Source organism: Streptomyces sp. NPDC004542, from assembly GCF_040610035.1.
In the GTDB taxonomy this organism is placed as follows: Bacteria; Actinomycetota; Actinomycetes; order Streptomycetales; family Streptomycetaceae; genus Streptomyces.
This window is the reverse complement of sequence record NZ_JBEXLP010000004.1, coordinates 1-55,844: the sequence shown is the minus strand read 5'-3', so window position 1 is coordinate 55,844 and position 55,844 is coordinate 1. Positions and strand designations below refer to the sequence as shown.

Annotated in this window: 47 protein-coding genes and 7 pseudogenes; 22 read left to right on the top strand and 32 right to left on the bottom strand. The window is 72.8% G+C overall.

Going from position 1 to position 55,844, the window contains the following annotated elements:
* The first annotated feature begins 269 nt into the window (after positions 1-269).
* On the top strand, positions 270-1,118 hold the full coding sequence (locus ABZX30_RS03810) for a pentapeptide repeat-containing protein (protein ID WP_355928386.1): 849 nt from the start codon (positions 270-272) through the stop codon (positions 1,116-1,118).
* Here the strand turns inward: ABZX30_RS03810 and ABZX30_RS03805 are convergent.
* Positions 1,080-1,340 (bottom strand): annotated as a pseudogene (locus tag ABZX30_RS03805) (cytochrome P450); the annotation flags it as partial. The gene ABZX30_RS03810 and the pseudogene ABZX30_RS03805 overlap by 39 nt on opposite strands.
* Between ABZX30_RS03805 and ABZX30_RS03800 the strand changes: the two are divergent.
* Together ABZX30_RS03800 and ABZX30_RS03795 are read left to right on the top strand one after the other, a co-directional pair.
* Positions 1,251-1,700 (top strand): annotated as a pseudogene (locus ABZX30_RS03800) (hypothetical protein); the annotation flags it as partial. The pseudogenes ABZX30_RS03805 and ABZX30_RS03800 sit on opposite strands and share 90 nt — an antisense overlap.
* Before the next feature lie 76 nt (positions 1,701-1,776).
* Positions 1,777-2,523, top strand: a complete 747-nt coding sequence (locus tag ABZX30_RS03795; RefSeq protein WP_355928384.1) for a DUF2470 domain-containing protein — start codon at positions 1,777-1,779, stop codon at positions 2,521-2,523.
* On the opposite strand, the gene ABZX30_RS03790 is transcribed toward ABZX30_RS03795, so the two are convergent.
* The 4 genes from ABZX30_RS03790 to ABZX30_RS03775 form a co-directional block, all read right to left on the bottom strand.
* Entirely contained in the window at positions 2,491-3,699 is a 1,209-nt protein-coding gene (locus tag ABZX30_RS03790; protein ID WP_355928382.1) for a lactonase family protein, read from the bottom strand. The two genes, ABZX30_RS03795 and ABZX30_RS03790, sit on opposite strands and share 33 nt — an antisense overlap.
* Positions 3,693-4,733: a hypothetical protein gene (locus ABZX30_RS03785; protein ID WP_355928690.1), complete on the bottom strand. Its 1,041-nt coding sequence runs from the start codon at positions 4,731-4,733 to the stop codon at positions 3,693-3,695. Before ABZX30_RS03785 ends, ABZX30_RS03790 begins: the two co-directional genes overlap by 7 nt.
* A gap of 32 nt (positions 4,734-4,765) precedes the next feature.
* Positions 4,766-6,019: an FUSC family protein gene (locus ABZX30_RS03780; protein WP_355928379.1), complete on the bottom strand. Its 1,254-nt coding sequence runs from the start codon at positions 6,017-6,019 to the stop codon at positions 4,766-4,768.
* 104 nt (positions 6,020-6,123) lie between these two features.
* Positions 6,124-6,618, bottom strand: coding sequence for an FBP domain-containing protein (locus ABZX30_RS03775; protein ID WP_355928376.1), 495 nt, complete (start codon positions 6,616-6,618; stop codon positions 6,124-6,126).
* Positions 6,619-7,029: 411 nt separating this feature from the next.
* Here ABZX30_RS03775 and ABZX30_RS03770 point away from each other — a divergent pair, with 411 nt between their 5' ends.
* The gene (locus ABZX30_RS03770; RefSeq protein WP_355928374.1) at positions 7,030-8,322 is read left to right on the top strand and encodes an ROK family protein; all 1,293 of its coding nucleotides are present in this window, start codon (positions 7,030-7,032) and stop codon (positions 8,320-8,322) included.
* A 230-nt stretch (positions 8,323-8,552) separates the two neighbouring features.
* On the opposite strand, the pseudogene ABZX30_RS03765 reads toward ABZX30_RS03770, so the two are convergent.
* The 3 genes and pseudogenes from ABZX30_RS03765 to ABZX30_RS03755 form a co-directional block, all read right to left on the bottom strand.
* A pseudogene (locus tag ABZX30_RS03765) lies at positions 8,553-9,458 on the bottom strand (aromatic acid exporter family protein); the annotation flags it as partial.
* Between the two features lie 58 nt (positions 9,459-9,516).
* The gene (locus ABZX30_RS03760) at positions 9,517-10,185 is read right to left on the bottom strand and encodes an HAD family hydrolase (protein ID WP_355928372.1); all 669 of its coding nucleotides are present in this window, start codon (positions 10,183-10,185) and stop codon (positions 9,517-9,519) included.
* Positions 10,186-10,357: 172 nt separating this feature from the next.
* Complete coding sequence (locus tag ABZX30_RS03755) at positions 10,358-10,603, bottom strand: hypothetical protein (RefSeq protein WP_355928704.1); 246 nt, start codon at positions 10,601-10,603, stop codon at positions 10,358-10,360.
* Between the two features lie 9 nt (positions 10,604-10,612).
* Here ABZX30_RS03755 and ABZX30_RS03750 point away from each other — a divergent pair, with 9 nt between their 5' ends.
* Positions 10,613-10,987: an SDR family oxidoreductase gene (locus ABZX30_RS03750; RefSeq protein ID WP_355928370.1), complete on the top strand. Its 375-nt coding sequence runs from the start codon at positions 10,613-10,615 to the stop codon at positions 10,985-10,987.
* A gap of 61 nt (positions 10,988-11,048) precedes the next feature.
* Positions 11,049-11,294, top strand: coding sequence for a hypothetical protein (locus tag ABZX30_RS03745; protein ID WP_355928368.1), 246 nt, complete (start codon positions 11,049-11,051; stop codon positions 11,292-11,294).
* A gap of 41 nt (positions 11,295-11,335) precedes the next feature.
* Here ABZX30_RS03745 and ABZX30_RS03740 read toward each other — a convergent pair.
* A pseudogene (locus tag ABZX30_RS03740) lies at positions 11,336-11,899 on the bottom strand (ricin-type beta-trefoil lectin domain protein); the annotation flags it as partial.
* Between the two features lie 44 nt (positions 11,900-11,943).
* Positions 11,944-12,522, bottom strand: a complete 579-nt coding sequence (locus ABZX30_RS03735) for a VanZ family protein (RefSeq protein WP_355928365.1) — start codon at positions 12,520-12,522, stop codon at positions 11,944-11,946.
* A gap of 199 nt (positions 12,523-12,721) precedes the next feature.
* Here ABZX30_RS03735 and ABZX30_RS03730 point away from each other — a divergent pair, with 199 nt between their 5' ends.
* Positions 12,722-13,726, top strand: coding sequence for a LuxR C-terminal-related transcriptional regulator (locus tag ABZX30_RS03730; RefSeq protein WP_355928362.1), 1,005 nt, complete (start codon positions 12,722-12,724; stop codon positions 13,724-13,726).
* 110 nt (positions 13,727-13,836) lie between these two features.
* Here the strand turns inward: ABZX30_RS03730 and ABZX30_RS03725 are convergent, their stop codons facing one another.
* The 10 genes from ABZX30_RS03725 to ABZX30_RS03680 all read right to left on the bottom strand — a co-directional run bounded on the left by ABZX30_RS03725 (position 13,837) and on the right by ABZX30_RS03680 (position 29,593).
* A complete protein-coding gene (locus ABZX30_RS03725) occupies positions 13,837-17,676 on the bottom strand; it encodes a carboxypeptidase regulatory-like domain-containing protein (protein WP_355928360.1) in 3,840 nt (1,279 codons plus the stop codon).
* A 174-nt stretch (positions 17,677-17,850) separates the two neighbouring features.
* Entirely contained in the window at positions 17,851-19,530 is a 1,680-nt protein-coding gene (locus ABZX30_RS03720) for a rhamnogalacturonan lyase B N-terminal domain-containing protein (RefSeq protein WP_355928358.1), read from the bottom strand.
* Positions 19,531-19,657: 127 nt separating this feature from the next.
* Positions 19,658-20,638, bottom strand: a complete 981-nt coding sequence (locus tag ABZX30_RS03715; RefSeq protein WP_355928356.1) for an aldo/keto reductase — start codon at positions 20,636-20,638, stop codon at positions 19,658-19,660.
* Positions 20,639-20,703: 65 nt separating this feature from the next.
* Positions 20,704-21,465, bottom strand: coding sequence for an SDR family oxidoreductase (locus ABZX30_RS03710; protein WP_355928354.1), 762 nt, complete (start codon positions 21,463-21,465; stop codon positions 20,704-20,706).
* Positions 21,462-22,544 carry an alcohol dehydrogenase catalytic domain-containing protein gene (locus ABZX30_RS03705; protein ID WP_355928351.1) on the bottom strand — a complete coding sequence of 361 codons (1,083 nt, stop codon included), beginning with the start codon at positions 22,542-22,544 and terminating at the stop codon, positions 21,462-21,464. Before ABZX30_RS03705 ends, ABZX30_RS03710 begins: the two co-directional genes overlap by 4 nt.
* A gap of 18 nt (positions 22,545-22,562) precedes the next feature.
* Positions 22,563-23,897 carry an enolase C-terminal domain-like protein gene (locus tag ABZX30_RS03700; protein WP_355928349.1) on the bottom strand — a complete coding sequence of 445 codons (1,335 nt, stop codon included), beginning with the start codon at positions 23,895-23,897 and terminating at the stop codon, positions 22,563-22,565.
* Between the two features lie 80 nt (positions 23,898-23,977).
* Positions 23,978-26,470: a glycoside hydrolase family 95 protein gene (locus tag ABZX30_RS03695; protein WP_355928347.1), complete on the bottom strand. Its 2,493-nt coding sequence runs from the start codon at positions 26,468-26,470 to the stop codon at positions 23,978-23,980.
* Positions 26,467-27,303 carry a carbohydrate ABC transporter permease gene (locus ABZX30_RS03690; protein ID WP_355928345.1) on the bottom strand — a complete coding sequence of 279 codons (837 nt, stop codon included), beginning with the start codon at positions 27,301-27,303 and terminating at the stop codon, positions 26,467-26,469. The genes ABZX30_RS03695 and ABZX30_RS03690 overlap by 4 nt, the downstream gene beginning before the upstream one ends.
* Positions 27,300-28,205, bottom strand: a complete 906-nt coding sequence (locus ABZX30_RS03685; protein WP_355928342.1) for a sugar ABC transporter permease — start codon at positions 28,203-28,205, stop codon at positions 27,300-27,302. The genes ABZX30_RS03690 and ABZX30_RS03685 overlap by 4 nt, the downstream gene beginning before the upstream one ends.
* 20 nt (positions 28,206-28,225) lie before the next feature.
* Positions 28,226-29,593, bottom strand: coding sequence for an extracellular solute-binding protein (locus ABZX30_RS03680; protein ID WP_355928340.1), 1,368 nt, complete (start codon positions 29,591-29,593; stop codon positions 28,226-28,228).
* 232 nt (positions 29,594-29,825) lie between these two features.
* On the opposite strand from ABZX30_RS03680, the gene ABZX30_RS03675 reads away from it, so the two are divergent.
* Positions 29,826-31,922 carry an alpha-L-fucosidase gene (locus tag ABZX30_RS03675; RefSeq protein ID WP_355928338.1) on the top strand — a complete coding sequence of 699 codons (2,097 nt, stop codon included), beginning with the start codon at positions 29,826-29,828 and terminating at the stop codon, positions 31,920-31,922.
* 45 nt (positions 31,923-31,967) lie between these two features.
* On the opposite strand, the gene ABZX30_RS03670 is transcribed toward ABZX30_RS03675, so the two are convergent.
* The 3 genes from ABZX30_RS03670 to ABZX30_RS03660 form a co-directional block, all read right to left on the bottom strand.
* Positions 31,968-35,903, bottom strand: a complete 3,936-nt coding sequence (locus ABZX30_RS03670; protein WP_355928336.1) for a glycosyl hydrolase family 98 C-terminal domain-containing protein — start codon at positions 35,901-35,903, stop codon at positions 31,968-31,970.
* A gap of 283 nt (positions 35,904-36,186) precedes the next feature.
* Positions 36,187-36,849 carry a DUF4230 domain-containing protein gene (locus ABZX30_RS03665; protein ID WP_355928333.1) on the bottom strand — a complete coding sequence of 221 codons (663 nt, stop codon included), beginning with the start codon at positions 36,847-36,849 and terminating at the stop codon, positions 36,187-36,189.
* 130 nt (positions 36,850-36,979) lie between these two features.
* Positions 36,980-37,360, bottom strand: coding sequence for an anti-sigma factor antagonist (locus ABZX30_RS03660; protein WP_355928330.1), 381 nt, complete (start codon positions 37,358-37,360; stop codon positions 36,980-36,982).
* Positions 37,361-37,621: 261 nt separating this feature from the next.
* Between ABZX30_RS03660 and ABZX30_RS03655 the strand changes: the two genes are divergently transcribed.
* On the top strand, positions 37,622-38,422 hold the full coding sequence (locus ABZX30_RS03655; RefSeq protein WP_355928328.1) for a hypothetical protein: 801 nt from the start codon (positions 37,622-37,624) through the stop codon (positions 38,420-38,422).
* Between the two features lie 4 nt (positions 38,423-38,426).
* On the opposite strand, the gene ABZX30_RS03650 is transcribed toward ABZX30_RS03655, so the two are convergent.
* A complete protein-coding gene (locus ABZX30_RS03650; RefSeq protein ID WP_355928326.1) occupies positions 38,427-38,990 on the bottom strand; it encodes a TetR/AcrR family transcriptional regulator in 564 nt (187 codons plus the stop codon).
* Positions 38,987-39,349 carry a DUF1304 domain-containing protein gene (locus ABZX30_RS03645; protein ID WP_355928688.1) on the bottom strand — a complete coding sequence of 121 codons (363 nt, stop codon included), beginning with the start codon at positions 39,347-39,349 and terminating at the stop codon, positions 38,987-38,989. Before ABZX30_RS03645 ends, ABZX30_RS03650 begins: the two co-directional genes overlap by 4 nt.
* Positions 39,350-39,583: 234 nt before the next feature.
* Here ABZX30_RS03645 and ABZX30_RS03640 point away from each other — a divergent pair, with 234 nt between their 5' ends.
* The 5 genes from ABZX30_RS03640 to ABZX30_RS03620 are packed head-to-tail and all read left to right on the top strand — an operon-like array spanning position 39,584 to position 43,958.
* The gene (locus ABZX30_RS03640; RefSeq protein WP_355928323.1) at positions 39,584-41,356 is read left to right on the top strand and encodes an ATP-binding protein; all 1,773 of its coding nucleotides are present in this window, start codon (positions 39,584-39,586) and stop codon (positions 41,354-41,356) included.
* Positions 41,353-41,763 (top strand): roadblock/LC7 domain-containing protein, encoded by a 411-nt coding sequence (locus tag ABZX30_RS03635; protein ID WP_099933429.1) that lies wholly within the window; start codon positions 41,353-41,355, stop codon positions 41,761-41,763. Before ABZX30_RS03640 ends, ABZX30_RS03635 begins: the two co-directional genes overlap by 4 nt.
* Positions 41,760-42,131, top strand: a complete 372-nt coding sequence (locus tag ABZX30_RS03630) for a DUF742 domain-containing protein (RefSeq protein WP_355928320.1) — start codon at positions 41,760-41,762, stop codon at positions 42,129-42,131. The genes ABZX30_RS03635 and ABZX30_RS03630 overlap by 4 nt, the downstream gene beginning before the upstream one ends.
* A complete protein-coding gene (locus tag ABZX30_RS03625; protein ID WP_355928317.1) occupies positions 42,112-42,717 on the top strand; it encodes an ATP/GTP-binding protein in 606 nt (201 codons plus the stop codon). The genes ABZX30_RS03630 and ABZX30_RS03625 overlap by 20 nt, the downstream gene beginning before the upstream one ends.
* Positions 42,714-43,958 carry a cytochrome P450 gene (locus tag ABZX30_RS03620; RefSeq protein WP_355928315.1) on the top strand — a complete coding sequence of 415 codons (1,245 nt, stop codon included), beginning with the start codon at positions 42,714-42,716 and terminating at the stop codon, positions 43,956-43,958. The genes ABZX30_RS03625 and ABZX30_RS03620 overlap by 4 nt, the downstream gene beginning before the upstream one ends.
* Before the next feature lie 315 nt (positions 43,959-44,273).
* Here the strand turns inward: ABZX30_RS03620 and ABZX30_RS03615 are convergent, their stop codons facing one another.
* Positions 44,274-45,305 (bottom strand): 7-epi-alpha-eudesmol synthase, encoded by a 1,032-nt coding sequence (locus ABZX30_RS03615; RefSeq protein WP_355928312.1) that lies wholly within the window; start codon positions 45,303-45,305, stop codon positions 44,274-44,276.
* A gap of 226 nt (positions 45,306-45,531) precedes the next feature.
* Between ABZX30_RS03615 and ABZX30_RS03610 the strand changes: the two genes are divergently transcribed.
* Entirely contained in the window at positions 45,532-45,996 is a 465-nt protein-coding gene (locus tag ABZX30_RS03610; RefSeq protein WP_355928310.1) for a pyridoxamine 5'-phosphate oxidase family protein, read from the top strand.
* Positions 45,997-46,054: 58 nt separating this feature from the next.
* The gene (locus ABZX30_RS03605; protein WP_355928308.1) at positions 46,055-46,447 is read left to right on the top strand and encodes a VOC family protein; all 393 of its coding nucleotides are present in this window, start codon (positions 46,055-46,057) and stop codon (positions 46,445-46,447) included.
* A gap of 34 nt (positions 46,448-46,481) precedes the next feature.
* Here ABZX30_RS03605 and ABZX30_RS03600 read toward each other — a convergent pair whose 3' ends face one another.
* Together ABZX30_RS03600 and ABZX30_RS03595 are read right to left on the bottom strand one after the other, a co-directional pair.
* Positions 46,482-46,778 (bottom strand): DUF4235 domain-containing protein, encoded by a 297-nt coding sequence (locus tag ABZX30_RS03600; RefSeq protein WP_355928305.1) that lies wholly within the window; start codon positions 46,776-46,778, stop codon positions 46,482-46,484.
* 92 nt (positions 46,779-46,870) lie between these two features.
* Positions 46,871-47,339 (bottom strand): annotated as a pseudogene (locus ABZX30_RS03595) (glutathione S-transferase family protein); the annotation flags it as partial.
* Between the two features lie 94 nt (positions 47,340-47,433).
* On the opposite strand from ABZX30_RS03595, the gene ABZX30_RS03590 reads away from it, so the two are divergent.
* On the top strand, positions 47,434-48,513 hold the full coding sequence (locus ABZX30_RS03590; RefSeq protein WP_355928303.1) for a cation diffusion facilitator family transporter: 1,080 nt from the start codon (positions 47,434-47,436) through the stop codon (positions 48,511-48,513).
* A 113-nt stretch (positions 48,514-48,626) separates the two neighbouring features.
* Here ABZX30_RS03590 and ABZX30_RS03585 read toward each other — a convergent pair whose 3' ends face one another.
* Together ABZX30_RS03585 and ABZX30_RS03580 are read right to left on the bottom strand one after the other, a co-directional pair.
* The gene (locus ABZX30_RS03585; protein ID WP_355928301.1) at positions 48,627-49,076 is read right to left on the bottom strand and encodes a nitroreductase family deazaflavin-dependent oxidoreductase; all 450 of its coding nucleotides are present in this window, start codon (positions 49,074-49,076) and stop codon (positions 48,627-48,629) included.
* Positions 49,077-49,221: 145 nt separating this feature from the next.
* Positions 49,222-49,854 (bottom strand): LysE family transporter, encoded by a 633-nt coding sequence (locus tag ABZX30_RS03580; RefSeq protein ID WP_355928299.1) that lies wholly within the window; start codon positions 49,852-49,854, stop codon positions 49,222-49,224.
* A gap of 102 nt (positions 49,855-49,956) precedes the next feature.
* Here ABZX30_RS03580 and ABZX30_RS03575 point away from each other — a divergent pair, with 102 nt between their 5' ends.
* From ABZX30_RS03575 to ABZX30_RS03565, 3 genes are read left to right on the top strand one after another with little or no spacing between them, the layout of a single operon-like run.
* Positions 49,957-50,088 (top strand): hypothetical protein, encoded by a 132-nt coding sequence (locus tag ABZX30_RS03575; protein ID WP_355928296.1) that lies wholly within the window; start codon positions 49,957-49,959, stop codon positions 50,086-50,088.
* A 58-nt stretch (positions 50,089-50,146) separates the two neighbouring features.
* Complete coding sequence (locus ABZX30_RS03570) at positions 50,147-51,367, top strand: cytochrome P450 (RefSeq protein WP_355928294.1); 1,221 nt, start codon at positions 50,147-50,149, stop codon at positions 51,365-51,367.
* Between the two features lie 19 nt (positions 51,368-51,386).
* Positions 51,387-51,587 carry a ferredoxin gene (locus ABZX30_RS03565; RefSeq protein ID WP_355928686.1) on the top strand — a complete coding sequence of 67 codons (201 nt, stop codon included), beginning with the start codon at positions 51,387-51,389 and terminating at the stop codon, positions 51,585-51,587.
* 146 nt (positions 51,588-51,733) lie between these two features.
* Here the strand turns inward: ABZX30_RS03565 and ABZX30_RS03560 are convergent, their stop codons facing one another.
* A complete protein-coding gene (locus ABZX30_RS03560) occupies positions 51,734-52,600 on the bottom strand; it encodes an endo alpha-1,4 polygalactosaminidase (protein WP_355928291.1) in 867 nt (288 codons plus the stop codon).
* Positions 52,601-52,784: 184 nt separating this feature from the next.
* Between ABZX30_RS03560 and ABZX30_RS03555 the strand changes: the two genes are divergently transcribed.
* Complete coding sequence (locus ABZX30_RS03555; protein WP_355928288.1) at positions 52,785-53,753, top strand: aldo/keto reductase; 969 nt, start codon at positions 52,785-52,787, stop codon at positions 53,751-53,753.
* A gap of 3 nt (positions 53,754-53,756) precedes the next feature.
* Here the strand turns inward: ABZX30_RS03555 and ABZX30_RS03550 are convergent.
* Positions 53,757-54,233: pseudogene (locus tag ABZX30_RS03550) on the bottom strand (phytanoyl-CoA dioxygenase family protein); the annotation flags it as partial.
* Positions 54,234-54,571: 338 nt separating this feature from the next.
* Between ABZX30_RS03550 and ABZX30_RS03545 the strand changes: the two are divergent.
* Positions 54,572-55,402: pseudogene (locus ABZX30_RS03545) on the top strand (hydrolase); the annotation flags it as partial.
* Positions 55,403-55,844: the final 442 nt, after the last annotated feature.

Sequence of the window (55,844 nt, the reverse complement as noted above, 5' to 3'; positions counted from 1 at the left end):
TCTCCGTGAGCGCACGGGCCGTGCTCCCGTGGGCGCGGCGCCTGTCCTGGCCGCCCGCCGTTGTATCGGGTTCCCCGACGGACCGGGGAAGCTCCGGCGCGGTCGCGTCCGCGCGCGGGAGCGGCCGGGCACCGTGCGTCGTACGGGCCCGGGCCGGGCCGGCGTCGGGCGCGGCGAAGTCCCCGCCACCGGTGCCGGTGAACTCCCGCGCCACCGTGCCGTCCTGGGCCGCGGCAAGGGCCGGTGCACGGCTCAGTAGGCTGTACGCCATGGTGGATCGGACAGTGGGCGGGTCGGAACTGCGCGGTGACTGCGCCTCGTGCTTCGGGCTGTGCTGCGTCGCCCTGCCCTTCGCCCGCTCGGCGGACTTCGCACTCGACAAGGCCGCCGGGCAGCCCTGCCCCCATCTCCGGGGCGACCACCGCTGCGGCATCCACACCCGGCTGCGGGACGAGGGCTTCTCCGGCTGTACCGTCTACGACTGCTTCGGCGCCGGCCAGAAGGTCTCCCAGGTCACCTTCGGCGGCCGGGACTGGCGCACCGGTTCCCGCGAGGACGCCCGGCGCGTGTTCGAGGTGTTCCCGGTCGTCCGGCAGCTCCACGAACTGCTCCGGTACCTCACCGAGGCGCTGGCCCTGCCCGCCGCCCGTCCCGTCCACGCCGAGCTGCGCGAGGCGCTGGAGCGGACCGAGCGGCTGACCCGGCAGACGCCCGGCGAACTGGTCGCGCTGGACGTGGCTGCCCACCGGCAGGAGGTCAACGTCCTGCTGCTGCGCACCAGCGATCTGGTACGGGCGGGCTTCGGCGGCGGGAGCGCGAAGGGCGGCCGGAAGAAGGACCGCCGGGGCGCGGACCTCGTGGGCGCCCGGCTGAAGGGGGCCGACCTGCGGGGCGCCAGTCTGCGCGGTGCCTGTCTCATCGCCGCCGACCTGACCGGCGCCGATCTGCGGGGCGCGGACCTGATCGGCGCCGACCTGCGCGACGCCGATCTCACGGACGCCGACCTGACCGGCGCGTTCTTCCTGACCCAGCCCCAGCTCGAGGCGGCCCGGGGGAGCGCCGGCACCCGGCTGCCGGAGTCAGTCACCCACCCCGCGCACTGGACAGCGCGGCGCTGAGGCCGGGCCGTCGGTGGCCGTGGCGGTCACCGGGGCGGGTGCGGGGCGCCGCTCCAGCCGCAGCCCCTCGGGCATCAGCGTCAGCCGTTCGCAGACCCGCAGCCGGTAGCCGGGTTCGGCACGCAGGTCGTAGCGGCGCAGCAGCAGGCCGAGGACGAGTGTCGCCTCCTGCGGCGCGAACCGGCGGCCGACGCAGGCCCGCGCGCCGGTCCCGAGCGGTTCGTGCCCGGGATGCCGGTGCGCGAGCAGCTCACCGCCGGCCTCGACGCCTTCCTGGAGTACGTCGAGACCCACGCCCACGGCTACCGCGCCCTCCACCGTGCCGACGCGGCGGGCGACCAGGACGTGCGCCGGGTCTACCAGCGGGCGCCGGCCGCCCAGGAGCGACAGATCCTGGCCGCTCTCGCCGCGGACCCGGAGTTCGGCCCGCGGTTCGCCGGGCGCTCGGACCTCCGCCTCGCAGTGCGTGGCTGGCCGGCCTTCACCACGGCGGTCTGCCTGGAGTGGCTGCGGGGCATCGACCTGTCCCGGGAGCAGGTGCGCGACCTGTGCGCGCGGGCGCTGCTCGGTCTGATCGCCTGAGCCGGGACCGGTGCGTGGTTGGCGCGCACCCCGATCTCCGATAAGTTAGGCAAGGCTTACCTAAGGAGGTTGCGGGATGGGTGACAGCTGGACGGCCGCGCCCGGCGTGGCGGAACAGGCGCGCTCGGTGCTCGCCGTGGCGTGGTCCTGCACGGTGACCGTGGGGGGCGGGCGCGAGGAGCTCGTCGGCGCGCACACCGTGGGGGAGGACGGGCGGGTGCTGCTGCGGACCCCTCGGGACGGCGCCGACATCGCTGACGGCGCGGACAGCGTCCTGGGCGTGGCGGCGGTGTGTGCGCCGCGCGGGGAGCCGTCCGCCGTGCTGGAGTTCGCCGATGTCGCGCCCGTCCCCGTGCGGCACCGGATCCGTGCCCGGGTGTGGCTGGCCGGCCGGCTCGCCGCCGAGGACGGCCGGTGGGTGTTCCGGCCCACCCGGGTGGTGCTGCGCCGGTCCTCGGGCGCGGTGGCCGTCGGCCTCGAGGAGTTCGCCGCCGCGGCTCCCGACCCGCTCGCCACGGCCGAGGCCCGGCTGCTGACCCATCTGGCCGACGCCCACCCCGACGCCGTCGAACGGCTCACCCGGCTCGTCGATCCCGCGAGCCTGCACGCCGCGACCCGGGTGGCGCCCCTCGCGGTGGACCGCCACGGACTGACGCTGCGCATCGAACGGGCCCGCGGCCACGGCGACGTACGGCTGCCGTTCCACGCGCCCGCCGACGACCACGCCCAGCTCACCGAGCGCGTGCACGTCCTGCTGTCCCGGGCGAGCGCCGCCGTCTGCCCGCGGGGCCTACAGCGGCAGCGCGCAGACGGCGACCGGTGAGGCGAACGGCTCGCCCGCGAGCCGCAGGTCCCCGCTGCCGCTGTCCACATGGAAGACGCTCACCGTGCCCGACCGCTGGTTCGCCGCGAACAGCAGCCGGCCGTCCGGTGAGAAGGCGATCTGCCGGGGGAAGTCCCCGCCGGCCGGCACGGTGCCGACCAGGCGCAGCCGGGCGCCGTCCGCCTCGACGGCGTACCGGGTGAGGCTGTTGTGGCCGCGGTTGGCGAGGTAGGCGTGCGCGCCGTCCGCGGTCACCAGCAGCTGGGCCGGGTAGTTGGTGCCGGTGCCCGTGCCGGTGGACTGCGGCCCGCCGATGGTCAGGCGGCCGGTGCCGGGGTCGTAGGCGCACACCGTGACCGTGTCGTCGAGTTCGTTGGCCAGGTAGGCGTGCCGTCCGTCCGGATGGAAGGTGAGGTGGCGCGGGCCCGCGCCCGGTCGAGCGCGGGCCCGGGCGACCTCGGTGAGCGTGCCCGCGGCCGGGTCCAGGCGGTAGCTGTGGACGGTGTCGGTGCCCAGGTCGACGGCGAGGACGTGGCCGCCGTCGGGGCTGGTGACGATCTGGTGGGCGTGCGGGCCCTGCTGACCGGGGCCGGGCGGGGGGCTCGAGTGCGTGACGAAATCGGTGCGCTCCCCGAGGGCGCCCGTCGTGCCGATCGGGTGCACGGCCACGCTGCCGGATCCGTAGTGGGCGCTGAGCAGCCAGCGCCCGCAGGGGTGGACGGAGAGGTGGCAGGGGGCCGCGCCGCCGGTGCTCCGGGTGCCGAGGACCCGGTGGTCGGCCAGGCGGACGGCGGTCACCCCGCCGTCCGTCCGCTCGTCGACCGCGTACAGGGTGCGGCCGTCCGGGTGCACGGCGAGGTACGACGGATCGGCCACACCGGTGACGGTCCCGGCCCCGGTGATCCGGCCCGTCACCGGGTCGTACGAGGCCAGGCCGATGCCGGTGCCGCCGCCGTCGACGGAGGTGTACGTGCCCAGGTGGAGCGGGCGGGCAGCGGGCCCGGGCGTCCCGCGCTTCGCGGGCGCGGTGGCCCGGCGCCCCGCGGGCCCGGAAGCGTCGGACCCGGGCGCGGCGGGCGAGGGAACCGCGACCACGGCGGCCGCGCCCGCCGCGGCTCCCACGAACCGGCGTCTGCTCCAGCCGCCGCCCGCCTCCCGCGCACCGCCGGCTACCACTCGCCGTCCTCCACCGGCAGGCCCGGCGCGTCGCCGAGCTGCTTCACCTGGCCGGGCGACGGCTGCTGCCAGGGGTCGAGATCGTCGCCGAGCCAGTCGCCGACCGGCGCCACGGACTCCAGGGCGTCCGCGGGGGCGAGGTCCTCGGCGTCCTCGTCGTAGTAGTCGTACCAGGGCAGTCCCGCCCGGGTGTACGCCGCCCGGTCCACCGGGGACGGCGGGGGCTCCTCGCCCGTGATGCGCCGCCACTGCGGCGGCGTGACCAGGTGCACGAACACCCGCCCGGACGGTTCCTCGGACCAGTGGTTCAGCGGCCGGTCGTCCCGGTAGACCTCCTGACGCATCGAGCCGCCGACGCCGAGCCCCATGGCCGCCGTCCTCCCGGGCCGCCCCGCCGGGGCCGGGGGTGCCGCGGCCGGTGCGGCCGCCGGGGCCATGGGCATCGCGCCCGCCGGGGCGGCGCCGTAGCCCCGTGTCCGCTCCTGCCGATCCCGCTGCTCCGCGCGCCACTTTGCGAGGAGATCCTCCCGCAGCGGGAACGACCGCAGCTGCACGCCGCCCCACACCTCCTCGCCGGTGACCTGGCCCTCCACCGTCGCGCCGAGCCCCAGCGGCACCGCCACGAACTGCCGGACCGTGCCCCTGCCGGAGTTGATGCCGTCCAGCCAGGGCTGGCGGGGCAGGACGAGGTAGTTCTGCGGGTCGCGGGAGAGGCGGTCGCCGAACGGTCTTCCCGACACGGCGCACACCTTGCCCACCCCGACCTGGAGCGCGGCCGGTTCCGTGGTGCCCGCGAAACTCAGCCACATCGCCTCGCGCAGGTACACCGGCAGCATGACGCCGCCGCGCGCCCGCCATTCCCCGGGCACGGTGTCCGCGTGGTCGGCGATCCGCCGGACGGGGAACTCGCCCAGGCCCGGCGGCAGCGGATGGGTGCCCGACTCCGGCAGCCGCAGGGTGCGCACGAACCGCACCGCCACTGAGCCCGGCAGGCGCAGCGTGTTCCCGTCGATCCGTACGGCCGTGCCGGTCATCCGCACGCCCCCTTCGTCCTCGAGTGCCGTTCTCACGGAAAACGCCTGCCCGCCCCCAGTCGGTTCCGCTGCAGCCGCTCCTGCACTCCGATGCGCTCCCGCAGCCGGGTCAGCCGCGGCATCCGGGCCCGCTGTTCGTGGGAGACGCGGTCCAGTTCCTCCAGCAGCCGGCGCGAGCGGTGCTCGGTGTCGAGTTCGTCGATGATCCGGTTGACCTCGGTCAGCGCGGCGCCGAGCAGCTGCCAGTTGCGCGGGTCGCGCTCGGCCTCGGCCCTCAGCGTCAGGGCCAGCTTGTCGCGGGTGGCGGCGGCCGTGTGCAGCTCGGCGGTGAGCCGGGCCTCCGCCGACTCGGCGCTGCGGCTGAGGTCGGTGGTCACCAGCACGGCGAAGCTGACCACGGCGTCGGCGATCTCGGACAGCAGCTGCTGCACCGCGGCGCCCGTCTCCGGCGTGAACAGCGGCTCGGGGTCGCGGGCCTTGGCCAGGTCGGTGAAGGAGCGGGCCAGCACCCGCAGCACGACCGTGCAGATCTCCAGGGTGTCCAGTCCCGTGCGCAGCACCACCCGGTGCAGCAGGCCCTCCCGCACCCGGGGATTGAGCCGCAGGCTGTCCTCGGCCTGCCGCAGCTCGGCGTCCACCTCGACGATCTCGTGGTCGAGCCGGCGTGCCTCGTACAGCCGGGCGGTGGTCTCCTCCACCGGCGTCCGCGTCGTGGCCTCCTCACCCATCCGCAGCATCAGCCGCCGCAGCCGCCGCGCCAGCCCCTCGATGGACTCCCCGGCCTTGCCCACCCACACCGGGGGAGCCAGTAGCAGGTTGCAGGCCATGCCGACGGTCGCGCCGATCAGCGTCTCCACGATCCGGGCCCAGGCGGTGTACCCGATGGTGGTGACGCCGAGCACCAGCATGGCGCTGATCGCCACCTCGGCCACGTACTCGTCGACCCGTACCAGGTGCCCCACGGCCAGCGCGGCCATGATCAGCAGTGCCAGGCTCCACCAGGTCAGCCCCACCAGCAGGCTGAAGGCGATGGCGACCAGGACCCCCGCGACCACGGCGTTCACCCGGCGGATGCCGTTGGTGAGCGTGGCGTAGAAGGTCACCTGGACGACCAGCAGCGCGGTCAGGGGAGCGGTCAGCGGCGCCGGTTCCGGGCTCAGGCGGAGCGCGACGACGTAGGCGATCGACGCCGCGACGGCCGACCGCAGGGCCTGCACGACCACCGGGTCGCGCCGGCGCCGCAGGAAGCGCGACAGGGACGCCGTCCATTCACGTACAACTTGCATCGCTTGCCCCTGTTCCCGTTCAGGTGGCTCATCGAACACACCGATCCGCCGGGTGGCAAGGCAGCCCTATGCGTGCCGCGGTGGTAAGGGAGCGGGGGCAGGGTTCAGACGTACAGCTTGTCGAGGAAGGCGGTCAGACGGCCCGTGGTCCGCTCGATCTGCTGCTCCAGCGTCAGGCTCTCCTCGAACCGGGCCCCGGAGTCCGGGACCTTCCTGCCGCGTACGTAGAGGGAGCAGGCGAGGTCGGTGCACATGTACACGCCGACCGAGTTGCCCTCCCGGCCCGCCGCGCCCGCCTTGCGTGCCGTCATGAGGGACACGCCGCCCCCGCGGTGGGTCGTCAGGCACAGCGAGCACATGCTGCGGTGCAGGAACCCGCGCTGCGAGGCGGGGAAGCGCAGGGCCACGCCGGCCGGCCCGCCGTCCCGTTCGGTGACGAGATAGCTGCGGTCGGGGGCGCCCGGATCCCGCCAGCCGAGGAAGTCCAGGTCGTCCCAGGGGCGTTGGTCGAGATCGCGGGGGAGCGCGATCCGCTTCGCCTCGCCCTTCGAGCAGTTGACGAAGGAGCCGCGGATGTCCTGCTCGGTGAGTGCTTTCATAGGGGCTCCTGGTGTATCGGTGTAGGCAGTAGGCAAAAACCTAGGAGTACTAGGTTCATGGCTGCCAGCATAGGCAGACCCGGGGAGGGGACGCCAATGGATTTCGCGTAGCCGGCGGGGCGCGCCCGTCGAGACAGCCGCCCGCCCTGTGTGCCGGAACGGCACCCGGGCCGCCGGCTCACCGGCCCGGCGTTACGCTGCTGGAGCTGACCGGGGCTCGGGGAGGGGCGCAGGTGGGGCTCGGACGACTGTTCGGATTGGATCGCGACGCGTCCTCGTACTCGTCGCGGCCCTGGACGGGATCACAACGTTCGCCCTTAGCTCACAGCGTGAACTAAGGGTTGGAAGAATGTCGCGCCGGGACCGCCCGCAGAGGTATGTTGCAGGTCAACAGGGTTCGGAAGGAGCCACATGGCGGGGCGGAACGGGCGCACGGTACGCGACCTCAGGCGGGGCAACCGCACGGCCGTGCTGCAACGGCTCTACTTCGACGGTCCCCTCAGCCGCTTCGAGCTCGGCCCGGCGACCGGGCTGAGCTCCGGCTCCGTCAGCAACGTGGTCGCGGACCTGGTCGCCGACGGGCTGGTGGAGGAGGCCGGCAGCGTCGACTCCGACGGCGGCCGCCCCCGCACCCTGCTGCGGGTCGCCCCGGACAGCGGCCGCATGATCGGCGTCGACGTCGGCGAGACCCGCGTCCGCATCGAGCTGTTCGACCTGACCCTCACCGAACTCGCGCGCGCCGAACGCCCGTTGGCCCGGCAGGGATACGACGTCGACGGCATCGTCGGCCACATCCGCGACGGCGTCGCCGAGGTCCTCGCGGGCGCGCGGACCGCTCCCGAGCGGCTGCTCGGGGTCGGGGTCGGCGTCCCCGGCATCGTGGAGCACACCGCCGACCGGGGCGCCGTCGTGCACGGGCAGACCATCGGCTGGGACGCCGTACCGCTGGAGTCCCTGCTCCGCTCCGGCACCCAGCTGCCCGACACCGTCCCGTACTTCATCGACAACGGCGCCAAGACCCTCGGCCAGGCCGAGATGTGGTTCGGCGCCGGGCGCGGCGCCCGCAACGCGGTCGTGGTGCTGTTCGGCTCCGGCGTCGGCGCCTGTCTCGTCACCCCCGAGGTGGAGCACGGCCGGGCCGTCGAGTGGGGCCACCTCACGGTACGGGTGCGCGGGCGCCGCTGCCGCTGCGGCGCGCTCGGCTGCCTCGAGGCCTACGCGGGCGCCGAGTCGCTGCTCGACCGCTGGCGCGAGGACGGCGGACGCCCGCCGGAGGGCACCGACGAGGAGACCGCGCTCACCGCGATGCTCGCCGCCGCCTACCCGCCCGAGGGCACGCCCTGCGACCCGGTCGCGCTCGCCGTCCTGGAGGAGACCGCCGAGTACCTCGGCGCCGGCCTGTCCGACCTGATCAACCTCTTCCAGCCCGAGCGGATCCTGATCGGCGGATGGGCGGGGCTCCAGCTCGGCACCCGCTTCCTGCCCGCCGTGCGCCGGCACGCCACCTCGTACGCGCTGCGCCACCCGGCCGAGAAGGTCACCATCGACCTGGGCCGGCTCGGCCCCGACGCGGTCACGGTGGGCGCGGCGATCCTGCCCCTGGCCGACTTCTTCGCCCGCGGCGGCCGGCGTGAGCAGCCGACCGCCGAGGACCGTCTGCCGGCCTGGCGCACGGCGCTGCGGGAGCGCGTACCCGACGCCTGAGGACGGGCACGGCCCGGAACCCGGGCTTCAGGCCGGGGGCTCGTCCGGCACCGGGTGCTCGTTCCCCGTCCCCGGGCGCGGCGCACCCTGCCGCCCGGTCCCGGCCTCGTCGGTCTCGGGCACGTCCTGCCCGCCGGTGTCGCCGGGCCCTCCGCCCGGCACCGCCTCCCACGGGTCCTCGCCCGGTCGCGCCTGCTGGTCCGGCAGGTCCCGCGGCACGGGCGCGGCTCCAGCAGCGCCGGGTCCGGAGGGGTGGCCGTACGGCTGTCGTCGGTGGCGACCGCGAGCGTCCGGGTCAGGGCGCGCACATGGCCGGTCACCCGGCTCCAGCGCTCGTCCTCCTCCTCCGGCGGCACCTCCGAGGGGACCCGGCCCAGGGCGTGCAGGGCACGGTCGGTCAGCCGCAGGCTCTCCCGGCTCCAGCCGCGGGCCGAGCGCAGCGACTCCAGCCGGCGCTCGAGCCGGGCCGAGGCGTGCGACCAGTCGGCCGCGGTGCCGGCGTCCCAGTCCCCACGGCGCAGTCCGGTGGCGATCGCGCACAGCACGTCGCCCGCCTCCCGGGCCAGCGCCGCGAGGTTCTCCCGTACGTCCCGCAGATGGATCGGCGGCAGCACGAACGCGTTGACGGCCACCCCGATCACCGCGCCCAGCGCGGCCAGGCCCACCCGGTGCCCCGCCGAGGCCGCGGTGACGCTGCCCGCGGCCAGCGTGAACACCGCCGTGGTGGCGCCGTGGATCCCCTGGCCGCCGAACCGCGACCAGTTCGCCAGCAGCATCAGCACGGGCAGGGACACGGCGAGCGCACCCAGCGTGTTCCCGGTGAGCGCCTGCGCCGCCGAGGCCAGCAGCGTGCCGGCGCAGATCGCGGTGACCTGCTGCGCGGCCTGCCGCAGCGAGCTGTACACGGTGGCCTGCACCATGACCAGGGCCACCCAGGGCGCCATCAGGGCCAGCGGATCGCCCAGCAGGTCGCTCGCCACGACCCAGGCCAGCAGCGCGGCCCCGGCGGCCTTGAGGGACTGCACCACCAGGTCCCGCTCCCGTCCCGGGCCGCGCCAGGCCGCCCGGGCGGACCGGCCGACGCCTCGCGCTCCCTGGCGCAGCGTCTGTCGGGGAGTCTGCATCACGCTCGTCATCCGGTGCGGGTATCCCAAGATCTCCGTTTCCCGGCACCGGATTCCGGCCCCGGTCCGTTCAGGCCAGCGGACTGTCCCCCAGGGACGCCAGCAGGTGCGCGGGACCGTCGTAGACCGCCTCCGCGCCGGCCTCCTCCAGGTCGCCCCGCGGGATGCCGCCGCACAGGACGCCCACGCAGCGCACCCCGGCCCGGCTGCCGGCCCGCATGTCCCACACGGTGTCGCCCACGAACACCGCCCGCTCGGCGGGCACCCCGGCCAGCTCCAGCGCGTGTTCCACGGGCTCGGGGGCGGGCTTGCCCCGCTCCACGTCGTCGGCGCTCGCGGTGGCGGTGATGGCCTCGTCCGCGCCGATCGCCCGGCGCAGCGCGCCCAGTTCCGAGCCGCTCGCCGAGGTGGCCAGCACCACCGTCCAGCCGTTCCCGTGCAGGCGCCTGAGCAGTTCCCCGGCGTCCCGGAGCGCGGGCAGGCGGTCGAAGTACTGGCCGTACAGCGCCTTGTGCGCGGCGCTGAGCTCACCGTCCCGGTCCTTGTCGCGGTCGTCGCCCAGCAGATGGGCGACCAGGTCGGTGGAGCCGAGCCCGACCGCCCGGTGGACGGCGTGCATGGGCACACGGTGACCCGCCTGCCGGAAGGCCTCCCACCAGGTCACGACATGCAGGTGGTTGGTGTCGACGAGGGTTCCGTCGACGTCGAACAGGGCGGCACGGGCACGGTCACGGTCCATCGGGGGCCTTTCTCGTGGGGAATCCCGGGTGGCTGTGGCGTGCTTCGCTCGGCCCGGGCTCTGTGGGCTCTCCGGTCTCTTCCGGTACGCCTCGTGTGGCACGGGTACCACGTCAGGCGCCCGTCACGCCGGACGGCGTCCGGCGCTCCCTCGTCCAGGCGGTCGAGGCCGGTTACAAGGAGAGCCACATCCTGATCGTCCCGGACCAGGTGGCCGGGCCGGCCTCGTCGGCCACCCGGGTCAGGCGCTCGGCCACGGCGGCCGGCAGGCGGTCGCCGACGCGGTGGCCGGGTGTGTAGTTGACCGCCGTGAAGCCATGGCCCGCGGCCGGGGCTCGGGCACCGACGGCTCGACCGGCCTCGGCCCGGGCCGGCAGCGCGTCCACGGACCAGGTGGTCACCACCCGCTCGGGCGGCACCCCGTCAACGTGACCTCCGTGCACGAGCACCAGCCCCGGGTGGGCGCGGCCCCGTACCGCGCGGCCAAGGGCGGCCTCGGCCTGCTCACCCAGGTGATGGCGCTGGAACCCGCCGAGTACGGCATCACCGTCGACGGTCGCCCCCGGCGAGATCGCCACGCCGATGCCGGCCAGGAGGACTCGGACCCGCGCACCGAGAGCCGCCCCGGCGTGCCGCGCGGCCGGCCGGGTGACGCCCGGGAGGCCGTGTCCGTCATCGCCTTCCTGGCGGGCCCGGACGCCTCCTACGTGACCGGCGCCTCCTGGGCCGTCGACGGCGGCATGCTCCGGATGGGCCCGATGGCCGGCTCGCACCTGGGGAGCGACGACTGGTGGCGCCCCTGACCCGGTCCGGCGGCGCTCGCGGAGGACACACCGGGGCGCCGCCCGTTCTACGCTGAATTGCATGACCGAACAAGGAGTGCCCTATATGTCCCACCCGCGGATCGTGGTGCACGGGGTGATGGCGGGCAGACCGGGCCGACCGCCCTTCCGTATCGTGGAGATCGACGGCCAGGTGGTCGGGGAGGCGCACGCCGTCACCGACGTGCTCGAGGCCGCCGCCGCCCATGGCATCACGGTGCACGACCTGGACGACCCGGACGTCGTCCGCTGGATCGGCGGCGGCAAGTTCACCTGGGCGCAGCACTGAGGCCCTGCCGTACGGCTCAGCCGACCGTCCGCTTCTGGGCCGGCGCCGCCCGTGCGGGTCCATATCTGCAGCCGGGTGCCGTTGGCGGAGTGGTCGCCGGTGACGTCCAGGCACGTGTCCGGCTGCGGGTTCACGATGTCGTGCGGGCCGGGACGGCCCCCTTCTGGTTCGGCCCGCCGGCGCAGTCCCGGAGCCGGCGGGTGGAGCCGTCCGCCGTGCCGTTGCCGGTGACGTCCAGGCACGTGCCGAGCGCCCGGAGCGTGCTGTTCGGCGCCGGCCGTCCACTGCCGGGCCGCGGTGTCGTTGCAGTCGCACAACTGTACGAGCATTGGCGGAGTCGGCCGCGGCCACGTCCACGCGCCTGCCGGCCAGGCCCCGGACGGCGACGCCCGCCCCGGTGCCGCCGGTGTCACCGGCACCGAGTCCACCACGCGCTGCTGCGGGAAGGCGGTGGAGCCGTCCGGGGCCTGGCCGGTAGCCGCCCACGGCGAGGTTCGGCATGAGGAAGAACGGCCGGCCGAAAACCCACGTCCGCCGCCCAGGTCGGCGGGCGTGCGCCGCCGGTACCCGTTCCCGTCCACCGACCAGGTGATCGAGTCGGGTGCCCCTCAATGGGTCGGTGCGGTACGGCCGCGGCCGGTCGGGCCGGTCACTGCTTCCGTACGCGGGCGTGCACCGCCCGCCCGATCCGCCGCCCCAGGAGCAGGTAACCGACCAGCGCTCCACTGGTGTTGAGGGTGACGTCGTCCACGTCGAAGGCCCGTCCCGTCACCACCGTGCCCTGCGCGAGCTCCACCAGCAGCATCACGATCGCGGTCAGCAGCATCACCTTCACGAACCCGCGCGCCCGCGGCGCGAGGACCGGGACCAGCACGCCGAAGGGGACTCCCAGCAGCAGGTTCCCGCCGATCTGCTTGACCGCGTCGCGCAGTTCGGGCTGGTCCAGATAGGCCTTCAGGGAGCGGCCCGGGTGCAGGTTGGTGTGTGTGAGGGGCACCGACGCAGGGGACGGCTGGAGGGTGAGCCGTGCCAGGACGACGGCGAACGCCACCATGAAGGCGAAGGCGACGAGCATCGCCAGCAGCCGCAGGGGCAGCGGCACTGCGTGGTGCTCGGCCGTGGCCGCCCGGTCCGGCTTCGTTGTGGCCTGGCCGGTGCGGACGCGGCCCGTCCTGCGGGTGCGCAGCCGTGCGGCGGTGATGCCCATCGGTCCTCCAGTCTTCAACATCCCTGCGTTGTAAGGCGGTTACCCGGCAGGGGACCGGAAATGCCACCCCCGCACACCGCGGGCGGTGCGGGCGGGTGAAGGCTGGGTCCTGACGGCGGCCGAGACGGGCCGGCACAGCCTTCCCGCTTGACTGCGGAGGGCGCCGTTCCGTGGAATGCGGCTGCGAAGCAGCGCAACACGACCAGACGGAGCTCCGACATTGACTGAACCCTCGCGGCACGACTGGCATCTCCTGGGGCTGGACGAATTCGACGCACGGCTGTACCGCGAGGTACTGCGGGATCCGGGCGCGGAGCCGGGCGGCTGGGCGGAGAGCCTGGACGTCACGGACGAGCAGGTGGGCGAAGGGGTGCGTCGCCTCGCCGGACTGAACCTGCTGGCCTGCGAGCCCGCCGGGCCGGATGTCCAGCGGGTCCGGGCCGTCGATCCGCACCTGGCGCTGCGGGCCGTGCTGCGGTCCAGGGACGAGGCGTTCCTGCGGATCGCGGCGATGGCGGAGTCGCTGGCCGTGGAGTACGACCGCGGGCGGCTGCGGTCGTCCCCGGAGCGCCTGGTCGAGGTCGTGGAGGGGCCGGCCGCGCACGTCCGGCGGCTGCGGGAACTGTACGCCGGCGCGGAGGAGGAGGTCCTCGGCCTGGACACCCCGCCGTACGTGGTGTCCGCCGGCGACAACACGGACGCGCAGGGCTCGGCCATGGCGCGGGGAGTGCGGTTCCGCACGGTGTACGCGGTTCAGGGGCTGGAGTCGCCGGAGCGGTTCGAGCAGGCCCTGGGCATGGCCGCGCGGGGCGAACGGGCCCGGATCCTCGCGACGGTTCCGTTCAAGTTGCTGATCATCGACGGGCGGACCGCGATGATGCCGCTCACCGACCGGGAGAGCGACAACGAGTTCCGGACCATCGTGGTGCACCGCTCGGCGCTGACGGTGGCCCTGAGGACGCTCTTCGAGAGTCTCTGGCGCACGGGAACGCCGCTCGGTCCGAAGGGAGCGGCGGAGCGGCCGGGCGGCGGGGAGACCGTGAGCGAGGCGGAGCAACGCCTGCTGCGGCTGCTGGCGGCGGGGCTGAAGGACGAGGCGATCGCCCGTCAGCTCGGCATCTCCCTGCGGACCCTGCGCCGCCGGATCGCCGATCTGCAGGACCGGCTGGGGGCGGCGGGACGGTTCCAGGCGGGGGTGCAGGCCGCCAGGCGCGGGTGGATCTGAGGCGGGTTCCGACTCCTGCACCGCAGGGGGCCGGTGTGCGCGCGTGCGCCCCGGGGTTCCCCCCCCCCGGGGCGCACGCGGGCGTTCAGTATCCGGCGTTCAGCCGCCGGTCAGCAGCCGTCGGCCGGTTTGAGGGTGAAGTCCTTGGTGCTGGTGGCTCCTTCCGTGAGGCTGACGACGGCGGCCCGCGGACCCCAGCCGTCCTTGGCCGCGGTGACCAGCAGGGGACTGTTGGCGACGTCCAGCCAGAGCTGGTAGTGGCCGGCGCTGTCCACCTTCAGGGTGTACTCGGAGTCGGTGCCCTGGATGCCGACCAGCGCGCCCGGGATCACCGAGGTGGTGGCGTCACAGGCGGTTCCCCGGACCGTGCCGCCGATCTTGCCCCAGGTGGCCGGGGCCTTCTGGGTGAGGTTGACCTCGACGGACTGCGGGGCGTACGGCGTGTCGTCCTGGGCGACGAGCCGGGCGTTCCAGATGCCGGGCTGGGTGGCGGCGATACCGCTCGCGTCGAACGACAGCCGCACCTTCACGCTGTCCCCCGGGGCCAGGGTCGCCGTGGTGGTGTCCTCGGACATCCAGTCCACGGTGGGCTCGGTGCCGCAACTGTCGTTGCCGGGCAGCAGCTCCACCGTGCCGACGAGAGTGTAGAAGCTGAGGCCGCCGCCGAGCCGGTACATGCCGCACGCGGCCCCGGCGCGCGCCACCGCCTGGTTGGCGTTGGGCAGCGGCGTCCAGGCGTCGGTGGCCGGGTCGTAGGCGTATCCGGCGTTGGTGAGGGAGCCGTCCCAGTAGCCCCCGGACATCAGCAGCCTGCCGTTCGCCACGACACCGGCCGAGGCGTACGAGGTGGCCGGCAGATCGGTGATCGGCGACCACGCGGCCTTGCCCGGGTCGAAGACGTACCCCGTCTTCAGGCTCACGTCGGAGGTGCCGACGCGCCGCAGCCCTCCCGCGCAGTAGATCTTTCCTTCGACGGTGCCGCAGGAGTACCAGCCGCCGGCGCTCGGGTAGTCGGTGCCCGTGCTCCAGGTGTCCGTGAGCGGGTCGTATACCTGGACCGTCCTGAGGACGCACCCCTGCGCCGTCTCCAGGCAGCCGCCGATGAGGTAGATCCGCCCGTCGACGACCGCGAGGCCGGCCTTGGCGACGGCCTGCGGCATGCGCGCCCCGGCGGTCCAGGTCTTCTTGACGGTGTCGTAGATCTCCACCGTGTCGGTGGCACTGTAGTCGGCGGTCCAGCCGCCGAAGACGTAGAGCTTGCCGTAGAGGTAGACCGCCTGGGGGGCCTCCCGCTTGTAGCTCATGTCGGGCAGGGAGCCCCAGGTGGCGGTCGCGGTGTCGTAGACGAAGACCTTGTTCTGCATCCTGCCGGAGGTGTACGAGTAGCCGCCGACCGAGTACACCTTGCCGCCGCCGGCCGCACCGGTGTTGTCCGCGACGGTGATCGGCAGGTCGGGGGCGCTGGTCCACTCGTCGCCGGCCGGGGTGGTGTCGGCGGGTGTCGCGGCCGCGGCCGTGGCCCTTGCGGTGGCGGGGGTCAGGGGGCCGCCGTCGACACGGGTCTTCTTCTGCCTGACGAGCGGTGCGCTCTGGGACCGGGCCATCGGCGAGACGCGGCCGGGCTGTTCGGCGAGCGAGAAGGAGGCCGTGGCGGAGCCGGTGTTGGTGACGGTGAAGTCGGCGGCTGCGGTGCCCTGCCAGTCGACGCTGGTGTCGATCGAGGTCCGGCTGAACGAGAGCCGCGCGGCGGCCAGGGTGAAGTCCGCCGGTGCCACGGCGTCCGCGGTCACGGCGGCGTCGGTGCGGTCGGTGGTGTAGCCGCTCGCCGAGGCGCTGTAGGCGGCGCTGCCCGCGGCGGCGAACAGGGTGTAGAAGCCGTCGCCGACGGCCGGGTCGTCCGGGGTGGCGAGAGTGACGGCGGATCCGCCCGTGCCGTCGGCCCGGCCCACCGTCGCGCCGGCCACACCGTCCTCGGTGTTCTTGTCGGTCACCTGGCCGGTCACCAGGCCGCCGGGGACGACGGCGCAGCTGCCGGAGCCGGAGTCGCCTGCCTGGTAGCCCGGGGCGCTGCAGGTGGCCGGGTCGGCCTCGGGGGCGAAGTCCTGCCGCAGGGCCGAGTCGGCGACCGTGACCTCGGCGGTGGCCTCCTGGTAGCCGGGGTAGGCGGGCTCCACCTGGACGGTGTAGGTGTCCTCCACCGGCACCTCGAGGGTGAACCGGCCGGTGACCGGGTCGGTGCGGACGGCGCTGGTCGGCTCGCCGGCGACCCGTACGACGGCGTACAGCGGCCAGCCGTGGCCCGAGCCGTCCTTGACGGTGCCGCGGACCCTGGCCGTGGCCTTCTCCTGAAGCTCCAGGTCGGCGGTGACCGAGTCGTCCTCGGCGACCGACACCGACCGGGTGGCGGGCCGGTAGCCGAACTTGGCGGCCTTCAGGTCGTAGGCGCCGACCGGGACGGCGAGGGTGTAGGTGCCGTCGGCGGCGGTGGTCGTGGCGAGGGTGCCCATGGTGACCGACGCGCCGCCGACCGGATCGCCGGTGGCCGAGTCGGTCACCGTGCCGTGCACCGTGCCGTGCGCGGCGGCCTTGAAAGCGGCCGTGCCGCGCGGGGTGCCGAGTCCGGTGGGCCCGTCGTAGCCGGGGCCGGCGGTGCACACGTAGGTGAGGGTGCAGGTGCCGTTGGAGCCGGAGGTGACGTCGTTCAGCGCGCCGGGCAGGGTGTACGGGTAGGCCATCGGGGAGCTGCCGGTCACCGGCGCGCCGGCGAGGGCGTACACGGAGGCGATGATCGGCGCGGCGGCGCTGGTGCCGCCGAAGACCCGCCAGGCGCCGCTGGCGTAGACGGCCACTCCGGTGTTCGGGTCGGAGACCGCGGAGACGTCGGCGACGGCACGGGCCGTACAGCCGGTGTCGGTCTGCACGGCCGGCTTGGCCTCGTACGCCGAACAGCCGCTGCCGGCGCCCGACCACGTGGTCTCGGTCCAGCCGCGGCCGGCGGTGGTGCTCTTCACCAGCGAGGTGCCGCCCACCGCGGTGACGTTCGGTGAGGAGGCCGGCCAGGAGGTCCCGTAGGCGTAGCCGTAGTCACCGGTGCTGGCGGTGATCGCCACGCCGGGGTGGTCGAAGTAGGCCTTGTCGTAGGTGAGCTGGGCGGAGAACTCGTTCGAGCCCCAGCTGTTGGAGACGTACTGCGCGCCCTGGGCGACCGCCTGGTTCACCGCGGTCCCCAGATCGGTGACGCTGGCACTGTTCGCCTCCACCAGCAGGATCTTGCAGTCGGGACAGACCGCGCTGACCATGTCGAGGTCCAGGGAGATCTCCATCGCCCAGTTGGCGTTGGCGGACGGGTACGAGGTGCCGCCGTTCTGGTTGATCTTCCGGAAGCAGCCGTTGTCGGTGGTGCACTCCGGCAGGCCGTACATGGCGCGGTAGGCGGCGAGGTCCGCCTCGGCGGTCGGGGAGTCGTAGGCGTCCACGATCGCCACCGTGCGGCCGCCGGACACCGCGGAGCTGACTCCGTAGGCGTCGCGCAGGTCGGCGGGGGCGAAGCCGGCGGGTGCGGCGGCGGCAGCGGCCAGGGCCGCGCGGGTGACCTTCACGTCGGATCGCACATACGCCGCGCAGGCCATCTCCCCGGCGCGCCGGGGGGTGGCGCAGCTGCGGGTGGCCTTGTGCCGGGCGGGCTTTCCGGTGGGGTCCGGCAGGTACTTGTGCTTCGCCCGGGCGGCGGGCGAGCCGGCCATGGCGGCCGTCAGGGCCTTCGCGGCCGCGGCGCGCGAGGCGGTGCCGGAGGAGGGGGCCGGGTGAGAGGAGGACTTGGTGGCGGGGGAGGAGGACGCGGGCCGGGCACTCGCGGCCGTGGCCACGGCGGGCTGGAGGAGGGCGACCAGCAGCGCGGTGATCGCCATCACCGAGGACGACACAATACTTCGCCGTCTGGACGAAGGCATGACAAAACCTCCCGGAGGGGTGGGTGCGGCGGTCCGCGTAGGTCGGGACACCGAGCGAAGAATGGCAGCACCACTCCCCGCCCGGTGTCCCATAGCGGCCAACTGCCTTGATCGGTCAGGCAATCCGCCGCACTTTCACTGGACGGCGCACTGTCGTCACGCCACGTGAACGGATCAGGCGAGCAGGTCCAGGCAGTCGAACGACACCCCCGGGCTCAGGAACCCGGTGCCCGTGGAGCCGCTGATGATCGACAGCTTGAGCACGTTGTACTGGCTCGTGTCCGTCTGCCAGGCGCTGGCGGGGACGCTGTACGTCAGGGTGGCGTTGTTCTCCCGGTACGTGCCCACCGTCAGCGAGCGGGTGGACGGCTCCGTCGGCGCGGAGGGCGCCGAGGACGTCCAGGAGTTGACGCTCACCTGGGGCCGGCCGCCGATGTACGTGGCGGTCAGGCCGATGCGCAGGGTGTGTGCCGCCGCCGCCTGCGCCGCGGTCAGCTTGAAGTACACCAGCAGGTCGTTGTTGACGTCCTTCCACATGTAGCAGGGGAAGTTCGCGGCGGACGACGAGCCGACGACGTAGTTGCCGGTCCAGGAGGCGGCGCGTACGTCGGAGGGGTGGGCGGTCGTCATCAGGTCGGCGTTCTTGAAACCGGCCGGTGTGCCGTTCCAGTCACCGATCCGCCAGATGACGGAGGCCTTCGACGGGTCGCTGCTCACGGTCAGGGTGTTGACCGTGGTGGTGCTGCCCGCGCTGACGGTCACCGAGGTGGTGACGACGGCCAGTTCGCCCTTGTAGACCGTCAGCGTGTAGGTGCCCGGCAGCATCTTCTCGCAGGTGTAGGCACCGCTCGACGACGCCGACGCCCAGTACTGGGCATTGGAGTTGGAGAAGCCGACCGTGTACGGCACGGACGTGTCCATGCCGGAGATGCCGTTGCCCACCACCCGGCCGCGCCCGCTGCTGCCGACCCAGCCGGTCAGGCCGAGCGAGTCGACCCAGGAGGTGTCCAGGTTGCGGGCGTACAGCGAGCTGGAGGGCGTGCCGCCGTCGGTGAAGTTCAGCAGGTACGGACCCTGCAGGCCGTAGCGGGTCACGTCGCTCTGCGCCATCGAGTACTGCAGGATCTCGTAGAAGTCCTGCGCCGCCGTGGTCGATCCGCGCAGCAGCGAACGGTAGAACGGCCCGCCGGACGCCTTCTCGTGGTTGCTGCGCAGCAGCCACAGCCCGACCGAGCCGGTGGTCTTGCCGACGTAGTCGTAGTCCATGGTGCGCAGGCCGGAGTAGTGCTTGGAGTGCGTGGTGCCGTCGGTGGACCGCCAGATGTCGGCGGCCTCGATGACCGTGCCGGTGGTCTCGTCCCAGGCGTCCGGGCCGGTGTTGGGGAAGATGTTCGGCTTGATGCGGACGATGTACCGGCCGGCGTTGACCGAGCTGTCGGCCTTGTAGGTCCACATGTAGATGGTGTTCTGTCCGCTGCGCGCCGCGTAGTAGTGCTTGAGCGTGCCGTGGACGACGGTCACCAGGATGGTGGAGTTGACGGTGGCGATGGTGACCGTGGAGGCGCCGAGGCCGGACTCGACCTGGGAGTTCTTGCCGGAGTAGCCCTGGTACTCCACGCCCCGGTAGACCAGCGACACCAGGTCGCCGGTGGAGTGGTTGACCTTGAAGACCAGGTTGGCGCCGGTGTCGATGACGTAGTTGGTGCCGTCGTCGGACCAGCCGAACCCGGCGGCCTGCGCGGAGCCGGCCAGCGGGCCGACCCCGACGAGAGCCGCCGCGGCCGCTCCGGCCAGGGCCGTCCGGCGTGCTATGCGGTGCTGGGGGGGTGTGGGTGTGGCATCTGTTGAGGACATCGTGCGGGTGTTCCTCTCTGTGGGGGTGTGCCGTGAGTCCCCACGGGGCGGTGCCATGTGTCCCCGTGGGGGAGGGGATGTGCCATAGTCGCCACCGGCTGCGGTTCTGTTGCCGCCCCTGGCGGGGTCAGCCCGGCACGTCGGGCCTGAGCAGGCCCTGGGTACGGAGCTCCTTCCACAGCTCCTCGGGCACGTGCTGCCGGTGGAGGTCGGTGTTGCGCACCACCTGCCGGGCGGTGCGCATGCCGAGGGTGACGTTGACGACGGCGGGGTGCGTGAAGGGGAACGCGATGGCCGCGGCGGGCAGTGTGGTGCCGTACCGCTCGCACACCTCCGCGATCGCCGTGGCCCTGGCGACCAGTTCCGCCGAGGCCTCCCGGTAGTCGAACGTCGCCCCGGGCTCGGGCCTGTCGCGTGACAGCAGGCCGGAGTTGAACACTCCGGCGGCCACCACGCTCTTGCGCTGCTCCTGGGCGGCGGGCAGCACGTCGTCGAGCGCCGACTGGTCCAGCAGGGTGTACCGGCCGGCCACCATCACGACGTCCGCGGCGGTCTCGCGCAGGAAGCGGGCCGGCATCGCCGACTGGTTCATGCCCGCGCCGATCGCCCCGACGACGCCCTGGTCGCGCAGGTCCGCCAGAGCGGGCATGGCCTCGTCCGCGGCCTGCCGCCAGTGCTCGTCGGGGTCGTGGAGGTAGACGATGTCGAGCCGGTCGGTGCCCGTCCGCCGGAGCGTCTCCTCCAGGGAGCGCAGGACGCCGTCCCTGCTGAAGTCCCACTCCCTGCGCAGGTCGTCCCGGACGGCGAAGCCCTCGCTGTCGGCACCGCGCGGGTGCTCGTTGGGGACGAGGAGCCGGCCCACCTTGGACGAGAGCGCGTACGCGTCGCGCGGCCGGTTGGCCAGGAACGCCCCGAGACGTGTTTCGGACAGCCCCAGGCCGTAGTGGGGGGCGGTGTCGAAGTACCTGATGCCCGCGTCCCAGGCGGCCTCGAGCGCGCCCGTCGCGTCGGCGGCGGACGTGGGCCGGTAGAGGTTGCCGATCACGGACGCCCCGAATCCGAGGTCGGTCAGGAGCACCGGGGTGGTGCCGATCGCGCGCTGTCGCACACGGTCCTCCGCGGTGGTGCGTGGTGGGGGCCGGTCGGCGTCCGGCACGGCGGCGGCCGCGCCCGTCACCGGCCCAGCCATCCGCCGTCGACGGGCAGTATCGCGCCGTGCACGTAGGCCGCCGCGTCCGAGGCGAGGAACACCGTCGCCCCGCCGATGTGGTCCGCCGAGCCCCAGCGCCCGGCCGGGATGCGGTCCAGGATCGCCCCGCTGCGCTGCGGATCGTCCCGCAGGGCCTGGGTGTTGTCGGTGGCGATGTAGCCGGGCGCGATGGCGTTGACGTTGACGCCGTACGGCGCCCACTCGTTGGCCAGGGCCTTGGTCAGGCCCGCGACGCCGTGCTTGGCGGCGGTGTAGCCGGGGACGGTGATGCCGCCCTGGAAGCTGAGCAGCGACGCGGTAAAGATGATCTTGCCGCTGCGGCGGCCGGTCATCGCTCCGCCCACGGCGCGGGCCAGCGTGAACTGGGCCGTCAGATCGACCTGGAGCACGTGGTCCCAGTCGGCGTCGCCGTGCTCGGCCGCGGGTGCGCGGCGGATGGTACCGGCGTTGTTGACGAGGATGTCGACGGGGCGCTCGCGGGCGGCGAGGTCCGCTCCGAGGGCGCGTACGGCGTCCCTGTCGGCGAAGTCGGTACGGATCGCCTCGAAGGAGCGGCCCGCGGCGACGACGTCCTTCTCCACCGCGCTGCCGGACTCCTCCAGCGCGGCGCTGACCCCGATGACGTCCGCGCCGGCCTCGGCCAGCGCCCGGGCCATGGCGCGGCCGATGCCGCGGCGGGCGCCGGTCACCACGGCGAGGCGCCCGGTCAGGTCGAAGCGGTTCATTCGGCGGCCTCCGCGGCTGTGTCGTCCGTTGTGTGGCCTGCTGTGTCGTCGGCCGTGCCGTCGCACCGCACGAGGACCTTCATGACGTCGTCGCCGGACTCCAGGGCCCCGAACGCCGAAGCGGCGTCGGCCAGCGGCACCACCCGGCTGATGAGCCGGTCGGCGGGAACCGTGCCGTCGGCGACGAGCGCCACCGCCCGGGTGAAGTCCGAACGGTCGTACAGGCGCGCGCCGACCAGGACGAGTTCGCGCCAGAAGAAGCGGTGGAGGTTCACCGCGCGCGGTGTGGGGTGAATGGCGACCTGGCAGAGCCGGCCGCGTACCCCGAGGACCTCCACGGCGGTGTCCACTCCCGCCTGCGCGCCCGAGACCTCGAACGCGACGCCGGCTCCCGCGCCGGCGGTCCACCGCTCGACCAGCGCGGGCACGTCGTCGGCCGCCGGGTCCCAGACGTCGATGCCCAGTTCCCCGGCGAGAGCGCGGCGGTGCGCGCTCAGCTCGGTCAGCCGGACGTCGGCACCCGCGGCCCGGGCCACCAGCGCGATCAGGATGCCGACCGGCCCCCCGCCCACCACCACGACCCGCTCACCGGGCCGGACGGCTGCCCGGCGCACGTCATGGACCGCGACCGCGGTGGGTTCGACGAGGGCGGCGTGGTCCAGGCGCAGCGCCTCGGGCAGCCGTACCAGCGTGGACGCGGGCACGGTCCACCGCTGCTGCATGGCGCCGGGGGAGTCGATCCCGATGAAGTCGAGGTTCTGGCAGACGTGCTGGTTGCCCGCCCGGCACGCGGCGCAGGTGCCGTCCCACGCCAGGGGCATCACGGTCACGGCGTCGCCCGCCTTCCAGCCCTCGACGCCGGGACCCACCGCGGTGACGCGGCCGGACATCTCGTGCCCCAGAACGGCGGGCCGGGTGACCCGCCCGTCCATGTGGCCGTGGAAGATGTGCAGGTCGGTGCCGCACACACCGACGTAGGCCGGTGCCAGCTGGACCTTGCCGGGTCCGGGAGGCGCGACCGGGACGGAACCGGTGTCCACGGTACGGGCCCCGAGGTAGCGCGCTGCGAGTGCGCTCATGGATACGTTCCTTTCGGGTCAGGCACCGGGCCGGACGCGGTCCGACCAGACGGGCCCGTCGGGGTGGCGGTAGGCCGCCAGCGAGGCGGGGAGCATCTCGGCGCCGAGTCCCGGCGCGGCCGGGGCGAGATAGTGGCCGTCGGCGACGCGGACGGGGTCGACGAAGTGTTCGTGCAGGTGGTCGACGTATTCGATGACCCGGTCCTCGGTGGTGCCGGAGACGGCGACGTAGTCGAACATCGACAGGTGCTGCACCATCTCGCACAGCCCGACTCCGCCGGCGTGCGGGCAGACGGGGACGCCGAACTTGGCCGCGAGCAGCAGGATGGCGATGTTCTCGTTGACGCCGGCGACCCGGGCGGAGTCGATCTGGACGATGTCCACCGCGCCGGCCTGGAGGAGCTGCTTGAAGACCACCCGGTTGGCGACGTGTTCGCCGGTGGCGACCTTCACCGGTGCCACCCCCCGGCGGACGGCGGCGTGGCCGAGGATGTCGTCCGGTGAGGTGGGTTCCTCGATCCAGTAGGGGTCGTAGGGGGCCAGGTGCCGCATCCACTCGACGGCCTCCGCCACCTCCCAGCGCTGGTTGGCGTCCACGGCGATGCGGACCCCGGCGCCGACGGCCTCCCGGGCCACCCGCATGCGCCGTACGTCGTCCTCCAGCGAGGCGCCCACCTTCAGCTTGATCTGCGTGAAGCCGTCCGCGACCGCCTCCTTGGCCAGCCGGGCGAGCTTCTCGTCGGAGTAGCCCAGCCAGCCCGGTGTGGTGGTGTAGGCCGGGTAGCCGCGCTCCAGCAGGCGGTCGATCCGCTCGCGGCGCCCCGGTTCGGCGCGGCGCAGCAGTTCCAGCGCCTCCTCGGGCGTCAGCGCGTCACCGAGCCAGCGGAAGTCGACCTGGGCGACGAGCTGTTCCGGGGTCATCTCGCCGAGGAAGCGCCACAGCGGGAGTCCGGCGCGCTTGGCCGCCAGGTCCCAGGCGGCGTTGACGACCGCGCCCACGGCCATGTGCATGGCGCCCTTCTCCGGTCCCAGCCAGCGCAGCTGGGGGTCGTGCACGAGGGTTCTGGAGAAGCCGCCGAGGTCGTCGCAGACGTCCGCCACCCGCAGGCCCACCACGTGCGGGGCGAGGGCGGCGATCGCGGCGGCCTGGACATCGTTGCCGCGCCCGGTGGTGAAGGCGAGGGCGTGGCCCTCCAGACCGTCACCCGCGTCGGTGCGCAGCACGACGTAGGCGGCCGAGTAGTCGGGTTCGGGGTTCATGGCGTCGGAGCCGTCGAGGTGTTCGGAGGTCGGGAAGCGTACGTCCAGCACCTCGAGGTCCGTGATGCGGGCGGAGGGTGGCGTCGATGACATGGGTCACTCCTGGGAGCGGGCCGGGGCCGTACCGGACGTGGGTCCGCGAGGCCGCGGGGGCGGGTGGGACAGGGGCTGGGTCAGGAGAGCGGCACATGCCTCCGTTCGCCCGCGGGCAGCCGGAGCGCGGTCTCCGTCTCCCCCCAGCGCACCACCACGTCCCTGTCCGAGTCCGCGGTGAGGACGGCCCGTCGCAGCCGGCCGTCCCGCCACCAGGCGTCCACCGTCACCCCGCCGCGTGCGCGCAGGCCGGTGAAGTGCCCTGTCGGCCAGTCGCCGGGCAGGGCCGGGAGCAGGTGGATCCTCGTCGTGCCGGCGTCCGAGGTGTGCGACTGCATCAGCATCTCCGCCACGCCCGCGGTGAACCCGAAGTTGCCGTCGATCTGGAACGGGGGGTGGGCGCAGAACAGGTTGCGGTAGACACCGGCGGGCGCCGTCATGGACGGTTCGTCGGAGGCGTCCTCGGCCATCGGCGCCAGGAAGCTGCGGATGAGTCCGGACGCGCCCGAGGGGTCCTGGAGGCGGGCGCGCAGGGCCAGGCGCCAGGCGAGGGACCAGCCGGTGCTCCTCGGTCCCCGCGCGTCGAGGGTGCGCAGGGCCGCCGCGGCGAGCCGCGGGGCCGACTCCGGGGTGATGCCGCTGCCCGGGTAGACGCCGACCAGGTGCGAGGTGTGCCGGTGCGTGGGTTCGGTGTCGGACAGGTCCGACGACCACTCCGCCAGCCGTCCGTCCGGCGCGACCCGCTCCGCCGGGAGGGCGGCCAGGGCGGATCGCGCCCGTAGGCGCCACTCGTCGTCGGCCGGGGCGGCGGCGCCGTGCGGCGCGAGGGCCGCGAGCGCGTCGAGACCGCGTTCCAGCACGTCCCGGATGAGCGCCAGGTCGGAGGTGGTCGACGTGGAGAGGGCGGCGGGGCGTCCGTCCGGCGCCAGGTAGTGGTTCTCCGGTGACGTGGCGGGCGTGGTGCCCAGGGTGCCGTCCGGGCGCTCGGCGAGCCAGTCGAGGCAGAACGTTCCCGCGTCCCGGAGCAGCGGCCATCCGGTGCGGCGCAGGAAGGCGGCGTCCCGGGTGTAGTCGTAGTGGTCCCACACGTGCCGCACCAGCCAGGCGGCGCCCAGCGGCCAGAAGGACCAGCACGGGTCGGCGTCACCCTCGCCGGCCGGCAGGGCGAACCCCCAGGCGTCGGAGTTGTGGTGCAGGGTCCAGCCGTCCGCCCCGTACAGCTCGCGCGCCGCCTCCTCGCCGCGCGGCCGCACCGCCGCCAGCCACTCCAGCAACGGCCGGTGGCACTCGGCGAGGTGGGTGACCTCGGCCGGCCAGTAGTTCATCTCGAGGTTGATGTTGGTGGTGTAGTTGCTGCTCCACGGCGGACGGACCTGGGCGTTCCAGATGCCCTGCAGGTTGGCCGGCAGCGAGCCGGGCCGTGAACTGGCCAGCAGCAGATAGCGCCCGTACTGGAAGGCCAGCGCGGCCAGACCGGGATCCGGTTCCCCGTCGGCGAACCGGGCGATGCGGTCCGCGGTGTCCCGGGTGCGGGCCGCGGGCGTGGCGGCGAGGTCCAGTTCCACCCGCTCGAAGAGGCGCCGGTGCTCGGCCTCGTGGTCCGCCCTCGCCGCGGCGAGCCCGGCTGCCGTGCCGGCGGTGCGCGCCAGGTCGTCCAGCTGGTGGCCGAGGGCCACGCGCAGCCGGTCTACGTCGCCGTGCGGGTACGTCAGCGGGCCGCCGTAGTCGGTCCGGGTGGCCAGCAGGACGGTGATCCGGGTGGCGCCCGTGACGACGAGGGCGTCCCCGTCGGCGGCCACGGTTCCGTCGGTCAGGACGCGGACGCCCACCAGGGCGGTGACGGCCGTGCCGGGGGCCGTGTCGTAGCGCACGGGGTCCGGCAGCGACTCGTGCGGGGGCACCACGTGGGAGGGCATGCGGACCAGCGCGTGCAGGTGGCCGCCGGTGCCGGGCTGGGCCGCCCCGTCCCCGTCGGCGTGGCGTGCTGCCTCGATCAGCGCCGTCGGGTGCGGCGAGCCCAGCGTGACCCGGGTCGCCGGGAGCCGTGCGGGCCGCGCCGGGTCCGCGGCGTCCTGGGCCTCGCGGTGCAGGAACAGGGCCTGGGCGGGCGCGCTGATCCAGGCGTCCTGGACGATGCGCTCGTCGCCCGCCACGTACGCGTGCGAGGCGACGGCGGTGCGCAGGTCGAGGGAGCGCGCGTACTGCCCGGGCTCACCCACCGGGTGGCTCAACTCGAGGTCCACGAGCGGCTGGTAGGCCTGGCTGTGGCCGTGCTGGAGCCGGCTCACGGCGCGTTCGGCGGCGCGTACGTCGCCCGCCTCCAGGGCGGCACGCGCCTCGGCGACGACCTTGGGTCCTTCTCCCGGCGCGATCAGCGGGGTTCCCGACGCCGTGGCGGGCGATCCCGACCAGCAGGTGTCGTCGTTGATCTGGAGCCGGTCGGTCGTCACGCCGCCGAAGTACATGGCTCCGAGGCGTCCGTTGCCGAGGGGCAGTGCGTCGGTCCAGCGCCGGGCCGGCCGGCTGTCGCGGAGGGTGAGCGGCGTGTCGGCCGCCGTGTGGTCCTGGGTCACTCTTTGGTCGCTCCGCTCGTGAGTCCGCTGATGATGTAGCGCATGCCGAACACCACGACGAGGACCGCCGGGACCGCCAGGAGCACGAGGCTGGCGTTGTAGCGCGCGATGTCGGTGGGCGAGGCGCCCAGACCGGTGTTCAGGCTCATCACCGCCTGCGCCGCCGTCTGCAGCGAGGTCTTGCGCAGGAAGACCGAGGGCCACATGAAGTCCTGGAGGGACCAGACGAAGCACAGGATGGTGAGGTTGACGACGGCCGGGCGGCACAGCGGCAGGAAGACACTGCGGAAGACCCGCAGGTGTCCGGCCCCGTCGAGCGCGGCGGCCTCCAGGACGGCGGCGGGCACGTTGCGGCCGAAGTTGCGCATCAGCAGCACGCCGAACGGGATGGTGATGGCGGCCTCGGGCAGGGCGACCCCCAGATAGCTGTCGAAGAGCCCCAGTTCGTTGTTGATGCGGTAGGCCGGGACGATCATGGCGGCGGCCGGGATCGCCAGGAACAGCAGGGCCAGCGAGAAGGCGAGCTCGCGGCCGCGCCAGACCAGGACGGAGAAGGCGTAGCCGGCCGCGGTGGACACGCTCACCACCAGCGCGGCGTGCAGAAGGCCGACGACGAACGTGTTGAGGTACGTCTGCGGTATGGAGATGCCGCCGACCGGATCGGTGAAGAGGGTGACGTAGTTGTCGAACCCGTGCACCTCGAGCGACTTGCGCAGCGCGGCGTACATCGGGAAGGCCCAGAACAGGCCCATCACGGCGAGCACCGCGTACATGATGCGCCGGTCGCGGGCGCTGGTGACGGCACCGCGCAGGGTGGTCTCGTGGCGGCTCATCGACGCCCTCCGCTGCGGGGGCGGGTGAGGAACATCTGGACGACGGAGATGACGAAGGCGATCAGCAGCACGACGACCGCGGCGGAGGCCACGAATCCGGTGCGCGGACCGGGGTCGGTGCTGAAGCGGTACAGGAACGTGCCCACGATCTCCGTGTGGCCCGCCGGGCCGCCGCCGGTGGAGAACAGCACCACCTCGAGCGAGCGGAAGGATCCGAGCAGCAGGGACAGGACGACCGTGATGTGGGTCGAGGTCATCATCGGGTAGACGATGGACCGCATGATCCGGAACGTTCCCGCGCCGTCGAGCAGTCCGGCCTCGACGACCTCGGTGGGAACGGCCGACAGGTCGGCCGTGTAGTACATGACGGGCAGTCCGATCAGGTAGCAGAAGAGGACGGCGACGACCCCGAACGCGAGACCCGGATCGGTCAGCCAGGGGCTGGCCAGCGATCCGAGCCCGACCGAGCGCAGCGTCTCGTTGAGGACGCCGAAACGCTCCTGGAGCATCGATCCGAAGACCGTCGACACCAGGGACAGCGGCATCAGCGACGGCACGAGGAACAGCACGTACATCAGCCGCTTGGGGCGCAGTCCCGCGCTGACGGCGTAGGCGATGAAGTAGGCCAGGGTCAGCGCCGCCGCGATGCTGATCGCCGCGAAGAGCAGGTTGTTGAGGACGGCGTGGCGGAAGGTGTCGCTCTCCCACAGCAGCCGGTAGTTGTCCAGGCCGACGGAGACCGCGTCGGTGAAGGAAAGGCTCACCCGGGTGAAACTCGTGCGGATCAGGAACCAGAATCCGTACCCGAAGAACACCAGGTAGATCAGTACGAGCGGGGACAGGAAGGCGAGCGCGGCGCGCCCGCCTCCCGGTCTGCCCCGCCCTGCGGTCGGGGTGGTCACGTTCTCTCCTTGACGCGGTGTCAGTTGTACAGGCCGCTGTCGAGGTCCTTCTGGCCCTTGTCGGCGGCCTGCTGGGCGGTCATCCGCCCCCGCGCGACCTCCAGGACGTAACCGCCGACGACGTCGGAGAAGGAACTCATGTTGTTGCGGTCCGAGCCGGCGTGGTTGATGAGGTCGACGATCGTCGCGTAGCCCTGGGAGGCGAGCTTGTCGTCACCGAGGACGCTCTCGTCGAGCTTCCAGCCGGCCGCCGAGGGGACGAAGCCCAGGTCGCCCGCCCACAGGTCGACGCCCGCCTTCTCCTGGGTGGCGAAGGAGATGAACGCGGCGGCCGCCGCGGGGTTCTTGGCCGACTTCGGGACGCCCCAGGTGATGTCGAGGAAGGAGCGCAGCGACCTCTTCGCGGGGTCGTCGGCGGGCACCGGGATCACCCCGACGGACGGCACGGAGATGTCGTTGGCCTTGCGGTACTCCTTCTTCAGCAGGGCCGCCTCCCACGAACCGTTGCAGACCATGGCCGCCTTGCCGGTGTCGAAGGCGTTCATCGCGTCCGTGTAGCCCATGTCGAGGCCGGAGCGCTGGAGCGTTCCGTCCTTGTACAACTGGCCGTAGCGCTTGAGGGCCGAGACGTAGGCGGCGCTGTTCCACGGCTTGCCGTCGTAGCGGACGGAGTTGAAGAAGCCGGGGTCCTGCTGGCCGGCCATGGTGAGGACGAACTCGTCCTCGAACCAGGTGTCCTTGCCGGACGGCTTGACCAGGGTGAGGGTCCCGGGGTGCTTGGCGTGCAGCGCGTCCGTCAGCTTGCGGACGTCCTTCCACGTCTGGGGCGGCTGTACGCCGGCCTCGTCGAGGAGCTTGGCGTTGTAGAAGCACACGGAGGAGCCGGTGGAACCGAACGGCACCGAGTAGATGCCGCCGCCCTTGTAGAGCTTGCGGATCTGCGCGACGGTCGCCGGCCGGTAGCCGTCCAGGCCCTTGGCGAGCCGGCTCTGGTACGCGGAGACCGGCAGGAGCTTGGGCTGCACCTCGGCGGCGAACTGGCCGGGCTGCACGCCGAGGACGTCGATGCCGTCGCCGGCGTTCAGCGCCAGCTGGGCCTGCTGCTTGTAGTCGTCGCGGCTGACCACCTTGGAGTTGACCTTCACCCCGGTCTTCTTCTCGAAGGCCGCGGCGAGCTTCTTCATGGCCTCGGTACCGGGCGCCCCGTCCCAGGTCCACACCGTGATGGCACCCGCCACCTTGCCGGTGACCTTCGCGGTCCCGCCGTCCGACGGGGATCCGCCGTCCGCGGAGGTGCCGCAGCCCACCAGCAGGAGTGCGGCCGTCACCGCCAGGCCCACGGCTCTCGCAGGGCCCTGTGCGGACCTGTGGTGTGCGTTCCAGTTCATTGTTCCTCCATCGTCTGTCGTGATCGACAGACCTTCGCCAAGTGGTTGGACCACTGCGGTTGAAGTTCGCTCGCGCCCCGCCGAGCTTCGGTCATTGAAGCCCCGTAATAAGCTGGTGTCTAGACGCGCGGAGCAAGATTTCTTGAGGAGTGACTTGGTGACGGGGAGCGAAAGTGGTTCGACCACTTGGCCGGGCGGTATGCTTTCACGCCGGAGCGATAGAGTGATCGCCATGGAGCCGACGCAGGCATCGGCGGGTCGTTCCGCCTCCGAATGGGCACTGCACCAACTGCTCGACCTGATTCAGAGCGGCTCGCTGGGGCCCGGTGACCGGCTGCCTCCCGAACGGAATCTCGCCACACGGCTCGGCGTCTCCCGGGGGATGGCACGCGAGGCGATCAGCGCCCTGGTCACCATGGGGGTGCTCGAGTCCCGCCACGGCGCCGGCGTGTTCGTCACCTCGCTGGAGCCCGCCACCGTGCTGCCGCGGCTGGTCCCCGTCGTCGGGATCATGGCCGGGAACCACCCCGAGGACATGGCACGCCTGCACGCGCAGATCGAGGAGGCCGCCGCGGCACGGGCCGCGGCCCGCGCCACGCCGGACTCACTCGCGGCGCTCACCCAGGCCCTGACGGCGCTGCGCATCGCCCAGCACGAGCCCGCGCCGCGAGGCCACCGGGACAGGTTCAAGCAGACCATCTGGCGGCTGTCGGACGACCGCTTCCACCGGGCCGTCGCGAACATCGCGGAGGATCCCGTCGCCGAGGGCATGATCCTGCTGCTGCGCGGCAGCCGCGAGCACGCCGAATGCGCCTCCGACGAGGTGCTGCGGCTGCACGAGTCCCTGGTGCGCGCCATCGCCGATCACGAGCCCGACGCCGCCCGCCACATCGCCCGGACGCTGGTGGACCTGGAGCTGGCCGCGCACGCCGCGCCGCCCGGTGCCGCCCCCGCGGAAACCCGGCCCGGCCGGGCCGTGGCCGGCCCGGCGGCCGGCCCCGCGGCGACCGCGGACGAGCCCGTCGACGACCGGGCGGTCGCGGAGTGGTTCCGGGACGCGAAGCTGGGCCTCATCGTGCACTGGGGGATCTACTCGGTGCCGGGATGGGCCCCGCTGCCGCCCGACACCGCGGACGGCGCGCGCCCCGGCACGGCCGAGGAGACACCGGGACGGTACTTCGCCGAGTGGTACCAGGCGTCGCTGCGGGAGGGCCCCACCGCCGACCACCACGAGCGCGAGCACCAGGGGCGGCCGTACCGCTCCTTCCTGCCCGCCTTCCAGTCCGCCCTGCGGGAGTGGTCCCCGCAGTCCTGGGCGGACGACTTCGCCGCCTGCGGCGCGCGGTACGTGGTGCAGGTGGCCAAGCACCACGACGGGTTCCTGCTGTGGCCGTCCCGGGTACGGCATCCCCGGGACGAGGAGTGGCGGGCCTCGCGCGACGTCGTCGGCGAGATGGCGGCGGCCGTCCGGCAGCACGGGATGCGCTTCGGGATCTTCTACTCCTCGGGAGCGGACTGGTCCTTCGACCCGGAGGCCGTGACCGGCGCCTCGGACGCCGAGACCAGCCGGCCGACCGGCACCGAGTACGCGCGGTACGTCGAGGCCCAGTGGCGGGAGCTCATCGAGACCTACCGCCCCGACGGCCTGTGGAACGACACCGGTTACCCCGCGGCCGGCGACGCCCGACGGCTCATCCGCGACTACCGCGCGCTGGTACCGGACGGCGTCGCGACCGAACGGTTCAGGACCTCCGAGGCCGGGATCGTCCCCGCTCCCCCCGAGGGCGGCCCGTGGGAGTCGGTCCGTCCGGTCGGCCTGTCGTTCGGCTGGAACCGCCAGGAGAGCGCGGAGCACACCCTGACCGGTCCGGAACTGGTGCTGATGCTGATGGACGTGGTCGCCAGGAACGGCAACCTGCTGCTCGGTGTCTCACCCGACGACCACGGCGCGCTGCCGCCGCACCAACTGGCGGCCCTGAGGTACCTCGGGCAGTGGCTGGAGCGCTTCGGCGCGGCCGTGTACGCCACCCGGCCGTGGCAGCGGGCCACCGCCTCGACGGCCGACGGCCGGACCGTGTGGTTCACCCGGGACAAGGCGGGCGAGAACCTCTACCTGACGGTCGAGTCCGGCGCGACGGGCCGGGCGGCCGCCGAGGGGGCCGAAACGGAGATCGTCGGGCTGAGGCTTCCGCCCGACGCGCGTCCGGTCCTCCTCGACGGCGGCGGGCCGGTCGCCCACCACGCCGGGAGCCGGGGAAGCGTGCTGCGGTTGCCCGCTTCCCCGGCCGACAGCCCCGTCACGGTGCTGCGGCTGTCCCCGGCGATCTGACGAGATCGCCCAGGGAGCGCCCCGCACACCGTGCGGCGGCTGCCGTCAGGAGCCGGCGAGCGTCACGTCGGCGGTCGCCTTCTCCCAGGGGTGGTCGGCGATCGTGCCGGTGAGCTGCTGCTCGTGCGCCCCGTCCGCGGACACCGTGATCGCCTGGTCCCAGCGGACGTACACCTGGCGCGTGAACGTCACACCGCCGCCCGCGTCGAAGCGGACCCCGGTGAACGTCTGCGCGGGCAGCGCGGGGTGCGCGGGGTCGTAGGCGAGCGTCGTCCGCAGGGGCGACGACAGCTTCGGCATGACCGTGACGAGCACCGGCACCGTCAGGCCGGTCCCCTCGACCTGTCCCTCGACGGTGAACCTGCCGCGGCTCTGTCCGTCGGCGTAGGGCGTGGTGGCGACGGCCAGCTGATCCGCCGGGATGTCCGGCCAGCTCACGTGGACCTTGCCGCTCGTTCCGTCGGAGTACAGCGCCGTGACCTCGTCGGGCAGCTCGGGTGCGCTGTCCTTGGCGGTCTTGACGCCCACCGGGTCGAACCCGGTGATGTGACGGCCCGCCGTGCCGTCGCGCCGGACGACCTCGGTGAGTACCGGGCCGGCGGCCGGCGTGTCGGGCAGTGCGGCGACCCGGGCGTCGTCGAAGGACGCGGAGCCGTCGCGGGGCAGCCAGTAGCCGACGCCGCCGCCCTGGAAGGTCCGGTCGCGTGCGGTGAGGACCCGGTTCCCGTCCAGGGTGACGGTGAACAGTTCGCCCCGGGCGCCGACCTGGAGGATGTGCCACGTGCCGGTGCCGATGCCGCCCGGCACGTCGGCCTTCGCCACGTTCTCCCACTCACCCTTGACCCTGCGGTCGAAGGTGACCCGGTCGTGGCCGGCGTCCAGCGCGACGCGGTAGAGGTTGTCGTCGTCCTGCACCCGCAGCAGCAGCCCGGCCCCGTCGCCCTTGTCGACGCGGAGCGCGGACGAGTACAGGTACCCGGCGTCCGCACCGGCCCAGGGCGCCTTCAGACCGGCGGTGACCAGGCCCTGCCCCTTGTCCGCCGTGCCGGTGAAGTAGCCGGTGTCGCCGTTGGTGAACGCGTCGGTGTTGACCACCTGCCAGTCGCCGGAGGCCTCCCGCCAGCGCCAGGGGAAGCTGAAGTCGCTGCGGGTGTCCTTGGCGTCGAAGACCAGCGCGGTCTCCGTCCGCCAGCCCTTCGCGGCGGCCCAGTCGGCGAAGTCGCTGCGGTACAGCTCGGTGCCGTCCGGACGCGAGACGCGGACGTCGTCGACGAGCACCTCGTCACCGAACCCGCCGCCGTTGCGGCTGCCGATCCGGACCCCGGTGTACCCCTCGCCCCGTCGCTGGGCGCTGGTGACCGTGTAGTCGATGACCTGCTGTCCGTCGATCCAGGCCTGGACGCGGTCGCCCACCGCCTGGAAGCGGACGTCGTACTGGCGCCCGGTGACCAGGTCGATGCTGGTGTTGACGGCGAGTGTGGTGGCGTGGTCGAGGATCAGCTGCACGTCACCCGTGGTGGCGGGGGCGCGTTCGCCCTCGCCGACCCGGTTGGGGTCCAGGCGGAGCAGGTAGCTGGTCTTGTCCCGCTCGTTCCCGCGCAGCATCAGGGCGCCGGAGGTGCCCTTGCGCAGGGTCATCTTCGCCTCGTAGACGACGTCCTCGGCGCGGGCGTTCGTGTTGTAGACCGACACGTCGCCGAAGAACGGGAAGACGTAGGGCAGCAGTGCCAGCTGCCCGTCTGCCACCCGCCACTTGTCCGAACCGTAGACCGTGTCCTGGTCGTCCTCGGCGGAGCCGTAGGAGAAGTCGGCCGTCTCCACGTCCGGCAGCATCTGCAGGGTGGACGGCACGTAGTCGACGCCGCGGGTGCGGATGCCCCGGCCCTCGACGCGGAGGGTGTGCGGGCCGCCCGGCAGTCCGGTGGCCCGGAACGGGTGGCCGCCCGCCGCGCCCGCCAGGTCCAGGTTCTCCTCGTACACCTTGCCGTCGATCAGCACCCGGGCTGATCCGATGGAGCCGGGTTCGGCGCTCCACTGCACGGAGGTGCCGTCGAAGACGGCCTCGGTGGCCTTGGCGGTCCGGGTGACCTGGTCGCTGCCGGACGTCAGGTGCGTCCAGCCCTTGGTCGTCGGACCGGTCGTGAGGTCGACGTTCACGACTCCGTTGTGCTTGAGGGTGAGGGTGAACACGTGCGTGTTCTCGTCCCACTCCTGGGTGTAGGTGTAGTGGCCGTCGTATCCGGAGATCGTCGGCACGGGCCGCGTCCGCGCGTGCACACGGACGGTGGTGGTGCGCAGTTCGTCGTCGGCCGGGTGCGGGATGTACGCGTAGCGGGCATAGCCGTCGATGAACTCCATGTCACGCTTCCCGCCGTCCCGGAGCAGATCCTTGGTCCGGTCGGTGCGGTAGTCGTCGATGAGCATGGACAGGCGGCCGGGGCCCTGGTCGACCATGGCGAAGGTGTGCGGCGTCATGTCGGGCAGGTCGACCTGGGTGAAGGTGTCGCCCTCGAGGTCGAAGGAGGCGTCCTGCCGGACGTTGTCCCAGTAGCGGGAGTTGTAGACCAGCCAGCTGCCGTTGCGGTGCTGCACGAACGCGTCGCCTCGCGAGACGGCGGGGTAGCGGGCCTTGAAGAAGTCCTTCTTGGCGTTCCCGGCGACCAGTTCCGGATAGGTGTCGGCGGTCAGCACGGTCGTGAACCGGTCCACCAGGTCCTGGTCGGCCAGCTTGGGCAGCCGCGGGATCATGCCGTAGCGGCCCTGGGAGCGCAGGTAGTACCACAGACCCTGGCTGCCGAGGGCGTCCGGGACCTTCTCGTACAGGTCGTAGAACGTGGTGCGGGCGTCACGGGAGGCGACGGTGTCGGGCAGGGAGCTGATCGTGCCCCGGCTCTCCGAGAACGCCACGGGGGTCTCGGCGATCACGTCCTGCTTGGTGGGCCCGGAGTGGGAGAGCATGTAGCGCATCGCGGGCAGCACGGACTGGTAGAACGTCGGCGAGTACCGTGAGTCGGCCGCCGGGACGTCGATCTGGTTCTCCAGGTGGAAGACCGTCGCGCCGTTCTGCCACTGGTCGAGCATGGCCATCGCGTAGACGGACTCCGGCTGGGAGCGTGAGCAGCGGTCACCGCGGCTGAGGGAGGCCGAGCTGCTGCCCTGCCCGAAGATGCCGCATCCGTAGTACGCGTAGCCGTCGAAGTAGGGTCCCCAGTTGCCCACGACGCCGGACAGCCACAGGCCCTGGGCCTGGGCGTTGGCGGTGTCGAAGTTCTCGTGGATGTTCTTCGGGTCGAAGATGAAGTTCTGCGCGTAGCGCTTGACGCTCGCGAAGTAGTCGGGGTCCTCCAGCTTGCTGCCGAGCAGGTTGGCCTCCTCCATGGAGCCCAGCACGTGGAAACCGCCGTAGCGGTTGGCCAGTTCGAGGGCCTTGGGGAGGTCGTTCAGCGTGTTGGTCAGTTCGGAGACCACGGTGCCGACGAAGTTGGGATACGTCTGGTAGAGCTTCTCCAGCCAGTCGTACCGGTCGCTGGGGGCGGTGGGCGACTCACCCCACAGGACGAACATGGGGATGCCGAGGTCACGGCCCTCCGCGAGGTTGTCCTCCACCCATCGGCGGGCCATCTGCGGGTCGGCGTTGGCCCACATGTTGTGACCGGGGTGGAGCACGAACGCCGTGTGCCCCTTGAGCTCGTCGGGGAGCCCCGCCCAGGTCTGCCGGATGCTCCAGCCGTCGTTGAGGTCGCGGCGGAAGCCCTGGTCCGCGCCGAAGTTGTGACCGATGTTCAGCTGGGTGATCAGCAGCGGGTGGTCCTGGTCGATCTTCAGCCGCAGCGGGGCGTCGGCGGTTCCCCCGGACGCGGCTCGGGCGATGCCCGGTGCCGGCGCCACGGCCAGCAGGGCCGCCAGCAGGGCCGTCATCATCAGCCAGACCGTCGTGGTCCGCCCCCGTACCCGGGGGCGGACCGTTCTGCACACATTCACGCGGGTGCCTTCCTATGGGGACACGGCTTTCCGGAAACAGTGAGAGGTCGAACCACTTGGGGAGGATGTAAGACCTCGTCGATGCACTGGACCGGCAACGAGTCACTTGTAATGCCTGATTAAGGCCATAGGCAAGGGTCGTGCAGCTCTTCTCTGGTTCTGACCTGATGGAATTGGTCGAACCAATTCTTGCGCGGTGCGGTGCCGGACACGACCGCGCGGCCCCGGGGACAGGCCCCGGGGCCGCGCGGTGGGCCGGGTCGGAACCCGGCGGTGGGCCGTATCAGGTCCCGTAGATCACGTGTACCTCCTTGAAGCCGAGGGAGCCGAGCAGGCCCTGGAGCATGTCGGTGGTGTTCTTCTCGGCCCGCGCGGTCAGCCCGCTGTCCTCGGCCGCGGTGCCGATGTGCTTGACCGCGAGTTCCTGCACGGCGTGTTCACTGTTGGGGTTGTCCGAGAACAGGTCGCCGATGCGGTCGAGCAGACCGCGCTGTTTGGAGACGGCGTACGAGTGGTCGGGGTCGAGGGCGGGCTTGCCGAGCCGTGCGTGGGGCAGCCGGAGCGTGGCCGACGTGCGGTCGCCGTTGACCGTCACGTCGCCCTTGCCCACCCGGCCGAGGTCGACGTAGGCGTCCACGGTGCCCGCCCCGACGTACAGGGTGCGGGTGCCGCGGATCGCGTCGGGCAGGTACTTGGCGTCCTTCTCCAGGTCCACGACGACCTGGAAGGTGCCGGACGCGGCCTCGTAACGGCTCATGTCCTGGATGGATTTCAGGAGCGCGGGTCCGGACCGGTCGTGGGTCTGGGTGCCGAACAGGTCCTCGATGCCCGGCAGCACGGCCAGCCGGATCCCGGCGAACAGCACGACGAGCACCAGGACGAACGCGGTCACCACTTTGGTCCAGCCGGGCATGCGCCTGGGCAGGCGCGTGAGGGAAGTCGTCATCGCGACGGTCCTCCTTCCTGCACTGCGCATGCCCGCCAACCGCCTCCGCAGACCAACGTGTTGGGCAGGCACCGCCGCCGGCGTCAGCCGGATCGTCGAAACGACTGTCCCGAGGCTCGGCTCCAGGCGGTCACAGCGTGCCGGACGTGGCCTCGGGCTGCCCCAGGGCCTCGTCCAGCGTCGGACGCGGCGGCAGCAGCCGGGCCGTCCCCGTGGCCTTCAGGACGCGCAGGGTCAGCGGGTGGCTGCACACCAAGTGCAGTCGCCCGTCGCGCGCCAGCACCCGGCCGCGGGCCCGGTGGAGCAGGCGCAGGCCCGAGCAGTCGAAGAACTCGACGGGCCTGAGGTCGATCACGATCCGGGCGCCGGGCCGGTCCGTCACCCGGTCCAGGTACGGAGCGATCTCCGTGGCCGCCGCGATGTCGATCTCGCCGCGGAACTCCAGCACCGTGTGCCCGCGGTCCTGGTGGATGCGCAGGTGCCGGGTGAGTGGTGCGGGTTCCTGGTGCATGCCGGCGGTCACCTCCCACCCGTGCCGGGTCAATCCGCTCCCCGCCCTGCAAGTTACCCTCGATAGAAGGAATTTGAGCATGTTCGATTGACATATGTCTTCGACTTTGGCGCGTGTCTTCCTGTGGTGTGCGCGACAGGACGACGACGCGTCGGGGTTCACACCGTGCGGCGCCCACCGTTCCTCCGGCTCCCGCCGAACGTTTCCGGTCGTCGTGGCGTCACAGGAGCACGGAACACAGGCCGAGGGACGGGACGGCGGATGGGCAGAGGGCTCGTGGTGGCGGCGGTGCTGACGGCCGTCACGGCGGTGGCGTGCGGCGCGGGCGGCGGGAAGGACGTCGTGGTCGGGGGCACGCCTCCGGCGACGCCCTACAGCGGGCCGCTGAACGCGGCGGCCGACGCGCTCGAGTGCGACGGGAAGGTCTTCGACAGTGCCGAGAGCGACGGCTGGAGCAGGCACGACGGCGGGGGCACACCGGAGGAGGGGCTGAAGGCGTACTTCGACATCTACCTGCCCGAGGTGCCCCGTTCCGGCTACCGCGTCGAACGCGAGGAAGGTGACCGCGTCCTGTACTCCTACGACGTCGGCGGCCGGACCAAGGTGGCCGTCGTGGTCGCCGAGAACCGCAGGAACCGGCCCGGCTGGGGCCCGGAGACCAGCGCCTCCTGCGATCCCGCGGAACTCCCGGCGAGCGTCACGGACTCCTGGGACGTCGAGATCTGGACCGACCGGACCGGCCGGCGGGTGCCGGTGACGAAGGTCAGCAGCTCCGCCGGCGCGGAACACTGCGACTGGCAGAGCGTCCACTTCCTGCAACTCGGCCGGGGCAAGGGCGCCGCCACGTACGTCCGCGACCCCGACGGACTGTTCACGGCAGGTGCCCAGCTCTCCGCCCCCTACGACGGGGACGTCCGGATGCCCGCCGGCGCCCACGACACCGGATACCGCTACCGCGGCCGGCAGTTGTGGCTCACGCACGACAAGGCGAAGGCGTACGTCCGCACGCCCCACGGCGTGGAGGCCTGGCCGCTCGCGGAGAACGGCCTGGCCTGCCAGTGAGCCGTCACCGGCTGCGGTGCAGGGCCACCAGCAACTGCCAGACCTGGTCGGCGACTTCCTCCGGACTCGCGTCCAGCAGTCCGTGCAGCCAGTCGGCGAGGACGCCGGCGAAGGTCGCGGCCACGGCCGAGGCGACGAGCGGGGCGTCGGCGGCGCCCGCGCGTGCGCGCTCGGTCAGGCTGCGGGCCCTGAGGTCCCGGTGCAGGACGTGCCCGAGCGGCCCGCCACCGCCCGGGGCAAGCAGTGCGCGGTAGAGGGCGGCGTGCGGGGCGAGGCCCGCGAAGAACGCCGGCAGGGCCGGCGGGGCGTGCACCGGGTCGGGCCGGCCGCGCCAGGCGTGCAGCGCCTCGACCGCCTCCCGTACGAGGTCCGCGCAGGCGTCGACGGCCAGCGCCTCCAGGCCGTCGTAGTGCACGTAGAACGTGGCCCGGCCCACCCCGGCCCTGCGCACCAGGGCCGCTACGCCGACCTCCGCCAGCGGCCGCTGTGTGCATTCCTGGAGCAGGGCGGCGCGCAGCCGCGCCCGGGTGCGGGCGGCCCGCGGGTCCTCGGGCGCGGGCCGGGTCACCGGGCGGCCAGTACGGCGGCCAGGGCGAGCGCGCCGGGCAGCGCCTGCGCGAACAGGATGCGCCGGTTGGCGGTCACCGCCCCGAACACACCGGCGACGACTACGCAGCACAGGAAGAACACCTGGGCGCGGAAGCCCGTCGGATCGGCGGCGATCAGCCCCCACACCAGACCGGCCGCGAGGAAGCCGTTGTAGAGGCCCTGGTTGGCGGCCATGGGCGCGGTCGCCCGGGCCATCTCCGTGTCGAAACCGTGCAGGGCCCGGCCCGGCTTCTTCCGCCACAGGAACATCTCCAGCACCAGGATGTACGCGTGCAGGGCGGCCACCAGGCCGACCAGTGTTCTCGCCACGATGTCCACGATCATCGGCTCCTTCATCTTCGGGACAGGTGTCCACCATAACTGGACACCTGTCCCGGATCTACCCTCCGGTCCTCTCTCCCGGACGGTGCGCGGAGGGTGACCGAACCCTCACCCCCGCACGACGGCGAGGTTGATCTTTTCGGCTTCAAACCCGATAAGCTCCAATCCGGCACAGCGAGTTGACGTGCACACCCTCCCTGTTCGGATCATGTTTGCTTTCGAAGGATGCAGATGGAACTCGCCACTCCGCCACCGGCGGCGCGGGCCCCTGTCGCCTGGTACAGCTGGTGGCTGATGCCTCTGGCATTAGGAGGCGGAACGGTTGCCGGCACTTTCATGAGCCCGGAGCGCGTCACCTTCGCCGTCGCCGGTGCCGCCGCGACCGCCGCCGGCTTCGTCTGCGTACGGCTGCTGATCCGCTCCCAGCACCAACTGCGCCGCTCCGAGGGCGACTTCCGCACCTCGCAGGCCGAGCACTCGCTGCAATGGCAGCAGCATGTCGCGGGTCTGGAGCGGAAGTTCGGAGCCGAGCGGACCTCCCTGGAGGCACAGCTGACCGAGCAGTCCGCCGCGTACGACGCCCGGCTCGCCGAACGGGAGGCCGCCTACGACACCCGGCTGGCCGAGCAGGCCCGGGCGTACGAGCAGCGGATCGCCGACACCGCCCGGTCCTACGAGGACCGGATCGCCGAGCGGGCCGAGGCGTGGCAGGAGGAGCTCGCCCACCAGCGGGAAGCGGTCGCCCGGCTCGCCCGCGAGCAGCTGCCCGAGGCGCTCGAACGGCTGCGGGCCGGTGACGCCGTCGACGACCTGCTGCCCGCGGCGACCGAGTGCGCGAAGGTCGACGCCGAACTCCAGGCCGATCTGCGCCGGATCTTGCGGACCTCGCTGATCGGTCTCGAGGAGGAGTTCAACCGCTCGACCTCCGCGGAGCAGGCCGTCATCAGCATCGGCAACCGGATCCACGTGCTGACCAGCAAGCTCCGTGGCCGTCTGCACGAAATGCAGGGCGAGCACGGGCGGCTGCCCGCCGTGGCCCAGGGCCTGATGGAGCTCGACCAGGAGCTCGGCCCGGCGGACTCGCTCGCCGCCAGCATCGGCGTGCTCGGCGGCTCGGACCGGCCCGGACGGCAGTGGCAGGAGCCCCAGCGGCTGCTCAGTGTGGTCCGCGGCGGCATCGGCCGGATCAAGGACTTCCACCGGGTCGAGGTGCGCCGTCTGCCCGAACTCGGTGTGGACGGCGGCCTGGTGGACCACCTCACGCTGATCTTCGCCCACCTCCTGGACAACGCCGCCCGCTACTCGCCGCCCACCGAGCCGGTCGTCGTCTCCGGCAAGGAGGTGCCGAACGGTGTCGGCATCGAGATCCAGGACTCCGGCAAGGGACTGAGCGAGGAGAAGAAGCGCGAGGCAGAGCAGTGCCTCGCGGGAGCCGCGGCCGGTCCCGGCCTCGGCGGCATCTCGGAGGACGCCAACATCGGCCTGCGCGTGATCGGCATCCTCGCCCGCCGCTACGGCATCAGGGTGACCTTCGCCGACTCGCCCTGGCTCGGCACCTCGGTGGTCGTCGTGGTCCCGCACAAGTACTTCAGCCCCCTCCCCGCACCCGCCCCGGCCGCCCCGGCCGCCCCGGGCGTCGCACCGCAGGCCGTCCAGGCGGCCGCCGCGGCCACCGCGGCCCCGGCCACCCCGGCCACCGTCCCCGCCGGCTCCGGGGACCCCGCCGACACGGTGGACACCACCCCCGGAGGCCTGCCCCGGCGCCGGAGCAGGCGGCGCGAGCCGGCGGAGCAACGCCAGGCCGAGCGCAGCACCCTGCCGGAGCCGCCCTCCGTCACCGCCGTTCCCCCGGAGGCGTCCTTCGCGGGCCTGGCGGCCTTCGCCACGGCGGGCCGCGGGCCCGGCGGGGCCGAACAACCGGCCGGGCCGGCACCGAACACCGCACGCGAGCCCGGACGCGAGTCCACCGAGCACGGCAACGAAGAGAGCGACTGGTCCACATGACGCAACAGGGAACCGACGTGAGCTGGGCGCTCCGCGATCTGGTGGAGAGCATTCCGGAGATCCGCTTCGCCCTGGTGGCCTCCAGCGACGGCAAGGCCATCACCTCCTTTGGCGCCGAAGACCCCGACGACGTGGACCGCTTCGCGGCCGTGGTGGCCGGCCTGCAGGCCCTGGCCCAGCCGGTCGCCGAGCAGTTCCCCAGGTACGCGGGCCAGTTGCGGCTCGCGATGATCGAGGTCGACGGCGGGCATCTCTTCGTCGTACGCGCGGGTGTGGAGACGTACCTCGGCGTGCTCGCCCGCGAGGGGCTCGACCAGGGCCTGCTCGGACACCAGATGAGGGACCTGGCGCGCCGGATGGGCGAGCTCCTCGGCACCACTCCGCGCCTGGAGGAGCACTCTGGATGAGTGCCCCCCGTCGGCCCACGGACCCGTCCGGTCTCGAGCGCTACTACGTCCTCACCGGGGGGCGCAGCGGACCGGGCGGGTCGGGGTCGAGCCTCGACGTGGCGACCCTCATCGTCTCCCGCACCGGCCCCTTACCGGGCATGCAGCACGAGCACGAGGAGATACTCCGGCGCTGCCGCGATCCGCTGTCGGTCGCCGAACTCGGCGCCCACCTCGGACTGCCCTTCAACATTCTCGCGGTGCTGTTGGCGGATCTGCTGGACGCAGGCCGTATTGAAGCCCGTGATCCCATCCCGGCCCACCACGCCGGACGCGGGCCCGACCTCGCGCTCCTCCAGGAGGTACTCAGTGGACTTGAAAGGCTTTGACCGTCCCGGCCGGCCCGCCGCCCAGGGCACCCGCTCGGTCAAGGTGATGATCGCCGGAGGGTTCGGCACCGGCAAGACCACGATGGTCCGCTCCGTCAGCGACATCAAGCCGCTCACCACCGAGGAGACCCTCACCCAGGCCAGCGCCGGCGTCGACCACCTCATCGGGGTCACCGACAAGGCGCAGACCACGGTCAGCCTCGACTTCGGCAAGATCAGCATCAACGACAGCCTGATGCTGTACCTGTTCGGCACCCCCGGCCAGGAACGCTTCTGGTTCCTGTGGAACGGTCTGTTCAAGGGGGCGCTCGGCGCGGTGGTCCTGGTGGACACCCGCCGGCTGGCCTCCAGCTTCCGGGCGATCGAGGAGATGGAACGGCAGAACGTCCCCTTCGTCGTCGCCCTGAACATGTTCCCCGACTCCAGGGAACACCCCGTGGAGGAGATCCGGGACGCCCTGGACATCCCCCCGCACACGCCGGTCGTGGTCTGCGACGCCCGCGACCGGGCCTCCAGCCGCGATGTGCTCGTCGCGCTCATCCGCCACCTGCGGGAACGGTCCGCCGTCGCACTGGAGCCCCGATGAACGACCAGCCCCACAGCGCCGACGCCCCGGGCGGGTGCCCCGTCGCCCACGGCCCGGGCGTCACCCGGCTGTACGGTCCGGAGTCGGAGACCGACCCGCACGCCATCTACGGGCAACTGCGCAAGCAGTACGGTGCCGTGGCCCCCGTCCTGCTGGAGGGCGACGTCCCCGCGTGGCTGGTGCTCGGCTACCGGGAGAACCGGCGGGTGCTGGACAACCCCCTCCAGTTCAGCCGGGACTCGCGGATCTGGCGGGACTGGACGGAGGGCCGGATCGCCGACACCTCGCCGCTGATCCCGATGGTGGCCTGGCGTCCCGACTGTGTCTCCCAGGACGGCGAACCGCACCGCCGGCTGCGCGCCGCGGTCACGGACAACCTCCAGGCGGTGACGGGGCGGGGCATCCGGCGCCATGTCACTCACTTCGCCGGCAAGCAGATCGACGTGTTCGCCGGCGCGGGCCGCGCCGACCTGGTGACGGACTTCGCGGAGCACCTGCCGATGCTGGTGCTGACCCGGGTCATGGGGCTCGCCGAGAGCGAGGGGCGCAGCCTGGCCGAGTCCAGCAACCGGGTCATCAGGGGCGGCGCGGACGCCCTCGCGCACAACGAGAAGATCATGGACGTCCTCGGTGAACTCGCCGCGCGCAAGCGGGCGGAGCCGGGCTCGGACTTCGCCACCGGGCTGATCGAGCACCACGCGGGCCTCGACGAGGACGAGATCCTCAGCCACCTGCGTCTGGTGCTGATCACCGCCCACACCATGACCAGCAACCTGCTGGCGCGGGTGCTTCAGGTGATCCTCACCGATGTCTCCCGGCGTTCCGAGCTGGTCAGCGGGCAGATGGACATCTCCGCGGTGGTGGAGGAGGTGATGTGGAACACCCCGCCGCTCGCCGTGCTGCCGGGCCGTTTCGCCACCTCAGACCTGGAGTTGGGCGGCTGTCCGATCAAGGAGGGCGACCTGCTGGTCCTGGGCCTGGCGGCGGGCAACGCGGACCCGCAGATCAGGCCGGACACCTCGGTCTCCATGGCCGGCAACCACTCCCACCTCGCCTTCAGCGCCGGTCCGCACGAATGCCCGGGCCAGAACCTGGGCCAGGCCATCATCGAAATCGCCGTCAACGTCCTCCTGCACCGCCTGCCCGGACTGCGCCTGGCCGTCCCGCCGGACGAGCTGACCTCGACGGCCTCCACCTGGGAGTCCCGGCTGGACAGCCTGCCGGTGCGCTTCCCGGCGTAGGCCTCCGGCGGTCCGGCCGGGATCGCGGCCTCGGCCGCGCCGGGGGAGTGCGCCTGCCGGGGCCCAGGGGGCCGGCAGGGCCTGGCCGTGGCCGGTCGCGCCGACGGGGGCGTCGTACGGCCGGGACGCCGAGGCGCGCCCGAGAGGCCGTCACCGGACCGGCACCCCGCCGATTCACCCACCGCCGACCGGTCGACGCCCCCCCCTCGCCCGACCTCCGCCCCGACGACGACGCCTCCGCCGGGCGGCTGTTCACCGTGCCTTTGCCGGGCGGCGTCCGCTCGCCGTACCTTTCCGCCCGGCAGTGGCCGTTCGTCATACTGCCAGTAGGTCGTCCACCGAACCCCGGCCGGATCGTTCGGCGGTGACCGCCGGGCCCTCCTTGGCCGCGGCGTAGCGGCCGGTGGTCAGGGCCCACTCGTAGTTGCCGTTGATCCAGTGCTGGATGGCCTCCACGCCCATCCGCACCGCGGCGCGCTCCCCCTCGTCGAGGCCGAGGTCGTCGCACATCCGCGGGACGCGCGCCTCCAGCTCCACGTATTCGTCGAGGCAGGCGCTGGTCATGCGGTACGCCTCGTCCGCCGCGTCCTCCAGGGTGCCGCCCCGCTCCCGCTGCAGCACGCATATCAGGTTGTGGCCGTCGCCCCTGCGCCGCTCGCGCTCGAAGGAGTGGATGTCGTTCATGAACCCGATGGTGTCCGCGGCCAGATCACGCATGCGCTCCATCAGCGGATGCGCCTGCACCTGCGCCGGCACCTCGAAGCGGCGGCTGCGCTCGCCCGCGTCGATGCTGTGGTGGATGCCGACCGTACGGCGGCGGAACGCCGTGTACTCGTCCAGCGCCAGCGTTCCGGCCAGCCCGCGGGCCGCCAGGTCGACCTCCTCGCAGTGCGCCACCAGGAACCGGCCCCAGGAGCCCGCGAACCGCGTCTGCCATGTCAGGGACATGCCATCAGACAGATGCTGCCAGACCTCCGCCCAGGCCACCGTGATCGGGCAGACCACGCGCGGCCGGCTGCCCGCCGGGCGCAGCGGCGTCACGATCAGCTCGCGCGCGACCGCGGCGATCCGGTCGGCGCGGTCCGGCTGGTTCGCGTCGAACTGGTCGTCGAAGAGGAAGGCCAGCGAGAACCAGTTCATCAGCACGACCATGTCCTCGGCCGAGGCGTGCGGATAGGTACGGGCGGCGGCCTGCGGCAGGTCCCAGGACTGGTACTCCGCGAAGCCGGCCTGGCTGCGCACCAGCCCCATGTCCCAGATCCAGCGCAGATGCCGTGCCCGGGCGTGCTCGAGGTGTTCGCTGACCGGGGTATCGAACGGCAGGTCGAAACGGACGTCCTGAGGCATGCGCTTCCCTTCGGGAGACGGAACGCAGGTACCCCCGTCCCTGCGAGCGGGCGACTACCGCCCGCAGACACGAACTGTGCTTCCAGGCCCGGAAGTTGAGCCGAAAAGCAGTCCGACACTGCCCAGAGCGTAAATGATCTACACGGTGCCCGGACCGTGATATCTGTTACTGCCCGAGCCCCATGAGTCGCGTATAGTCCCACAACTCCCAAGGAGCGCAGGGCCCATGACCGCACCGCCCGCCCGCAGTGCCGAGCAGCGCAAGCTGGACACCCTCCACCGGCTCGAACGCGACGTGGACGCCTGGGTCGCCACCGCCGGCGCCGGCGGGGGAGAGCCGTACCTCGTGCCGCTGTCCTTCCTCTGGGACGGGGCGACCCTGCTCATCGCCACCCCGGCCGGGAGCCCCACCGGCCGCAATCCGGCGGCGACCCGCACCGCACGGCTGGGCATCGGGCCGACCCGGGACGTCGTCATGATCGAGGGGGCCGTCGAGACCCTGGAGCCCGCCGACGTGTCCGAGGAGGACGCCGAACTCTTCGCCGCCAAGACCGGTTTCGATCCGCGCGCCCTCAGGACCCGCTACCTGTACTTCCGGATCCGGCCGCGCCGGGTGCAGGCCTGGCGCGAGGCCGGAGAACTGGACGGGCGCGACCTGATGCGCGACGGCGCGTGGCTGGTGGCCGAGTGAATCCGCGGGGCGGGGATATCCGCAGGGGAGGGTCTCTCTCATCCCCACGGAGGAAGCAATGGCATTGGTAAAAGCGGGCGTTGTGGTGCTCGACTGCGCGGAGCCCGAAAAACTCGCCCAGTTCTACAAGGAGTTGCTCGAGGGAGAGGAGACGGCCGCGTCCGCCAACCTCGTGGAGATCAGGGGCGCCGACGGGGTCCGGCTGGCGTTCCGCCGGGACGTGAACGCGACCCCGCCGAGCTGGCCGCGCCCTGAGAACTCCCTCCAGGCCCACCTGGACTTCCTGGTGGAGGACCTCGACGAGGCCGAACGCAGGGTGGTCGGGCTCGGCGGCCGGCCCATCGACACCAAGGACGCGGCCGGGCCGTACGAGGAACGCGGCTACGCCGACCCGGCCGGACACTCCTTCACCCTGCGCCTGCTGCCCCCCACCGCGCCCAAACAGGGCTGAGCGGGGGGCCGCGGGCCGAGCCGAAGGCTCCGGGTCAGTCCCGTCCTCCCTTGTCCGACGCCGGCCACACCCCCGTCGAGCGTTCGATGGCCTTGGCCCCGGTGCGGTCCACGGCGCTGCGCACCACCGCGAAGATGGCGCCCTGGACCGCCGCGGCCAGCAGGATCTCGCCCCAGCCGCGGTCCTGGTCCAGCGCGTCGGGCGCGTCGTCCTCGTGCCGGATGGCCTTCCACGCCTTGCGGAAGGCCATCCCGGCCAGCGCCCCGCCCGCCCAGCTCAGCACGAAGCCGACGGGCTGGTAGGCGAGGGGCAGCTTCTTCTTCTTGACCACGGGTGAAACTCCTTCGTCGCGATGTGTGAGGTTCAGGGCCGCCCAGCCGCCGGCACCCGCTCGTCCGGACGGACCGGACCGGACCGGCCGGCCGGATACAGCTCCGGCGCTCCGGGGCGGTGCAGGGCCGTCCACCTCGGTGGCGAGGTCCAGGGTGAGCCGCTGGTAGTCGTTGGTCACCAGGCGCCCACTGGGCACGTCCACGACCGCCGGCACGCTCACCCCGCCCGGATACCCCGTCTCCCGCCGGTCGTACGCCTCGGCCAGGTGGCGGATGCCGAGCACCGGGTCGCGGCCGTCGGGGTCGAGGGTGAAGCGCCGGCTGCGGTCGTCCTGGACCGGGTCGGTGATCGCCATGGACAGGGCCTCCTGAAGGCCCAGCAGGCGGCGGGAGATCACCGCCCGGCTCGCCCACGGGCAGGCCCGGCTGACCACCAGGCGGTAGCGGCCGGCCGCCACCGGCCGGCCGTCCCGGCCGTCCGCCGTGATCCGGTCGGTGAAGTGGCTCCTGGACCGGCTGAACGTCTTGTGGCCGTAGGCGCGGTTGCCGTCGCCCCCCATGTCTCCTCCTTGCCGCACGGTGCTTCCTGGGGAACGCGTTCCCCGATTTCCGCCGACGGCACGGTGTGAGTGGTCCCGGCCGGGGCAGTCGGCGGTGGTGAACGGGACATCGTCGAAAGAGAAGACGCAGCAGCGGACACCGGGGGCGACGGACCAGGACGGCGGCCGGGCCCCCCGACAACACGACACCGGGGACGGGGCGGCCCGGGCCGGGAGCGGGGAGAACAAGTCCGACCGCAAAACCCGGATCACCGTGCTGGTGGCGCTCGCCGCCAACCTGGTGATCGCCGTAGCCAAGGCCGTCGGCGGCCTGCTGGCGGGCTCGCCCGCCCTGCTGTCCGAGGCCGCCCACTCGGTCGCCGACAGCCTGAACGAGGTCTTCCTGCTGGCGGCACTGCGCCGCAGCCGACGCCCGGCAGACGCCCGGCACCCCTTCGGCTACGGCAAGGAGCGGTTCTTCTGGTCCCTCCTGGCCGCCGTCGGCATCTTCGTCATGGGCGGCTGCTTCTCCTTCTTCCAGGGTGCCCAGGCGCTCACCAGCGGCGCCGAGGAGAAGTTCAGCGGCTATGTGGCCGGCCTGATCGTGCTGGGCGTCGCGCTGCTCGCCGAGGGCGGCTCGCTGCTGCGGGCGCTGCACCAGGTGCGCCGGCAGGGCGGGGGCCTGAGCGGCCTGCGCGATCCTGCCCTGCGCACCGTGGTCGCCGAGGACGGCACGGCGGTGCTCGGCGTCACCCTGGCCATCATCGGCATGGCACTGCACATGGTCACCGGGCAGGTCGTCTGGGAGGCGTCCGCCTCGCTGGCGATCGGTGTGCTGCTCGTCTACGTCGCCTACCGGCTCGGCCGCGACGCCCGCGACCAGCTCATCGGGGAGGCCGCCGACCCGGAGCTCAGCGACCGGATCCGGGAACTGCTGGCGCAGGAGCCGGAGATCGACAGTGTGGAGGCACTGTTCACCATGAAGATGGGCCTCGACTCGACGCTCGTGGCGGCCCGGATCGACCTGGTGCCGGGCCTGGACAGCGAGCGGGTCGAGGACGTGTCCGTGCGCATCAAGCAGTCCCTCGCCGAGGCCGTCCCCGAGGCCGAGCAGATCTTCCTCGACGTGACCGACCGGATGGCGGACGAGGCATGTGAAAGCCCCGCCGCGACGGGGGAACGCGGCGGGGCCTGACGCTGTGGTGCCCGGGGGGAGGCGGTCCATGCCTGCCCGAAACAGATTTTTCTAAAATACGGCGTTCCTGGTCCGGAATCGGCCCCCGGCGGCGGTCCCTCCGCTTCTCCGGCTCACTCGCCGCCGGCCGGCTCCAAAACGAAGACCGGGATCTCCCGGGAGGTCTTCTCCTGGTATTCGGCGTACGGCGGGTACGCGGCCACCGCCCGCTCCCACCACCGGGTCTTCTCCTCGCCGGTGACCTCCCGGGCCCGCATGTCCTGCTTGACCGGGCCGTCCTGCAGCTCCACGTGCGGGTCGGCCTTGAGGTTGAAGTACCACACCGGGTGCCTGGGCGCGCCGCCCTGCGAGGCGACCACCGCGTACCGCCCCTCGTGCTCCACCCGCATCAGCGGAGTCTTGCGGACCTTGCCGCTCCTGGCACCCCGGGACGTCAGCAGGATCACGGGCAACCCGGTGTCCCTCAGCGTCGTCCCCTCGGTGCCGCCGGAACTCTCGTACAACTCGACCTGCTCGCGCACCCACTGAGTGGGGCTGGGCTCGTACTCGCCCTGAAGAGGCATGACGTCCGTCCCTTCGACGTTCCCGCGGCCGGCCGGCGCCCTTGTCGACACCGGCCGGCGCTCGGATCATCCGTACCACGTGTGCACGGGCGCAATCCGGAACGCCGCCGTCCGGGCCCGGGGTTGCCATCGAGCCAGATGTGGGTCACCCGGGGGCCACCGCCGCCCGCACCGCCAGTGCCATGGTCAGACCGCTCGACAGCAGTGCCGTGACCAGCCGCCCCCGGCGCCCGGTCAGGGACCGCCCGAGGAGCGCGCCGCCGCCGGCGACCAGCAGTTGCCAGCTGGCGGAGGCGGCGAAGGCGGCGAGGACGAAGACACCCTGTTCCAGGGGGCGTGCGGCGTCCTGGGCGCGAGTGCCGAGCACCAGGGCGGCGAAGTAGACCACCGTGGTGGGGTTGAGGAGGGTGATGCCGAGCAGGCCGAGATAGGCGCGGCCGGGGCCGGGCGGCGGCCTGTCCGGCCGGGTGCTGAGCCGGTGCGCGCGGTACCGGCGTACGGCGGTCACCGCGCCCAGCACCGCCAGCGCCGCCAGCACCAGGGCCGAGGCCCAGCGCAGCGGCCCGAGCAGCGGCCGCAGCGCCGCCGCGAGCACGGAACCGCCCACCACGGCGAGCAGGGCGTACAGCCCGTCGGCGCTCGCCACGCCGAGCGCGGCCGAGGCGCCGGTCCGCAGGGACGTACGAGCGGTGAGGGACACCAGGTAGGTCGCGACCGCGCCGACGGGTACGGCGACGCCGTACCCCGCGAGCAGGCCGGCGACGAGCGCGGCCGTCACGGGCGTGCGGGCTCGGGCCTCCGGGGGCGGCCGGGCTGCTGTCGGACCCGCACCGGAAGGACGGCGGCGGGCATCGGCGGCAGGATGGTGTCAGAGGTGGACATGCGGGCGATCGTGCGGCCCGCCACCCGGCACCCGCAACCGAATATCGGCTCGATCAGGGCGGCCGCACGCACGATGTCCGGCCAGAAAGCGCGGATCACCGATCTGGCCGAACTTGCCGTCGCCCTATAGATGCCCCGGGCATCTAATGAAGATCGGCACGCCGCACCCTTCGTCTGCGAGGTCCGCCATGACGGAAACGACCGCACCGATGGCTCAGCCCGAGCCCGTCGCCTTCCCCCAGGACCGCACCTGCCCCTACCACCCGCCGACCGCGTACGACCCGCTGCGCGCGCACCGCCCCCTGGCGCGCGTCACCCTCTTCGACGGCCGTCCGGCCTGGCTGGTCACCGGCCACGCCGCCGCCCGCGCGCTGCTGTCCGACCCTCGGCTGTCCTCCGACCGGACCCGCCCCGGCTTCCCCCTGACCACGCCCCGTATCGCCGCCGCCCGCAACCGCAAGGTCGCCCTCCTCGGCGCCGACGACCCCGAACACCACGCGCAGCGGCGGATGATGGTCCCGAACTTCACCCTCCGGCGCGCGGCCGAACTGCGGCCCGCCATCCAGCGGATCGTCGACGAGCGGCTGGACGCGATGATCGGCCAGGGCCCGCCCGCCGAGCTGGTGAACGCCTTCGCGCTGCCCGTGCCGTCCATGGTGATCTGCTCCCTGCTGGGTGTCCCCTACGGCGACCACGAGTTCTTCGAGGAACAGTCCCGCCGGCTGCTGCGCGGGCCGGAGCCCGCCGACACCCTGCACGCCCGGGAGCAGCTGGAGGCGTACCTGGGCGACTTGATCGACGGCAAGGCCAAGAGCACGGAGCCCGGTGACGCCATCCTCGACGACCTCGTCCACCAGCGGTTGCGGGAGGGCACGCTGGACCGCGCCGAAGTCGTGTCGCTGGCGGTCATCCTGCTGGTGGCCGGACATGAGACCACCGCGAACATGATCTCACTCGGCACCTACACGCTCCTGCGGCAGCCCGAGCGGCTGGCCGAACTCCGTGCCGACCCCGCGCTGCTGCCCGCGGCCGTCGAGGAGCTGATGCGGCTGCTGTCGATCGCCGACGGGCTGCTGCGGACCGCCCTGGAGGACATCGAGGTGGACGGGACGACCATCCGGGCCGGTGACGGCGTGGTCTTCGCCACCTCGGTCATCAACCGGGACGAGTCCGTCTACGCCGAGCCCGACACCCTCGACTGGCACCGCCCGGCCCGCCACCATGTCGGCTTCGGCTTCGGCATCCACCAGTGCCTGGGCCAGAACCTGGCCCGCGCCGAGATGGAGATCGCGCTCGGCACCCTCTTCGAACGGCTGCCCGGGCTCCGGCTCGCCGCCCGGCCGAAGGACATCCCCTTCAAACCCGGCGACACGATCCAGGGGATGCTGGAACTCCCCGTGACCTGGTAAGAGGCTCCTTCCCATGCAGATCGACATCGACATCGACAAGGACGCCTGCATCGGCGCGGGGCAGTGCGCCCTCGCCGCGCCGGCCGTCTTCACCCAGGACGACGACGGCTACAGCACCCTGCTCCCCGGCCGGGAGGACGGCGAGGGCGACCCGATGATCCGCGAGGCGGCCCGCGCCTGCCCCGTGGGCGCGATCACCCTGCGGGGCGCGACGGACTGACCGGCCCGGCGGCCGCCGCGGCGCGCCCCCGAAGCGGGACGTGCCGCGGCGGTGCCGGGCGGGGGACCCCTCCGGCCGCTGCCGTGCCGGCCGTACCCGCGCCGGCCGCTCGCCGGCCGGTCCGCCGCGATCGGCAGCCACGGGTCTCACGGCGCCTCGCGTACGTACCCGTCACTGCCCGGTGCCGACACCGGCCGGTCCCGGCGCACGATGCTCAGCCGCCCGCCGTACCGCGCGACGGCCTTGCGCAGCCCGGAGGCCGAGTACTCGACGACGAGGACCCGGTCGCCGAAGGCCTTCGCGTACGTCCCGCACTCGTCGTACTCGGCGCACTCCTCCGCCACCGCGAAGTCCAGCCCGGTCCGCTTCCTCGCCCCGGCCAGCTCCGCGGTGTTCTTCTGGCCGATGGCCAGGTGCCGGTCGTGCGCGTGCCGTGCCAGGAGGGTGATGAAGGCGGTCGCGTCGTCGGCGGTCAGCAGGTGCCGGGAGCGGGTGTAGCTGTCGTAGTTGTCCGGCTCGACCGCGTCGAAGCCCTTGGCCGCGCACTCGTCGATCCAGCGGTTCACCCGTTCGGCCACCCGCTTGCGCCTGGCGGGCGTCCGGATGTCCAGCAGGGGCTCGTTCCAGTCCTCGTCGACGACCACCTCGCCGTGCGCGTCGCGCAGCAGCAGGTCGGCGGGCCAGGAGGCGCGCTCCCCGGGCTGGGCCTGGAAGGCGTTGACGTAGCAGACGTTGTACAGCCCCGGCGCGGGGGACGCCGAGCGGTCGCGGCTGACGATCCGGACGCCCGCGGGCGGGGGATAGGGACCGCCGATCTGGTAGTCGAAGCCCGCGGCGCGCGGCGGCAGCCGAACCGCCCCGGGCGCCGCGCCGGCCGGGGGCGACGCCGGCGCTGCGCCGGAGCCGGGGGAAGGACCGCACCCGGCGAGCCCCAGGGCCGCGACGACGGCGCACACGAGGGTGCCGGCGGCCCTCCCGGGCCCCTTGGCGCCCGAACCACCTCTGGCGGGCATGACCGCTCCCTCGATCGTGGGTACGACCCCGCTCCGTGCGTTGATCCGGGCCCACGCACGCGGTGCCGGCCCGCGTGCGATCACATCGCCCGTGCGGGGACGCCGTCAAGTCGGCCCCCGCGGGCGGCCCGTGACTCACGTACGCTCGCTTCCGGTGACCGACCCGAAGGCAGGAGCAGCAACGATGCAGTACGTGAAGCTCGGTTCCACGGGCCTGGAGGTCTCGCGGGTCTGTCTGGGCTGCATGACCTACGGCCTGCCCGACCGCGGCACCCACGAGTGGACCCTCGACGAGGAGGCGTCGCGCCCGCTGATCCGGCAGGCGCTGGAGGCGGGCGTCAACTTCTTCGACACGGCCAACGTCTACTCCGACGGCACCAGTGAGGAGATCGTCGGGCGGGCGCTGCGGGACTTCGCGAACCGTGACGAGATCGTCCTGGCCACCAAGGTGCACGGCCGGATGCGGCCCGGGCCCAACGGGGCCGGGCTGTCCCGCAAGGCGATCATGACCGAGATCGACCACAGTCTGCGCCGCCTCGGCACCGACTACGTCGACCTCTACCAGATCCACCGCTACGACCGTCACACGCCCCTCGAGGAGACCATGGAGGCGCTGCACGACCTGGTCAGGGCGGGCAAGGTCCGCTACATCGGCGCCAGTTCGATGTACGCCTGGGAGTTCTCCAAGGCGCAGTACACGGCCGAGCGGCACGGCTGGACGAAGTTCGTGTCCATGCAGAACCACTACAACCTCCTCTACCGCGAGGAGGAGCGGGAGATGCTGCCGCTCTGCGCCGACCAGGGGGTGGGCGTACTGCCCTGGAGCCCGCTCGCCCGCGGCCGCCTCACCCGCGACTGGGGCACCACCACCGAGCGCAGCGCCGGCGACACCTTCGGCAGCACGCTGTACCTGGAGAGCGACCGGTCGATCGTCGAGGCCGTCACCCGCATCGCGGACGACCGGGGCGTCCCCCGAGCCCAGGTCGCCCTGGCCTGGCTGCTGCACCAGGACACGGTGGCGGCGCCGATCGTCGGCGCCGCCAAGCCGCACCACATCGAGGACGCGGTGGCCGCCGTGGAACTCGAGCTGAGCGACAAGGAGCTCGAGGAGCTCCAGGCGCCCTACACCCCGAGGGCCGTCAGCGGCCACTGACGGTCAGTGGGGTCCGTGCGGTGCGAACTGCGTACCGCACGGACCGGCTCCCTCGCTGAGTGCCGGCGGCACCCGGTCGGCGGACATGGACAGCGTCCGGCAGTACGCGCCGATCCGCTCGGCCGAGCGGCCCACGTAGTGTGCGATGAAGGAGCGGCGGAAACGGTCGGCGCTGCGGTGGGGCGAGGAGCCGTGCACCAGACTGCCGTTGAAGAACAGCACGTCACCGGGTGTCATGTCCACGGGTACGTCGCTCAGCCCGGGCGGCGGCGGCACGTACTCCCGCGCGAACGACTGCCCGGCGTCCGCCTCCTCGGGACGGAACAGGTCCATCCGGTGCGTGCCCGGGACGACCTCCAGCCCGCCGTTCTCCCGGTCGATCACGTCGCAGGCCACCCACGCGGCCACACACGTCCCCGGCTCCACCCGCAGGTAGAAGTTGTCCTGGTGCAGCGCCTGGCCCCGGGCGCCCGGCGGCTGTTTACGGTGCCCGGACCCGGACAAGCCGGAAAAGAGCCCTATTGACAATTCGTCAATTTCTACGGGCGGGCGCGTAATGTTCAAAACCCGGGATTCCCTTGTTCCGGCCCGCTGGCCTGTGCAAAGGTGTGCCCTGTCGGCGAGCGGGCGGTGCCGTGCCGCACTCCGCCTGTGCGAGGCCGCTCCGGTACGCCCCCTACGCTTCAAAAGAGCTGCCGAAGGCGGACGTTCGAGGTGCCGAATCCTGCACGGGGGCGTCCCGGACGTGTCGTAGGGCCGGATACCATACCTCTTGGTATGGACTTAATCCCGTGTTGCGTCTTGGAGGAAATGCAGCCGTGAATGACGCGAGCCTGTCGAATTCCCCCGCCCCGCCCCGGCCGTTGGACGTCCCGGACGAGCAGCTGAGCGCGGAGCTGAAGAAGTGGACAGGAGCGACTCCCGCGCTGCATCCCGTCGGCGAACTCCTCGACCGGCACTGGGAAGCGGCCTTCGCCTACGCCCGGCTGTGCACCGACGGACCGCGCGCGGCCGGCATGCTCACCACGGCGACCTTCACCCGGCTCTTCGGCGCCTCCCTCAGGCAGGCGGGACCGACCTCCGCCTGGCGTCCCCAGCTCCTGGTCACCGTGCGCCGCATCGCGGCGGAGTGGCACAACGACGGCCGGCAGGAACTCCTCCACCCCGAACTGCGCAGCGGCGACGGCGACCGTCTGGCGGCCCGGCTGCTGCCGTCCGGGCACCGGCGTCTCATCTCCCGCGCGTTCCAGCGGCTGCCCCAGGCCGCCCGCGCCGTGCTGTGGCACGCCGAGGTCGAGTCCGAACCGCTGGAGATACCCGCCGGACTGCTCGGCCTCGACGAGGAGGGCGCCCGCGTGGAACTCCGGCGCGCCCGGGAGCGGCTGCGCGACGAGTGCCTCCAGGCCCACCGCGAACTCGCCGACCAGGACGACTGCCTGCGCTACAGCCGGATGCTCGACGTGACCTACCGGCGCGGCGGCATCGACGTCGACCCCGACCTCCAGCAGCATCTCAACGGCTGCCGGCACTGCCTGCACACCGCCGACCAACTGGCGCGGTTCAACGCCGGGCTCGGCCTGGCGCTGGCCGAGGCGGTGCTCGGCTGGGGCGCCGCGGCCTACGTGGAAGCCCGGGCGGCTCTCGCCGAGCGGGAACCCGCCGCGGCGGGCAGCGCGCACGCGTCCGCCGTCGCGGCCGGACTCGCGGGCGGGGAGTCCTTCACCGCCCCCGCCCCCACAGGTCCCGTCCCCGCGTTCGCGGGCGGGGAGTCGTTCACCGACCCCGCCCCCGGACCCGCGGGCGGCGACCCCTTCCCCGCCGCCCCGGCACCGGTCGGCGCGGGCGGCGGGCACCCGGGGGCCCCAAAAGCCGCTCCCGCGGCGGACCAGGACTTCGCTCCCGTCCCGCCGGAACCCGGCACCGGACCACGTCGACCGCGCGCCGCCGGCGGTCGTTCCGCGCGCCGCGCCGAACCCCGTGCCGCCTCCGGCCGGTCCGCGCAGGTCGTTCATGCTCCGCTACCGGAGATTCCCCAGCCATGATTCGCTTACGAACATCGCTCACGGTCGCCGGCGAGATGCCTGCGCCGCG

Excerpts from the sequence above, each read along its gene's own strand:
- ABZX30_RS03810 (WP_355928386.1), top strand. The coding sequence starts at position 270 with ATGGTGGATCGGACAGTGGGCGGGTCGGAACTGCGCGGTGACTGCGCC.
- ABZX30_RS03795 (WP_355928384.1), top strand. The coding sequence starts at position 1,777 with ATGGGTGACAGCTGGACGGCCGCGCCCGGCGTGGCGGAACAGGCGCGC.
- ABZX30_RS03785 (WP_355928690.1), bottom strand. The coding sequence starts at position 4,733 with ATGACCGGCACGGCCGTACGGATCGACGGGAACACGCTGCGCCTGCCG.
- ABZX30_RS03780 (WP_355928379.1), bottom strand. The coding sequence starts at position 6,019 with ATGCAAGTTGTACGTGAATGGACGGCGTCCCTGTCGCGCTTCCTGCGG.
- ABZX30_RS03775 (WP_355928376.1), bottom strand. The coding sequence starts at position 6,618 with ATGAAAGCACTCACCGAGCAGGACATCCGCGGCTCCTTCGTCAACTGC.
- ABZX30_RS03770 (WP_355928374.1), top strand. The coding sequence starts at position 7,030 with ATGGCGGGGCGGAACGGGCGCACGGTACGCGACCTCAGGCGGGGCAAC.
- ABZX30_RS03760 (WP_355928372.1), bottom strand. The coding sequence starts at position 10,185 with ATGGACCGTGACCGTGCCCGTGCCGCCCTGTTCGACGTCGACGGAACC.
- ABZX30_RS03745 (WP_355928368.1), top strand. The coding sequence starts at position 11,049 with ATGACCGAACAAGGAGTGCCCTATATGTCCCACCCGCGGATCGTGGTG.
- ABZX30_RS03735 (WP_355928365.1), bottom strand. The coding sequence starts at position 12,522 with ATGTTGAAGACTGGAGGACCGATGGGCATCACCGCCGCACGGCTGCGC.
- ABZX30_RS03725 (WP_355928360.1), bottom strand. The coding sequence starts at position 17,676 with ATGCCTTCGTCCAGACGGCGAAGTATTGTGTCGTCCTCGGTGATGGCG.
- ABZX30_RS03720 (WP_355928358.1), bottom strand. The coding sequence starts at position 19,530 with ATGTCCTCAACAGATGCCACACCCACACCCCCCCAGCACCGCATAGCA.
- ABZX30_RS03710 (WP_355928354.1), bottom strand. The coding sequence starts at position 21,465 with ATGAACCGCTTCGACCTGACCGGGCGCCTCGCCGTGGTGACCGGCGCC.
- ABZX30_RS03705 (WP_355928351.1), bottom strand. The coding sequence starts at position 22,544 with ATGAGCGCACTCGCAGCGCGCTACCTCGGGGCCCGTACCGTGGACACC.
- ABZX30_RS03700 (WP_355928349.1), bottom strand. The coding sequence starts at position 23,897 with ATGTCATCGACGCCACCCTCCGCCCGCATCACGGACCTCGAGGTGCTG.
- ABZX30_RS03690 (WP_355928345.1), bottom strand. The coding sequence starts at position 27,303 with ATGAGCCGCCACGAGACCACCCTGCGCGGTGCCGTCACCAGCGCCCGC.
- ABZX30_RS03680 (WP_355928340.1), bottom strand. The coding sequence starts at position 29,593 with ATGAACTGGAACGCACACCACAGGTCCGCACAGGGCCCTGCGAGAGCC.
- ABZX30_RS03675 (WP_355928338.1), top strand. The coding sequence starts at position 29,826 with ATGGAGCCGACGCAGGCATCGGCGGGTCGTTCCGCCTCCGAATGGGCA.
- ABZX30_RS03665 (WP_355928333.1), bottom strand. The coding sequence starts at position 36,849 with ATGACGACTTCCCTCACGCGCCTGCCCAGGCGCATGCCCGGCTGGACC.
- ABZX30_RS03660 (WP_355928330.1), bottom strand. The coding sequence starts at position 37,360 with ATGCACCAGGAACCCGCACCACTCACCCGGCACCTGCGCATCCACCAG.
- ABZX30_RS03655 (WP_355928328.1), top strand. The coding sequence starts at position 37,622 with ATGGGCAGAGGGCTCGTGGTGGCGGCGGTGCTGACGGCCGTCACGGCG.
- ABZX30_RS03640 (WP_355928323.1), top strand. The coding sequence starts at position 39,584 with ATGGAACTCGCCACTCCGCCACCGGCGGCGCGGGCCCCTGTCGCCTGG.
- ABZX30_RS03635 (WP_099933429.1), top strand. The coding sequence starts at position 41,353 with ATGACGCAACAGGGAACCGACGTGAGCTGGGCGCTCCGCGATCTGGTG.
- ABZX30_RS03630 (WP_355928320.1), top strand. The coding sequence starts at position 41,760 with ATGAGTGCCCCCCGTCGGCCCACGGACCCGTCCGGTCTCGAGCGCTAC.
- ABZX30_RS03620 (WP_355928315.1), top strand. The coding sequence starts at position 42,714 with ATGAACGACCAGCCCCACAGCGCCGACGCCCCGGGCGGGTGCCCCGTC.
- ABZX30_RS03615 (WP_355928312.1), bottom strand. The coding sequence starts at position 45,305 with ATGCCTCAGGACGTCCGTTTCGACCTGCCGTTCGATACCCCGGTCAGC.
- ABZX30_RS03610 (WP_355928310.1), top strand. The coding sequence starts at position 45,532 with ATGACCGCACCGCCCGCCCGCAGTGCCGAGCAGCGCAAGCTGGACACC.
- ABZX30_RS03605 (WP_355928308.1), top strand. The coding sequence starts at position 46,055 with ATGGCATTGGTAAAAGCGGGCGTTGTGGTGCTCGACTGCGCGGAGCCC.
- ABZX30_RS03585 (WP_355928301.1), bottom strand. The coding sequence starts at position 49,076 with ATGCCTCTTCAGGGCGAGTACGAGCCCAGCCCCACTCAGTGGGTGCGC.
- ABZX30_RS03575 (WP_355928296.1), top strand. The coding sequence starts at position 49,957 with ATGCGGGCGATCGTGCGGCCCGCCACCCGGCACCCGCAACCGAATATC.
- ABZX30_RS03570 (WP_355928294.1), top strand. The coding sequence starts at position 50,147 with ATGACGGAAACGACCGCACCGATGGCTCAGCCCGAGCCCGTCGCCTTC.
- ABZX30_RS03560 (WP_355928291.1), bottom strand. The coding sequence starts at position 52,600 with ATGCCCGCCAGAGGTGGTTCGGGCGCCAAGGGGCCCGGGAGGGCCGCC.
- ABZX30_RS03555 (WP_355928288.1), top strand. The coding sequence starts at position 52,785 with ATGCAGTACGTGAAGCTCGGTTCCACGGGCCTGGAGGTCTCGCGGGTC.